The organism is Novosphingobium sp. FKTRR1 (genome assembly GCF_020404405.1).
Classification (GTDB): domain Bacteria; phylum Pseudomonadota; class Alphaproteobacteria; order Sphingomonadales; family Sphingomonadaceae; genus Novosphingobium.
Genome location: NZ_JAIZDA010000029.1, coordinates 1 through 46251, shown reverse-complemented (window position 1 = coordinate 46251; position 46251 = coordinate 1). Strand labels below are relative to the sequence as shown.

General features: G+C 66.5%; 49 protein-coding genes, 1 other RNA gene and 1 pseudogene. 31 read left to right on the top strand and 20 right to left on the bottom strand.

Features of this window, described 5'->3' with window-relative positions; all coding sequences use genetic code 11:
• Window positions 1–123 precede the first annotated feature (123 nt).
• Window positions 124–471 carry a hypothetical protein gene (locus LDN95_RS19025; protein ID WP_226019146.1) on the bottom strand — a complete coding sequence of 116 codons (348 nt, stop codon included), beginning with the start codon at window positions 469–471 and terminating at the stop codon, window positions 124–126.
• A 601-nt stretch (window positions 472–1072) separates the two neighbouring features.
• On the opposite strand from LDN95_RS19025, the gene LDN95_RS19020 reads away from it, so the two are divergent.
• Window positions 1073–4051 (top strand): pitrilysin family protein, encoded by a 2979-nt coding sequence (locus tag LDN95_RS19020; RefSeq protein WP_226019145.1) that lies wholly within the window; start codon window positions 1073–1075, stop codon window positions 4049–4051.
• Window positions 4052–4108: 57 nt separating this feature from the next.
• Here LDN95_RS19020 and LDN95_RS19015 read toward each other — a convergent pair whose 3' ends face one another.
• The 7 genes from LDN95_RS19015 to rpsU form a co-directional block, all read right to left on the bottom strand.
• Window positions 4109–5110 (bottom strand): hypothetical protein, encoded by a 1002-nt coding sequence (locus tag LDN95_RS19015; protein WP_226019144.1) that lies wholly within the window; start codon window positions 5108–5110, stop codon window positions 4109–4111.
• Window positions 5107–5814: a hypothetical protein gene (locus LDN95_RS19010; RefSeq protein ID WP_226019143.1), complete on the bottom strand. Its 708-nt coding sequence runs from the start codon at window positions 5812–5814 to the stop codon at window positions 5107–5109. The genes LDN95_RS19015 and LDN95_RS19010 overlap by 4 nt, the downstream gene beginning before the upstream one ends.
• An 81-nt stretch (window positions 5815–5895) precedes the next feature.
• Window positions 5896–7392: an Asp-tRNA(Asn)/Glu-tRNA(Gln) amidotransferase subunit GatB gene (gene gatB / locus LDN95_RS19005; RefSeq protein WP_226019142.1), complete on the bottom strand. Its 1497-nt coding sequence runs from the start codon at window positions 7390–7392 to the stop codon at window positions 5896–5898.
• Between the two features lies 1 nt (window position 7393).
• A complete protein-coding gene (gene gatA / locus LDN95_RS19000; protein ID WP_226019141.1) occupies window positions 7394–8893 on the bottom strand; it encodes an Asp-tRNA(Asn)/Glu-tRNA(Gln) amidotransferase subunit GatA in 1500 nt (499 codons plus the stop codon).
• On the bottom strand, window positions 8893–9195 hold the full coding sequence (gatC, locus tag LDN95_RS18995) for an Asp-tRNA(Asn)/Glu-tRNA(Gln) amidotransferase subunit GatC (protein WP_226019140.1): 303 nt from the start codon (window positions 9193–9195) through the stop codon (window positions 8893–8895). The genes gatA and gatC overlap by 1 nt, the downstream gene beginning before the upstream one ends.
• A gap of 160 nt (window positions 9196–9355) precedes the next feature.
• Window positions 9356–9934, bottom strand: a complete 579-nt coding sequence (locus LDN95_RS18990) for an FKBP-type peptidyl-prolyl cis-trans isomerase (protein ID WP_226019139.1) — start codon at window positions 9932–9934, stop codon at window positions 9356–9358.
• Window positions 9935–10144: 210 nt separating this feature from the next.
• Window positions 10145–10351 carry a 30S ribosomal protein S21 gene (gene rpsU, locus LDN95_RS18985; protein WP_008995590.1) on the bottom strand — a complete coding sequence of 69 codons (207 nt, stop codon included), beginning with the start codon at window positions 10349–10351 and terminating at the stop codon, window positions 10145–10147.
• Between the two features lie 220 nt (window positions 10352–10571).
• On the opposite strand from rpsU, the gene LDN95_RS18980 reads away from it, so the two are divergent.
• Genes LDN95_RS18980 through LDN95_RS18955 form a run of 6 tightly spaced genes read left to right on the top strand, consistent with a single transcriptional unit; the run spans window position 10572 to window position 14715 of the window.
• A complete protein-coding gene (locus LDN95_RS18980) occupies window positions 10572–10982 on the top strand; it encodes a CrcB family protein (protein ID WP_226019138.1) in 411 nt (136 codons plus the stop codon).
• The gene (locus LDN95_RS18975; protein WP_226019137.1) at window positions 10979–12460 is read left to right on the top strand and encodes an RluA family pseudouridine synthase; all 1482 of its coding nucleotides are present in this window, start codon (window positions 10979–10981) and stop codon (window positions 12458–12460) included. The genes LDN95_RS18980 and LDN95_RS18975 overlap by 4 nt, the downstream gene beginning before the upstream one ends.
• The gene (locus LDN95_RS18970; protein ID WP_226019136.1) at window positions 12460–13101 is read left to right on the top strand and encodes an FMN-binding negative transcriptional regulator; all 642 of its coding nucleotides are present in this window, start codon (window positions 12460–12462) and stop codon (window positions 13099–13101) included. The genes LDN95_RS18975 and LDN95_RS18970 overlap by 1 nt, the downstream gene beginning before the upstream one ends.
• Window positions 13102–13114: 13 nt before the next feature.
• Window positions 13115–13777 (top strand): HAD-IA family hydrolase, encoded by a 663-nt coding sequence (locus tag LDN95_RS18965; protein ID WP_226019135.1) that lies wholly within the window; start codon window positions 13115–13117, stop codon window positions 13775–13777.
• A complete protein-coding gene (locus LDN95_RS18960) occupies window positions 13774–14004 on the top strand; it encodes a hypothetical protein (RefSeq protein WP_226019134.1) in 231 nt (76 codons plus the stop codon). Before LDN95_RS18965 ends, LDN95_RS18960 begins: the two co-directional genes overlap by 4 nt.
• Window positions 14005–14013: 9 nt before the next feature.
• Window positions 14014–14715: an ATP12 family chaperone protein gene (locus tag LDN95_RS18955; RefSeq protein WP_226019133.1), complete on the top strand. Its 702-nt coding sequence runs from the start codon at window positions 14014–14016 to the stop codon at window positions 14713–14715.
• A 61-nt stretch (window positions 14716–14776) separates the two neighbouring features.
• Here LDN95_RS18955 and LDN95_RS18950 read toward each other — a convergent pair whose 3' ends face one another.
• The 5 genes from LDN95_RS18950 to LDN95_RS18930 all read right to left on the bottom strand — a co-directional run bounded on the left by LDN95_RS18950 (window position 14777) and on the right by LDN95_RS18930 (window position 19028).
• Window positions 14777–15370, bottom strand: a complete 594-nt coding sequence (locus tag LDN95_RS18950; protein WP_226019132.1) for an NAD(P)H-dependent oxidoreductase — start codon at window positions 15368–15370, stop codon at window positions 14777–14779.
• Window positions 15371–15498: 128 nt separating this feature from the next.
• Window positions 15499–16086, bottom strand: coding sequence for an ABC-type transport auxiliary lipoprotein family protein (locus tag LDN95_RS18945; protein ID WP_226019131.1), 588 nt, complete (start codon window positions 16084–16086; stop codon window positions 15499–15501).
• Between the two features lie 20 nt (window positions 16087–16106).
• Entirely contained in the window at window positions 16107–17045 is a 939-nt protein-coding gene (locus LDN95_RS18940) for an MlaD family protein (protein ID WP_226019130.1), read from the bottom strand.
• Between the two features lie 16 nt (window positions 17046–17061).
• A complete protein-coding gene (locus LDN95_RS18935) occupies window positions 17062–17892 on the bottom strand; it encodes an ABC transporter ATP-binding protein (protein ID WP_226019129.1) in 831 nt (276 codons plus the stop codon).
• The gene (locus tag LDN95_RS18930; protein ID WP_226019128.1) at window positions 17889–19028 is read right to left on the bottom strand and encodes an ABC transporter permease; all 1140 of its coding nucleotides are present in this window, start codon (window positions 19026–19028) and stop codon (window positions 17889–17891) included. Before LDN95_RS18930 ends, LDN95_RS18935 begins: the two co-directional genes overlap by 4 nt.
• A gap of 141 nt (window positions 19029–19169) precedes the next feature.
• Here LDN95_RS18930 and LDN95_RS18925 point away from each other — a divergent pair, with 141 nt between their 5' ends.
• Together LDN95_RS18925 and LDN95_RS18920 are read left to right on the top strand one after the other, a co-directional pair.
• Entirely contained in the window at window positions 19170–21959 is a 2790-nt protein-coding gene (locus tag LDN95_RS18925) for a valine--tRNA ligase (protein ID WP_226019150.1), read from the top strand.
• A 31-nt stretch (window positions 21960–21990) separates the two neighbouring features.
• A complete protein-coding gene (locus LDN95_RS18920; RefSeq protein ID WP_226019127.1) occupies window positions 21991–22734 on the top strand; it encodes a 7-carboxy-7-deazaguanine synthase QueE in 744 nt (247 codons plus the stop codon).
• Window positions 22735–22792: 58 nt separating this feature from the next.
• On the opposite strand, the gene ssb is transcribed toward LDN95_RS18920, so the two are convergent.
• The 5 genes from ssb to LDN95_RS18895 form a co-directional block, all read right to left on the bottom strand.
• Window positions 22793–23356, bottom strand: a complete 564-nt coding sequence (gene ssb, locus LDN95_RS18915) for a single-stranded DNA-binding protein (protein ID WP_226019126.1) — start codon at window positions 23354–23356, stop codon at window positions 22793–22795.
• Between the two features lie 72 nt (window positions 23357–23428).
• On the bottom strand, window positions 23429–25288 hold the full coding sequence (locus tag LDN95_RS18910) for a ferrous iron transporter B (RefSeq protein WP_226019125.1): 1860 nt from the start codon (window positions 25286–25288) through the stop codon (window positions 23429–23431).
• Window positions 25285–25542, bottom strand: coding sequence for a FeoA family protein (locus LDN95_RS18905; protein WP_226019124.1), 258 nt, complete (start codon window positions 25540–25542; stop codon window positions 25285–25287). Before LDN95_RS18905 ends, LDN95_RS18910 begins: the two co-directional genes overlap by 4 nt.
• A 92-nt stretch (window positions 25543–25634) precedes the next feature.
• Window positions 25635–26336 carry a COQ9 family protein gene (locus LDN95_RS18900; RefSeq protein ID WP_226019123.1) on the bottom strand — a complete coding sequence of 234 codons (702 nt, stop codon included), beginning with the start codon at window positions 26334–26336 and terminating at the stop codon, window positions 25635–25637.
• Between the two features lie 36 nt (window positions 26337–26372).
• Window positions 26373–27014 (bottom strand): ankyrin repeat domain-containing protein, encoded by a 642-nt coding sequence (locus LDN95_RS18895; protein ID WP_370631715.1) that lies wholly within the window; start codon window positions 27012–27014, stop codon window positions 26373–26375.
• A 94-nt stretch (window positions 27015–27108) separates the two neighbouring features.
• On the opposite strand from LDN95_RS18895, the gene LDN95_RS18890 reads away from it, so the two are divergent.
• The 11 genes and pseudogenes from LDN95_RS18890 (at window position 27109) to LDN95_RS18840 (ending at window position 36047) form a co-directional block, all read left to right on the top strand.
• The gene (locus LDN95_RS18890) at window positions 27109–27768 is read left to right on the top strand and encodes an SCO family protein (RefSeq protein ID WP_226019122.1); all 660 of its coding nucleotides are present in this window, start codon (window positions 27109–27111) and stop codon (window positions 27766–27768) included.
• A complete protein-coding gene (locus tag LDN95_RS18885; protein ID WP_226019121.1) occupies window positions 27756–28292 on the top strand; it encodes a YcgN family cysteine cluster protein in 537 nt (178 codons plus the stop codon). The genes LDN95_RS18890 and LDN95_RS18885 overlap by 13 nt, the downstream gene beginning before the upstream one ends.
• Entirely contained in the window at window positions 28289–29053 is a 765-nt protein-coding gene (locus LDN95_RS18880) for a M48 family metallopeptidase (protein ID WP_370631714.1), read from the top strand. The genes LDN95_RS18885 and LDN95_RS18880 overlap by 4 nt, the downstream gene beginning before the upstream one ends.
• A 46-nt stretch (window positions 29054–29099) precedes the next feature.
• Entirely contained in the window at window positions 29100–29582 is a 483-nt protein-coding gene (locus tag LDN95_RS18875) for a hypothetical protein (protein WP_226019120.1), read from the top strand.
• A gap of 4 nt (window positions 29583–29586) precedes the next feature.
• A pseudogene (gene ribD / locus LDN95_RS18870) lies at window positions 29587–30514 on the top strand (bifunctional diaminohydroxyphosphoribosylaminopyrimidine deaminase/5-amino-6-(5-phosphoribosylamino)uracil reductase RibD).
• A gap of 18 nt (window positions 30515–30532) precedes the next feature.
• Window positions 30533–31156 carry a riboflavin synthase gene (locus LDN95_RS18865; protein ID WP_226019119.1) on the top strand — a complete coding sequence of 208 codons (624 nt, stop codon included), beginning with the start codon at window positions 30533–30535 and terminating at the stop codon, window positions 31154–31156.
• A gap of 17 nt (window positions 31157–31173) precedes the next feature.
• Window positions 31174–31971, top strand: coding sequence for a phytanoyl-CoA dioxygenase family protein (locus LDN95_RS18860; RefSeq protein WP_226019118.1), 798 nt, complete (start codon window positions 31174–31176; stop codon window positions 31969–31971).
• Between the two features lie 73 nt (window positions 31972–32044).
• Complete coding sequence (locus LDN95_RS18855) at window positions 32045–33250, top strand: hydrolase (RefSeq protein ID WP_226019117.1); 1206 nt, start codon at window positions 32045–32047, stop codon at window positions 33248–33250.
• Window positions 33250–34290, top strand: coding sequence for an arginine N-succinyltransferase (locus LDN95_RS18850; protein ID WP_226019116.1), 1041 nt, complete (start codon window positions 33250–33252; stop codon window positions 34288–34290). Before LDN95_RS18855 ends, LDN95_RS18850 begins: the two co-directional genes overlap by 1 nt.
• Before the next feature lie 62 nt (window positions 34291–34352).
• Window positions 34353–35633, top strand: a complete 1281-nt coding sequence (locus LDN95_RS18845) for an N-succinylarginine dihydrolase (protein ID WP_226019115.1) — start codon at window positions 34353–34355, stop codon at window positions 35631–35633.
• A gap of 162 nt (window positions 35634–35795) precedes the next feature.
• Complete coding sequence (locus LDN95_RS18840; protein ID WP_226019114.1) at window positions 35796–36047, top strand: hypothetical protein; 252 nt, start codon at window positions 35796–35798, stop codon at window positions 36045–36047.
• A gap of 93 nt (window positions 36048–36140) precedes the next feature.
• Here the strand turns inward: LDN95_RS18840 and ssrA are convergent.
• Window positions 36141–36544: a transfer-messenger RNA gene (gene ssrA / locus LDN95_RS18835) on the bottom strand.
• Window positions 36545–36604: 60 nt separating this feature from the next.
• Window positions 36605–37051, bottom strand: coding sequence for a large conductance mechanosensitive channel protein MscL (gene mscL, locus LDN95_RS18830; RefSeq protein WP_226019113.1), 447 nt, complete (start codon window positions 37049–37051; stop codon window positions 36605–36607).
• A gap of 223 nt (window positions 37052–37274) precedes the next feature.
• Here mscL and LDN95_RS18825 point away from each other — a divergent pair, with 223 nt between their 5' ends.
• From LDN95_RS18825 to LDN95_RS18775, 11 genes are all read left to right on the top strand, one after another.
• Window positions 37275–37910 carry a LemA family protein gene (locus LDN95_RS18825; protein WP_226019147.1) on the top strand — a complete coding sequence of 212 codons (636 nt, stop codon included), beginning with the start codon at window positions 37275–37277 and terminating at the stop codon, window positions 37908–37910.
• A 26-nt stretch (window positions 37911–37936) separates the two neighbouring features.
• Window positions 37937–38758, top strand: coding sequence for a YgcG family protein (locus tag LDN95_RS18820; protein WP_226019112.1), 822 nt, complete (start codon window positions 37937–37939; stop codon window positions 38756–38758).
• A 1-nt stretch (window position 38759) separates the two neighbouring features.
• Complete coding sequence (locus tag LDN95_RS18815) at window positions 38760–39428, top strand: TPM domain-containing protein (RefSeq protein WP_226019111.1); 669 nt, start codon at window positions 38760–38762, stop codon at window positions 39426–39428.
• Window positions 39425–39979: an NUDIX hydrolase gene (locus tag LDN95_RS18810; RefSeq protein WP_226019110.1), complete on the top strand. Its 555-nt coding sequence runs from the start codon at window positions 39425–39427 to the stop codon at window positions 39977–39979. Before LDN95_RS18815 ends, LDN95_RS18810 begins: the two co-directional genes overlap by 4 nt.
• Before the next feature lie 89 nt (window positions 39980–40068).
• On the top strand, window positions 40069–40848 hold the full coding sequence (locus LDN95_RS18805; RefSeq protein WP_226019109.1) for an SDR family oxidoreductase: 780 nt from the start codon (window positions 40069–40071) through the stop codon (window positions 40846–40848).
• Window positions 40849–41011: 163 nt separating this feature from the next.
• Window positions 41012–41716 carry a hypothetical protein gene (locus LDN95_RS18800; protein WP_226019108.1) on the top strand — a complete coding sequence of 235 codons (705 nt, stop codon included), beginning with the start codon at window positions 41012–41014 and terminating at the stop codon, window positions 41714–41716.
• Between the two features lie 205 nt (window positions 41717–41921).
• A complete protein-coding gene (locus tag LDN95_RS18795) occupies window positions 41922–42239 on the top strand; it encodes an STAS domain-containing protein (RefSeq protein ID WP_226019107.1) in 318 nt (105 codons plus the stop codon).
• Complete coding sequence (locus LDN95_RS18790; RefSeq protein WP_226019106.1) at window positions 42239–42607, top strand: response regulator; 369 nt, start codon at window positions 42239–42241, stop codon at window positions 42605–42607. Before LDN95_RS18795 ends, LDN95_RS18790 begins: the two co-directional genes overlap by 1 nt.
• The gene (locus tag LDN95_RS18785) at window positions 42604–44652 is read left to right on the top strand and encodes a chemotaxis protein CheA (protein WP_226019105.1); all 2049 of its coding nucleotides are present in this window, start codon (window positions 42604–42606) and stop codon (window positions 44650–44652) included. Before LDN95_RS18790 ends, LDN95_RS18785 begins: the two co-directional genes overlap by 4 nt.
• Complete coding sequence (locus LDN95_RS18780) at window positions 44649–45182, top strand: chemotaxis protein CheW (RefSeq protein WP_226019104.1); 534 nt, start codon at window positions 44649–44651, stop codon at window positions 45180–45182. Before LDN95_RS18785 ends, LDN95_RS18780 begins: the two co-directional genes overlap by 4 nt.
• A gap of 24 nt (window positions 45183–45206) precedes the next feature.
• On the top strand, window positions 45207–46251 hold a 1045-nt coding region (locus LDN95_RS18775; protein ID WP_226019103.1), incomplete at its 3' end, for a methyl-accepting chemotaxis protein.

Here is a 46251-nt window from a genome sequence, read left to right as displayed (position 1 = left end):
GATACCGTTCCGTCACCGGCACCGCACGCCTCTCTGGCCAGTCCGCACTCAGCGCAATCCGAGACCTCGTCGACGGACGCTTCGCGGTCGCTTGATCGGCCTCATTGCCAACCACCTGAGCAGTTACCCGATAAGAAGGAGTATTATTACCTTCCATATATCGGTATAAGTTGATAATTTCAAATTACCCATCTGCTTATGCTTTATGAACTTGCTGTAATCCGTGCTTTCAATGGATTTTACATCAGATGCCGTATTTTTATACTCGCTATTGCTTAGCAGGGTCGCATATGCAGTCTTTCCAGTTCCCTTCTCTCCGACCAGAAAATACTTCTTACTTTCGAGAACTCTATCGAGGATACTATCCCTCAAAAAAATCTTGGACAGAAATTCTTTCTCCTGACGCCCTGTGTAATTAACTGCGTCGATTGATCCGATGTTTAATGCAGAAATTTTCAGAAAATCAGACATATGCGTCCTTAAGATAGCTATGCCACATTAATGGCTGGGCGCTAACATAAGCGCAATGCCAAAATCATGACGCCTATTAGAAGAGGGGCCCGAGGGGCGACAATGCTGTGGAGAACATTAATGTAGCTGCGCCAAAGAAAGAACGGGGCTCAAACTCACGGCCGCAAAGGCATAAGTGTGCATTATGTGGTGCGATGCGAGGTGTTGGCGCGTTGTCGCGTGGGAAGCAGATGCTTGAGCCGAAATGAGACTTTTCTGTTGCCCCGCAGATCTGGACACGGGGACAATGCTTATGCGGCTCGATGAATGGCTGATTTCGGCATAGTCGGACGCACCTAATAGTTGCGACGATCGGCCGCACACTCCCACCCCACCCCCAGCCTGCCCGGCACCGGCAATCGCGGGCGGCGGGGCTGGGGACGGCCGGACAACTCCCATAGCGGGTCGCGAGGCCGGTTTGGGCCGGTGGCGGCAAGGCCATTCCCATTGCCCCCTGTTCACCTTGCGCTAAGCTGCGGGGTGGTGGACACTGGGGAGGTGCCCGGGCTTGTGGTGGGTGGTATCGCGGTCCGGGCCTTGTCCCTGAGAAGCTAGGATCACTATGCCTGCCAATCCGCTGCTTGTTCGTCCGCTCATCGCTCGCCAGCCTTTCGCCAACGCGCTTTCCAACAACCGCTTCCGCAGCACCGCAGCCTCGCTCACCGCGTTGAGCCTTGCGCTGTCCGCCTGTGCGCAGGCGCCGGTCACGCTGCGCGAAACGCCACCGCTGCCCGCCGCGCAACCGCCTGCTCCTCCAGTGGCCGCCGCGCCTGCCGCGCCCGCCTATCCCGCCGCGCCGGTCAGCGCGCTGGTCGATGCGGTGTCGATCCCGTACGAGCGCTTTACCCTGCCCAACGGCCTGACCGTGCTGGTCCATACCGACCGCAAGGCGCCGGTGGTGGCGGTCTCGGTCTGGTACGGCGTCGGCTCGAAGAACGAGCCGCGCGGGCGCACCGGCTTTGCCCACTTGTTCGAACACCTGATGTTCTATGGCTCCACCCACGTGCAGGGCGATTTCTTCCTGCCGCTGACACAGGCCGGGGCGACCGACGCCAACGGCACCACCTGGTTCGATCGCACCAACTATTTCGAGACGGTGCCGACCGGCGCGCTCGACCGCGCGCTGATGATGGAAAGCGACCGCATGGGCTTTCTGCTCGACGCGGTCACGCAAAAGCGGCTCGATGCCCAGCGCGCCGTCGTCCAGAACGAAAAGCGGCAGGGCGACAACCAGCCCTTCGGCCTGACCGAGTACGAGCAGCTTGAAACGCTCTACCCCGCCGGGCACCCCTATCACCACTCGACCATCGGCTCGATGGCCGATCTCGATGCCGCCTCGCTGGCCGACGTGAAGGGCTGGTTCAGCGATCACTATGGCCCCAACAACGCGCTGCTGGTGCTGGCGGGCGATGTCGATCTGGCCACCGCCAAGGCCAAAGTGGCGCAGTGGTTCGGCGAATTTCTGGCCGGGCCAAAGGTTCAGCCGGTCAGCGCGCCGGTGCCGACCCTGCCCGCGCCCGTCTCCCGCACGATCAAGGACACCGTCGCCACCACGCGGATCAGCCGGCTCTGGGCGATCCCCGGCCTCGACAATCCCGACAATCTGGCGCTGCAGATCGGCGCGGCGGTGCTGGGCGGGCTGGCCAGCTCGCGGCTCGACGATGCGCTGGTGCGCAAGAGCGAAGTGGCGGTCACCGCCTCGGCAGGCGCACAGATCTTTGCGCAGGCCGGTCAGTTCGAAGCGAGCGTGGACGTGAAGCCGGGCATCGATCCGGCGCGGGTCAATGCCGCGCTCGATGCCGAAATCGCGCGGCTGGTGAGCGAGGGCCCGACCGCCGACGAGTTGCAGCGCGCGGTCACCCGCTATGCCGCGACGGAAATACGCGGGCTGGAATCGGTCGGCGGCTTCAACGGCAAGGCGCCGACGCTGGCCGAAGGGCTGCTCTATTCGGGCGATCCCGCGCAATATCGCAAGCGGCTGGAGGCGGCGGCCAAGCTGACGCCCGAGGACGTGCGCGCCGTCTTGCAGAAGTGGCTGACCCGCCCGGCCTTTGCGCTGACGGTGGAGCCCGGCACCCGCACCGCCGGGGGTGAGGCGCGCGGCGGTGACAACGCCCTGCCCGCCGCGCGTCCGGCTCCGGCCGCGCCGCCCACGGCCACGCTCTCGCCGCCCGCCCCGCGCAAGCAGTTGCCCGGACCGGGCGATCTGCCCCAGCTTGCCTTCCCCGCGATCGAGCGCGCCACACTGTCAAACGGGATCGAAGTGCTGTTCGCGCGCCGCGCGGCGGTGCCGGTCGTCTCGGTGCGGCTGGCGTTCGACGCCGGGGCCGCCGCCGATCCCAAGACCGCGCCGGGCACGCAGGCGCTGTTGCTGCAACTGATGGACGAAGGCACCGAGGCGCTGGAGGCCAGCGAGCTGGCCCGCGTGCGCGAACGGCTGGGCGCCTCGATCGCGGCGCAAGCCTCGGCCGATACCACCGCGTTCCAGTTGGATGCGCTGACGCCCAACCTGCCCTCGTCGCTGGCGCTGTTGGCCGACTATGTGCGCCATCCGGGCCTGCGCGCCGCCGATCTTGAACGGGTCCGCGCGCAGCAACTGGCCGCCATCGACGCCGAACTGGCCGAGCCCGGCGATACCGCCGAGCGCGTGCTGTTCCCCGCGCTCTATGGCCCCGACCACCCCTATGGCCGCGCGCCCACGGGCACCGGCAGCAAGGCGGTGGTGGCCCGGCTGACCCGCGCCGATCTGGCCGCGTTCCACGATGGCTGGCTGCGCCCGGACAAGGCGCGGATCATCGTGGCGGGCGACACCACGCTGGCCGAAGTCACCGCGCTGCTGGAAAAGAGCTTTGGCGACTGGCGCGCGCCGTCGACCCCGGCTCCGGTCAAGGATCTGGCGGCGGCGATTCCCACGCCCACCCCGCGCATCCTGCTGGTCGACCGGCCGGCATCGCCGCAGTCGATGATCGTGGCGGGCGAAGTGCTGGGCCAGCGCGGCACCGACGATCTGGTCCCGCTCAAGGCCGCCAACGAAGTGCTCGGCGGCAATTTCCTCGCGCGGATCAACAGCAACCTGCGCGAGGCGAAGGGCTGGTCCTATGGCGCATACAGCGTTGTGTCCGACCGCACCGACCGCGTCGCCTACCGCGTCATCGCCCCGGTGCAGACCGACAAGACCGGCGCGGCCATCGCAGAAATCCGCAAGGAATTGAGCGGCTTCCTTGGGACCAAGGGGATCACCTCTGCCGAACTCGGCTGGTCGACGGCGGGCAGCGCGCGCGAACTGGCGGGCAGCTTCGAAACCTCGGGCGCGGTGCTCGATGCGGTGGCCAAGATCGCCGCCTACCACCGGCCCGACGATTTCTACGTCCGCCTGCCTGAACGCTACAAGGCGATGACGGCAAAGCAGCTCGATGCCGTCGCGCGCGCCAGCCTGAACCCGGCCAATCTGACGTGGGTCGTGGTGGGCGATGCTGCCAAGGTGAAGCCGCAACTCGCCACGCTTGGCCTGCCGATCGAAGTGGTCAAGGCGGGGGAGTGATCTCCCGCCATGGCGCCGACGCGGGGGGAGCGACCTCCCCCCGCGTTACGGCGGCACTTACTTCTTGATCTTGGCGCGGCTGACCAGCGTCGGGTTGGACAATTCCTCGCCGGTGCGCGCATCGACCACCACGTCGCGGTGGTAGGCGAGCACGCCGGGGATCGGCGCCAGACGGCTGATAAGGATGCCCAGGTAGTTGTTCATCTTGGGGCTGGCGTGGAGTTCGGCCTGTTCCTGCGGCCAGTCCTTCAGGCTGGCGGGCACATCATAGCGCAGCGCCCCCAGTGCCAAAGTCTTGGCCGGCTCCTTGCCGGCGGCGGCGCGCTTGGCGGCCTGTTCCTTGGCGGTCAGCCGCGCGACATCGCTGTCCTCGTCCCAGTGCGGCAGCACGGCCAGCGCGTTACCCAGACTGGTTACCGCACCGGCCTTCACCGCGAACTTGACCGAGCCCATGCACATGCACACGCCGCCGCTGGGCAGGCCGGGGCCGCCCAGCACCGGACCATACCAGATGTACGTGCCGGGCTTGACCGCCTCAAGGTAGCTGACCGTCTCACCCTTGGCGTAGACATTCATCGGCCCGAACATGACCTGATCGCGCAGTTCCAGCGGATCGGCGACGAAGGTTTCCAGCTTTGGCTCCACCGGCGGTTCGGGCGGCTTGGCCTTGGTCTGGTTGGCGACGGCAACGTCTGCCTTCCACTGCGTCAGCGCGCTCTGATATGACTTCTGCGCCTTGGCAAAGGCCTTTTGCCGGTCCTTTTCCCAGGCCGCGCGGCTTTCATCGTCGGGCAAGCGCAGGAACATGCCGAACTGGCGCGCCGGACCGCTGATGAAGATATAGCCGCGCGTCGGATCGCGGGTGACTTTGCCCGACAGCACGTCCCGCTCCTCCACCGGCTTGGGACCGATCGGCTTGGCATCGGCGTGGTCGGCCGGCGCCACCGCGGGCGCTGCGACAGCGGGTTTGGCTTCATCGGCAGCGGCGAAGGCCGGGCTTGCGCCATAAGCGCTGGCGCCCAGCAGGGCGGCGGTGATGATCCGGACAGCGCGCTTCACAGGCCCAACTCCTTCGTCGTCGGCGCGGGGCCGGATGCCACCAGCGCCTGCAGCGCCAACGCCTCGTTACGCACGCCTTCGCGCTTGCGGCCCATGCCTTCTTCGAAGTTGAACGCGGACCACAAGTCATGAGTCAGGCCAAAGCGCTGATATTGCTTGAAGCCCATGCAGTTGCGCATGTTGACGCGGCGTTGCTGGCGGCGCGCGGCCGAGCCGAAGATGGCGTCTGCCACAAGGCTGCCGATCGCACCGCCGATTGCGGCGGGCAACACGCCATATTGCGCAGCGGCAGCGGCGGTACCGGCATTGCCACCCAGATAGATGCTGCTGCCGCTGGCCAGCGCATCGCATTCGCGAATGTCGGCATAGGCATCGGCAAAGCTGGTGTTGGCACGGTGGAAATAGAAGTACTTGTCGAAGTCGGCTTCATCCTGCGGCGTCGCGGTGAAATCCAGCTTCGGTGCCACCAGCCCCTCGGTCGACGGAATGGCCTCAAGCCCATCCGGGGCCAAAGCCGGAGCGGGAGCCGCGACCGGCCCAGCCACCGATGACGTGACCGGCGGCGTGACCGCTGCGGCCTCCGTTCCCGCCACCGCTGCCGCCACCGCTGCCGGTTGCGCCTGCACGCTTTGCGCGCAAACCCCTTGCGCGCAGACCATCGCACCACCTGCCAGCAGCAGGGCAATCCTATTGAAACGGGTCATCATGCCTCCCCCCAAGGCCACCTTCAAAGCAGGCTAGGGGAAATCACGCAAGGGATTGCCGCAGAACGTCCACAGTACTTGTCAGCCAAGCTTTGCCTTCAGCACCTGATTGACCAGTTGCGGGTTGCCCTTGCCTTGCAGGGCCTTCATCGTCTGGCCGACGAAGAACCCGAACAGCGCTTCCTTGCCGCCCTTGTACTGTTCCACCTTGTCGGCGTTGGCGGCCAGCACGGCATCGGCCGCCGCTTCGATGGCGCCGGTGTCGGTGGTCTGCTTGAGCCCTTCGCGCTCGACGATTTCGCCCGCGCCGTCACCGGTTTCAAGCATCTTTTCCAGCACTTGCTTGGCGATGGAGCCAGAAATCGTGGCGTTGCCGACCAATGCCAGCAATTCGGCGGCGGCTTCGGGGCCGATCGGGCTGTCGAGCAATCCCTTGCCCAGCTTGTTCAACGCGCCGAACAGTTCGCTGGTCAGCCAGTTGGCGGCCTGCTTGGCCACGTCGGCCTCGGCCTTGCCCTGCTTGCTGGCGGTAAGCGCGACCAGGCGCTCGAACCAGCGCGCGGTTTCCACGTCCGCCGTCAGCACCGCCGCGTTATAGGCCGACAGGCCCAGCGCCTGTTCGTAGCGCGCGCGCTTGGCATCGGGCAGTTCGGGCAGGCTCTGGCGGCATTCCTCGATGAACGCGGCTTCCAGCACCAGCGGCAGCAGATCGGGATCGGGGAAGTAGCGGTAATCGTGCGCGTCTTCCTTGCTGCGCATCGACCGGGTGGTGCCGGTGTCGGGGTCGAACAGGCGGGTTTCCTGCACGATCTTGCCGCCGGCCTCCAACACGTCGACCTGCCGGTTCGCCTCATGCTCGATCGCGGCCATGACGAAGCGCACCGAGTTGACGTTCTTGGTCTCTGTCCGCGTGCCGAGCGGCTCACCGGGGCGGCGCACCGACACGTTCACGTCGGCGCGCATGCTGCCCTGATCCATGTTGCCATCGCAACTGCCGACATAGCGCAGGATCGTGCGCAGCTTCGACAAGTACGCGCCCGCTTCGGCGGGGCTGGTCATGTCGGGGCGGCTGACGATTTCCATCAGCGCCACGCCCGAGCGGTTGAGGTCGACATAGGACATCGTCGGGTGCTGATCGTGCATCAGCTTGCCCGCGTCCTGCTCCACGTGGATGCGCTCCACACCGATCCGCTTGGCGACGGGAATCCCCGCCTTTTCATCGGCTTCGATGTCAAGATAGCCCTCGCCCACCAGCGGGTGGTACAACTGGCTGATCTGGTAGCCCTGCGGCAGATCGGCGTAGAAGTAGTTCTTGCGATCGAACCGCGACCAGGCGTTGATCTGCGCGTTGATGGCAATGCCGGTGCGCACCGCCTGCCGGATGCATTCGCCGTTCAGCACGGGCAGCATGCCGGGCATGGCCGCGTCGACCAGACTGACCTGCGTGTTCGGCTCTGCCCCGAACGCGGTGGCCGAGCCCGAAAACAGCTTGGCCTGCGTGGTGATCTGGGCATGAACCTCAAGGCCGATAACGACCTCCCATTCGCCCGTTGCGCCATGGATGCGATAGCTGCTCATATTACCACCACTTCTTCGGTCGTGCCGTAAATGCAGCGCGCTGTTCGAGCGCGAGCCCTGCGTTCAGCACGCCCTGTTCGTCGAACGGCTTGCCGATCAGGTGCAGGCCGAGCGGCAGGCCGGTGCTGTCAAGGCCCGCGGGCACCGACATGGCGGGCAGCCCCGCCAGGCTGGCGGGCACCGAGAACACGTCGTTCAGGTACATTTCCAGCGGGTCGGCGCTCTTTTCGCCCAAGGCAAAGGCCGATGACGGTGCGGTCGGCGTCAGGATCACGTCGCACTGGGCAAAGGCCTCGGTGAAGTCGCGCGCGATCAGCGTGCGGACCTTCTGCGCCTGCGTGTAGTAGGCGTCATAGAAACCCGCCGAGAGCACATACGTGCCGATCAGGATGCGGCGCTTGACCTCAGCCCCGAACCCGGCTGCGCGGGTGGCGGCGTACATGTCCTGCAAACCGGCATGGTCGGGCAGATCGCGCAGACCATAGCGCACGCCGTCATAGCGGGCGAGGTTGGACGAGGCTTCGGCAGGCGCGATGATGTAATACGTCGGCAGCGCGTACTTGGTGTGCGGCAGCGACACATCGACCACTTCGGCGCCTGCGTCCTTGAGCCAGGCGATGCCATCGTCCCAGCTTTTGGCGACATCGGCGTTGAGGCCTTCGATGCGGTATTCGCGCGGGATGCCCACCTTCTTGCCGCGCAGATCGGCGGAAAGAGCGGCGCTCCAATCGGGCACCGGCAGGTTGAGGCTGGTCGAATCCTTGGGGTCGAAGCCCGCCATCGTTTCGAGCAGCAGCGCGCAATCGGCCACGTCGCGGGCCATCGGTCCGGCCTGATCCAGACTGGAGGCGAACGCCACGATGCCCCAGCGCGAGCAGCGGCCATACGTCGGCTTGATCCCCGAAATGCCGGTGAAGGCGGCGGGCTGGCGGATCGAGCCGCCGGTGTCGGTGCCGGTGGCGGCGGGCACGATGCGCGCGGCAACCGCAGCGGACGAGCCGCCCGACGAGCCGCCGGGAGCAAGGGCTGCGGTGTCGAGCCCACCCTGGCCATCGGGACGGCGCCAGGGCGAGATCACGTTGCCGAACGCGCTCGTCTCGTTCGAGGAGCCCATCGCGAACTGATCGAGGTTGAGCTTGCCCAGCATGCCCGCGCCCGCGTCCCACAGCTTCTGGCTGACGGTCGATTCGTACTGCGGCACGAACCCTTCGAGGATGTGGCTGGCAGCAGTGGTCTGCGTGCCTTGCGTTGCGAACAAGTCCTTCATGCCGATCGGCACGCCCGCCAGCTTGCCCAGCGGCTTGCCCGCGGCGCGGTCGGCATCGACTCTGGCCGCCGCATCCAGCGCCTTTTCAGGCGTGGTGACGATGAAGGCGTTGAGCGCGCCTTGCGCCTCGGCCACCGCGGCGTTGAAGGCAGTGGCCACTTCGGTGGCGGTGAATTCGCCCTGCGCCACGCCATCGCGCAGCGCCGTGACGGTAAGATCTGTCAGCGCGGTCATTATTCGATCACCTTGGGCACGCCAAAGAAGCCGTGTTCGGGTGCGGGCGCGTTGGCCAGCACTTTGTCGCGCACGTCGCCGCCGGTCAGCGGGTCGGCATTTACCACGTCTTCGCGCAGGCGCAGCGTGTTGGGGATGACGGCGGTCATCGGCTCGACCCCGGTCACGTCAACCTCGCCGAGTTGTTCGACCCAGGCGAGAATGCCGTTGAGTTCGGGGACCATCGCCTCAAGATCGGCTTCGGTCACCTTGATGCGGGCCAGCGAGGCGATCTTGGCCACGGTGGCGGTATCTACCGACATGAATGTCCTTCCTGCGCGCTTTGGACTGGCGGAATTTGATGGGACTGGCGGAATCGGATGGGCAGAATCAGGCGGGCGGCCATGGCGCGGAACCGTAAGGCCAGCGCGCCAGCCTGCAAGCCGGGGTGCCACCGCATGGGATGCACTCCGGCGGCAAACCTTATTGCTGCGGCGCGCCTTCGGGCCCGCCAGCACCGGGCATGCCCGGCATCGCGCCACCCGGAGCGCCCTGTCCGGCGCCCATCTGCTGCTGCATCTGCTGGATCAGCCGACGCTGCTGCTCGATTTCGGCGCGGTTCTTGAAGTCGACCAGTTCGACCGTGAAGGTCAGTTCGCTGTTGGCGGGGATGACGACTTCGCCGGTCTGCGGGTTCTTCTTCTCTTCGGCGCCATAGCCCAGCGCGGCCGGGATCACGATCTTGTACTTGCCGCCGCGCTGCATCTGCTGCAGCCCCTTGCTGAAGCCGGGGATCACGCCTTCGACCGGCATGGCGACCTTTTCGCCGCGATCGAATTCCTTGCCGTTGGCCAGCGTGCCGACATAGTTGACCAGTACGACATCGCCCAGACCCGGCTTGGCGCCCTGGCCCACCTTGATCGTGTCGATCTCAAGCGAGCGGGTACGGCTGCCATAGGCGACCGCGCCGCCCAGCGACAGGGCCAGCGCCACACCGATCCAGAGCTTGGTAAGCGAGCCCTTGGCGACGGGCTGCAGCGGCACGCGGGTGATTTCCGACATCGTTATCCCTTTTTTGGGTTGCCCCCGAAGTCCGGGTACCAGTGATTCGAACGCGCGACAGCCGAATCAGCGCGCGACCGCAGGGCCGGACACGCAAAAGGGCGCCGCAAACATACGGCGCCCTCTAAGCCGACCGGGCGATCGGCTGCAAGCGATTAGATGGGCCAGTGGCGGAGCGAACGGGCGCCCCGCAGCCGTGGCCCGAACCGCCTACTTCGCGCCGTCGCGCTCAGCGCGCTTGCGCTCAAGCTTGCGGGCGCGGCGAACGGCGGCAGCCTTTTCGCGGGCACGCTTTTCCGAAGGCTTTTCAAAGTGACGGCGCAGCTTCATCTCGCGATACACGCCCTCACGCTGCAGCTTCTTCTTGAGCGCGCGAAGGGCCTGGTCGACATTGTTGTCGCGAACGAGAATCTGCATAAACCGCTACACCTCGATTATCCGGGAGCCAGAGCCCGCCAATGCCTTAACGGCGGGAGTGACTCATGATTTCCAAAAACACCAAATGCGCCGAATCCGTTCAGGACCGGCACGAACTTGCGGCCCGATAGCGATTCCCCCCGGCGATGGCAAGGGTGCAAGCAAATTGCCTTGAAGCAAACTCGTGCATTTGTGACGCTTCACGGCTAAGGGGTCGGCAATGAGTTCCCCTCCGACATTTCCGATCGCCTCGCTTTACGTCGCCGGTGGCGGCGCGCTGGGTGCGTGGCTGCGCTTTCTGACCGGGCGCGCGTGGACCGCCGCAATCGGGCCGATCGCGGCCAGCGCCTTTCCGTGGGCGACGCTGACCGCCAACGTGCTGGGCAGTCTGGCGATGGGCCTGCTGACCGGCTGGCTGGCGCGCTTTGGCCCCGGTGGCGAGGGTCTGCGCCTGCTGCTGGCTGTCGGCGTGCTGGGGGGATATACCACGTTTTCTTCGTTTGCGCTTGAATTTGCGCTGTTTGTCGAGCGCGGCGCTTTGGGCATGGCCATGGTCTATGTCGGAGTGTCGTTGCTGGCCGGGTTCGCCTCCCTGTTCCTGGGCCTGTTTACGATAAGGGTTTTTGCATGAGTGATGACGTCCGCCAGTTCACCGTCGGCCGCGACGACGAAGGCGTGCGGTTGGACCGCTGGTTCAAGCGCCACCTGCCGACCGTCGGCTTTGCCACGGTGTCGCGCTGGGCGCGTACCGGCCAGATCCGCGTCGATGGCAAGCGCGCCGAAGTCGACACCCGGCTTGCCGCCGGGCAAGTGCTGCGCGTGCCGCCGGGCGGTTCGCTGCCCCCCGGCCCGCGCGGCGCCGCCGTGCGCAAGCCGCTGACCGAGGAACAGCTGGAACTGGCCACCAGCATGGTGCTGGAACAGGACCGCGCCGCGATCATCCTCAACAAGCCGCCCGGCCTTGCCACGCAAGGCGGCAGCGGCACGCACGAGCATGTCGACGGCCTGCTCGATGCCTTTGCCAGTGACACCGGTCCGCGCCCGCGGCTGGTCCACCGGCTCGACAAGGACACCTCGGGCGTGCTGCTGATCGCGCGCACGCCGGGCAGCGCGGCGTACTTTGCGCGGCACTTTTCGGGGCGCACCGCCAAGAAGATCTACTGGGCGCTGATCACCGGCGTGCCCGATGTGAAGGACGGGCTGATCGAACTGCCGCTGGCCAAGCAGCCGGGCACGGGCGGTGAAAAGATGATGGTCGACGAAAGCGAACAGGGCCAGTCCGCGCGCACCCGCTATCGCATCATCAGCCGCGCCGGAAACGCCGCGTGCTGGGTCGAACTGCAACCGCTGACCGGGCGCACCCACCAGTTGCGCGTGCACATGGCCGCCATCGGCCACCCGATCGTGGGCGATGGCAAGTACGGCGGGCAGGCCGCGTTCCTGACCGGCAGCATCAGCCGCAAGATGCATCTCCACGCCCGGCGCCTGCGCATTCCGCATCCCGAAGGCGACCTGATCGACGTGACCGCGCCGCTGCCCGCCCACTTTGCCGCGAGCATGGCGCAACTGGGCTTCGAGGAGAGCGAGGGCGACCTGCCGCTCGATCCGATCAAGCTGGAAACCGAAAAGGACGTGCAGAAGCGCGCGGCCAAGGCCCATTCCAAGGAATACCGCAAGGAACGCCGGGGCGAACGCCGCAAGCGCGCGGACGATCCCTCGCCCTCGCGCAAGCCCACCGGTCAGCGCGCCGCTGCGGCCGTCTATGGCAAACCCGCCGCACGGACCGGCGCCAAGCCCGCAGCCCGCGCTGGCGGCAAGCCCGGCGCCAAGTCCAGCACGGGCGGCCCGCGCGCCTCTGCCGGCAAAGTCTATGCCCGGCCCGAAGGACGCAGCGCGGAAGGCGAGCGGCCCGCTGGCGGCAAGACCTTTGGCAAGCCCGCCGCTGCGCGCAAGACCGATGGCCCGCGTTCGACCGGACCTCGTTCTGCCAGTCCTCGTTCTGACGGCCCGCGTTCTGACGGACCTCGTTCTGACGGCCCCCGTAGCTCTGGCCCCCGCAGTTCCGGCCCGCGCAGCTCCGGTCCCCGCAGTTCCGGACCCCGCCGCTGATGCATCCCAACGCCGCCTTTCGCCGCACCGCCGGGCCCGATGGCTTGTCGGGTGACGAGGCGGCGGCGCGCGCGCTGCATGAGGCGCTGATCGCGCAAGTCGGCTTTGGCATGGTGTTCCTGCCCACGCCCGATGGTCCGCGCGTGGCGCACACGCCGTTGCTGTCGACCGGCGATGGCGCGGTGCAGTTCCATCTGGCGCGCGGCAATGCGCTGACCCGCCACCTTGACGGAGCGAACGCGCTGGCGCTGATCAACGGGCCAGACGCCTATGTCTCGCCGCGCTGGTATGCCGCCGCCGATCAGGTGCCGACGTGGAATTACGTCGCGCTCGAACTCGAAGGCCGGGTGCGCAAGATGGAGCGCGACGGGCTGATCGCCCTGCTCGAAGCGCTGTCCGCCCGGCAGGAAGCGCTTGTCACCGATGCAGGCGCGCCGTGGACGATGGCCAAGATGGCCCCTGCCCCGCTTGGCCGGATGCTCGATGCGATCGTCGGCTTCGAACTGGAAATCGCGGCTTGGCGCCCGACCTTCAAGCTGTCGCAGAACAAGCCCGCCGACGAACGCGCGCGCGTGATCGCCGGGCTTGAGGCGCAGGGTTCGGTCGCCATGGCGCAACTGATGCGCAATCTGGCGGGTTGAGGAGTTTGCGACCGTGACCTTGCGTCTGGCCATATTCGATTGCGACGGCACGCTGGTGGACAGCCAGTCCGACATCGGCGCGGCGATGGATACCGCCTTTGTCGCAGCGGGCCTTGCCCCGCCGCCGCGCGCCGCCACCCGCCGGGTCGTCGGCCTGTCGCTGCCCGAGGCGATGCGCCGTCTGGCTCCGACCGATGACACCGCGCTCCATGCCGAACTGGCGCAACTCTACAAGGACGCCTTCCGTTCGCGGCGCGAGGCCGGGCAAGTGGGCGAGCCGCTTTATGCCGGGATCGCCGCGCTGATCGAGGAACTGGCCGCCGACGGATGGCTGCTGGGCGTGGCCACCGGCAAGAGCGATCGGGGGCTGGCGCATTGCCTTGCCACGCATGGCCTGTCGGGCCACTTCGTCACGCTGCACACTGCCGACCGGCACCCGTCAAAGCCGCACCCCTCGATGATCGAGGCGTGCCTTGCCGATACCGGCGCGGCGCCTGCGGCTACCGCGATGATCGGCGACACCACTTATGACATGGCGATGGCGGTCAACGCCGGGGTGCGCGCGCTGGGCGTCGACTGGGGCTATCATCCGCCGCACGAACTGATCGAGGCCGGTGCCGAGGCGGTCGCCACTTCGATGACCGAACTGCGCGCGCTGCTGCGGGGGATGGAATGAGCGAAGGGCGCCAGACAGACCCGGCGCGCGGCCGTTTTGCCGTGCTGCAACTGGTGCGGTTGAGCGGCGCGCTGCTCGCTTTGCTGGGCGCGATGATCGCGGGCGGCAAGGTCGGCTGGCTGGCCGGAGTGCCCGAGGGGGCGGGCTATGCCCTGCTGGCGGTGGGACTGGCCGACTTCTTCGCGCTGCCACCCTTGCTCGCCCGGCGCTGGAAATCCCCGGACTAGGACACTGCGATGAAACGGTTTTACAAGCAGGTAACGGTGGCCGAGGCTGCCGATGGCTTTGGCGTGGCGCTCGATGGGCGGCGGATCAAGACCGTCGGCGGCAGGCAGCAGACGGTGCCCACCCGCGCGCTGGCCGAGGCGATGGCCGCCGAATGGGCCGCGCAAGGCGAAACCATCGATCCGGCGGGGTTCATCCTGCGCGATCTGGCCGACTATGCGATCGACGTGGTTGCCGCCGGGAAGCCCGCGGTGATCGCCGAAACGCTGCCTTATGCCGAAACCGACACGCTGTGCTATCGCGCCGAACCGGACGAGGCGCTGGGCATCCGCCAACGCGCCGAATGGGATCCGCTGCTGGCCTGGGCGGAAGCGCAATGGGGCGTCGCGCTGCAACCCGTCGCCGGGGTTATCCACCGCCCGCAACCGGCCGAGGCGCTGGCCAACTTGCGCGCACGGCTCGAAGCGCTCGATGCCTTCGTGCTGGCCGCGCTGCGCAACACCGCCAGCCTTGCCGCCTCGCTGATCGTCGGGCTTGCCGCGCTGGAGGCGGAGGCCGACCTGACCGCGTTGTGGGCCGCCGCCAGCCTTGAGGAAACCTGGCAGGCCGACTTGTGGGGCCACGATGCGGAAGCCGCCGAGCGCGCCGAAAAGCGCTTTGCCGCGTTCTGCGCCGCCGCGCGCTTTGCCGCGCTGGCGCGGCAACAGAATTGAACGCCGCGCTGGCGCGGCAACAGAATTGAACGCTGCGCTGGCGCGAAGCTAGACGGCGACGTCAGGCTGCGGCCACACCCAAGGCGCGCACTTTCGCCAGCCCGGCCGCGCGGCAGGCTTCGTCCTCGATACTGCCGATCACGGTGCTTTTGACCGGGCGAATGCCGACGAAGCGCAGCACGTTGCGCTCCAGCGATTTCAGGCTGTGGCTGCGGTAGAACAAGCGATAAAAGAACGCGGGCATCCCCATGGTGACGATCAGCCGGGCCGAGCGCCCGTGCAAGGGCTGGGTCGCCTGCCCCGTTTCGGGCACCACCCGCACGAAACTGGGCCGCGCCACTTGCTCCAGAAACGCTTTGGCAAGCGCGGGCAGATCGCCGAGCCACAAGGGGTAGAGCAGCACCACATGCCGGCACCGGAGCAGCTTTTCCTGCACGGCGGCAATCGCCGGAGGTGGTGCACCGAACTCCCAGTCGTGCGCACTCCGCAACACCGCGAAGTCGAGCGTGGCGATGTCCACCCGCTCGACCCGATGGCCGCCCTGAATTGCGCCCGCGCAATAGGCATCGGCCAGCGCACCGACATAGTGCCCCGGCGCGGCGTCGGGATGGCCATTGATGACCAGGATCGGGCGGGGATCGGGCGGATGGTTCATGCGACCGACTATCGCACAGCGACACCGCACGACCTTGATGGCGATCAACCCGCATGCCGGGCGGTGCGCGAAATCGGACCGGCGGAGCGGACGGGCTTTGCGCACCGCCCCCTCAACCGTTCCTTACCTCAACCCACCCAGTCGGCGACGTCCTTGGCCACGGCGTTGGCCGCTTCGTTGAGCGCCGGGCCGACCGCCTTGCCTTCGGCCTCGATGCCCGGAACGGTGCGTTCGAACCGGCGGGTCTGGACGGTGCCGTCGGGCAGTTGGCGCAGCGCATCGAAGCGCACCACAACCGAACGGCTGCGCACATCATAGCCGAAATCGAGCAGTCGTCCGCCCAGCTTGACGTTGCGGACGCCGCGATCGCCTTCGACCACCAGCCGCCCGCCCTTTGCGCGCAGCGTTTCGGCCAGCAAGTGCTGGAACAGCCGCGCCGGACGTTCGATCCACAGCGTTTTCTTGAGGTAGGCGACGCTGGCATCGTCGATCTGCACCGGTACGCGCAGCACCGCCAGCCGCGCGTCGGTCACCGGTTCAAGCACCGACAGTGCATCGGCCAGATTGCCGCTGGCGGTATTGCCGACGGGCGCCGAGGCGGTCGAAGTCAGCGTCAGCAACGAGGCCGGTGGCTTGGCGGCAAGCCGCACGCACCCGCTCAACCCCAGCGCCAGCAGCGGGACAAGGGCCAAGGTCCGCAATGAATTCCGCCGCATGCGATTTCTCCTGACGCGGGTCACTGTTTGTAGTCGGGCAACTTGTTGCCCCCGACAAGGCTGCCGACGCCGCGATCGTTCACCCGCTCGGTCAGTTCGCGCAAGCTGCGCGAGGTTTCCTGAATTTCGCGCAACGTGCTTTCGAACGCGGGCAAAGTGCGGTCGTTGAACTGCTTGGCCCCCGGCTTGACCTCGGCCATCGCGGCCTGGATCGTGTCGGCCGCCGTCTGCGCCGACTTGAGCGTGGCGCGCAGTTGCACCATCGCGCCGCTGTTCTGGTCGTTGATCGCCGCATCGGTCGAATTCGACAGCTTTTCCACTGCCGACAGCGTGTAATTGGCCTGGCGGATCGCCGATTGCAGCTCGGTCAGCGTCGCCTTCACCTCGGGCGCTGCGGCGGCCAGACTGCCGCTCAGGTGATCGGTGTTGGTCAGGATGTTCTGGAACGAATTCAGGTTCTTGTCCGACAGCACCAGCGTCAGCCGCTCGGTCAGCGTGGCCAGCCGTTCAAGCAGCAGCGGCGCGTTGGACAGCAATTCGCCAAGCCCGCCGCGCTTGGTCGGGATCACCGGCGCCCCGCTTGGCCCCGGCTCCTGAATCGGCGGGGCGCCCTTGAGCGCGCCCGACAGCGTGATCGTGCTGACCCCGGTGAAGCTGCCCTGCAGACTGGCGGTGGTGCCGACCAGAATGGGCACCTTGCGGTCGACCTTGATCCGCACGCGGACGAACTGCGGGTCTTTCTCCCACAGCGCGATGTCCTTCACCTGCCCGGCCGGAACGCCTGCGTAAGACACCTCGGACCCGCGCGCGAGCCCGTCGACCGACTGCTTGAAGAAGATGTCGTAGTCGTTCTGCGCGCCCTGGTTGAGCCGCGCGATCCAGATCGTCAGCGCGGCAAGGCCGGCCAGCAGCAACAGCGTGACAGCGCCGACCCAGATGTGGTTTGCCCGCGTTTCCATCGCTCTTTTTCCTGCCCTAGCCTGCTGTTGCCGTCGCCGGTGCCGCAGCGGCGCGATCATGGGTATCGAGTGCCGCCCGGCCACGCGGGCCATTGAAGTATTCCTGAATCCACGGGTGGTCGGTGGCCAGCAATTCGGGAATCGTGCCGATCGCGATCACCCGCTTGTCCGCCAGCACCGCCACCCGGTCGCAGATGGCATAGAGCGTATCAAGATCGTGGGTGATCAGGAATACCGTCAGCCCCAGCGTTTCCTTCAGGCTGTGAATCAGGTCGTCGAACGCGGCGGCGCCGATCGGGTCGAGCCCGGCGGTCGGCTCGTCAAGGAACAGCAGTTCGGGATCGAGCGACAGCGCCCGCGCCAGCCCTGCGCGCTTCCTCATCCCGCCCGACAGTTCGGACGGGAACTTGCTGGCAGCTTCTGCCGGCAAACCCGAGAGTTGCACTTTGTAGCGCGCGATTTCGTGCCGCAGCGTGTCGTGGATTTCGGGATAGAATTCGCGCAGCGGCACTTCGACGTTTTCGCCCACGGTCAGCGTCGAGAACAGCGCGCCGCCCTGAAACAGCACCCCCCAACGGCTGCGGATGCGGATGTCGGCATCGTCCTGCGCGCTGGTGATCGAACTGCCCAGCACCTCGATCTCGCCCGAGTGGGGGATCTGCAAGCCGATGATCGAACGCATCAGCACCGATTTGCCCGTGCCCGACCCGCCGACCACGCCAAGGATCTCGCCCTTGCGCACATCAAGATCGAGCGATTCGTGGACCACCTGATCGCCAAAGGCGTTGACCAGATCGCGCACCCGGATCGGGAACTGCGGGTCAGGCGTGGAAATATCTTCGCTCATCCCCAGCCGATCTCGGTAAAGAACACCGCGAAGAACGCATCGAGCACGATCACCGTGAAGATCGCCATGACCACCGCGCCGGTGGTGCGCGCGCCCACTTCCTCGGCATCGTTGCGTACCTGCATGCCCTGATAGCAGCCCGACACCGCGACGATCAGCCCGAACACCGGCCCCTTGAGCAGACCGACCCACACGTCGTGCAGCGGCACCACTTCCTGAATGCGCGACAGGAAGGTCAGGAACGGAATGCCCAGCGTCAGCGAGGCGAGGAACGCACCGCCGATGATGCCGATCACCGACGAATAGACGCCCAGCAGCGGCATCATCAGCATCGTGGCGGCAATGCGCGGCAGCACCAGCGCCTCCATCGGCGAAACCCCGATGGTGCGCATGGCGTCGACTTCCTCGGTCAGCTTCATCGTGCCCAGTTGCGCGGCAAAGGCCGATCCTGAACGCCCCGCGACCATGATCGCGGTCATCAGGATGCCCAGTTCGCGCAAGGTCAGCCGGCCGACGAGGTTGACCGTATAGATCTCGGCCCCGAACTGCTGCAACTGCACCGCGCCCTGCTGGGCGATGACGATGCCGACCAGAAAGCTCATCAGCCCGACGATGGCCAGCGCGTTGACGCCCACCAGTTCCATCTGGTGGACCAGCGCCCTCATCCGGAATTGCCCCGGATGGCGCAACAGCGTGGCGGTGCCCAGCACCATCTGGCCAAAGAAGCCGAGCACGCCGAGCATGCCCCGGCCCATGCCGATCACGCTGTCACCGACTTGCGCCGGTACGCGCAAATACCACGGCAAGCGTTCGCGTTCGATCGCCCCGCCTTGGGTGCCGGCGCGGCTGACCGCCTCGATCAGGCGCTGCGCATCCGTGCTCGCACCTGTCAGCTTGGCATCGAGCCGTTGCGACAGGCTCCACGCGACCCACGCGCCGACCGTGTCGATCCGCTCGACTCCGGCCAGATCGATGGTGCCGACAGGTTCTTCGATGTGGCGCAGGCGGCTGTCGATATGGCCCACGGTGGATACCAGCAACGGCCCGCTGAACCGCAGGTTCCCGCCGCCGGCATCGCTGCCCGCATCGCCGCCCGTGCTGCCGGGTTCTATGGTGAAATCAGCAGTCTGGGCCATTGCGTGCACACCATGGGGCAAAATCCTCGACCCAGCAAGGGCGGGCTCTTGCGCAATTTGCTCCACCACGCGGACACCCGATCCCACAGTGCCTTGGCGACACGGTTGCAGCGTGGCCCGCGCGGTGGCAAGGCGCAAGCCATGACCGACCAGACCGACGAGCAGATTCCCGCGCAAACCGCAGCGGAACTGGACCAGACTTTGGCGCAAGGCCTTGCCAAGACCTTCGATCCCGCCGCGATCGAGGCCAAATGGTACGCCCATTGGGAAAGCGAAGGCCGCTTCCGCCCCGAACGCCCCGATGCCGAGCCGTTCACCATCGTCAACCCGCCGCCGAACGTGACCGGCAGCCTGCACATCGGCCACGCGCTCGACAACACGCTGCAGGACGTGGTGATCCGCCACGAACGGCTGAAGGGCAAGGACGCGCTGTGGGTGGTCGGCACCGACCATGCGGGCATCGCCACGCAGATGGTGGTCGAACGCCAGCTTGAAGCCGCGCAGGACAAGCGCACCAACTACACGCGCGAAGCGTTCATCGACAAAGTGTGGGAATGGAAGGCCGAGAGCGGCGGCACCATCACCCGCCAGTTGCGCCGCCTTGGCTGTTCGATGGACTGGTCGCGCGAACAGTTCACCATGGACCCGCACTTCACCAAGGCGGTCGTCAAGGTGTTCGTCGACCTGTACAACCAAGGTCTGATCTATCGCGACAAGCGGCTGGTCAACTGGGATCCCCGGCTGAAAACGGCGATTTCCGACCTTGAGGTCGAAACGCGCGAGGTTCAGGGCGGGTTCTGGCACTTCAAGTACCCGCTGGCAGACGGAGTGACCCGCGCCGACGGGCTGGACTATATCGAGGTCGCCACCACGCGGCCCGAAACGATGCTGGCCGACATGCTCGTGGCGGTGAATGCCGACGATCCGCGCTATCAAAGCGTGATCGGGGCGTTCATCGACCAGCCGATCACCGGCCGCCGCTTGCGCATCGTGGCCGACGAACACGCCGACCCGGAACTGGGCAGCGGCGCGGTCAAGATCACGCCCGGCCACGATTTCAACGACTTCGAGGTGGGCAAGCGCGCCGGGATCAAGGCGTCCGACATGCTCAACATGTTCGATGCCGAGGCCAACGTGGTGCAGACCGCCGACGGGCTGGTGCCGGACAAGTACCTGGGTCAGGAGCGCTTCACCGTGCGCAGCTGGATCGTCGCCGACATGAAGGCGGCCGGTTTCCTGATCCCGCACGTGACCAAGGACAAGGAAGGCAACCCGGTCGAACACGATGCCGAACCGCGCACCATCCAGACCCCGTTCGGGGATCGCGGCGGCGTGGTCATCGAACCGTGGCTGACCGACCAGTGGTACGTCAACGCCGCCGAACTCGCCCAGGCTCCGATGGAAGCCGTGCGCAGCGGCGCCATCGAGATCGTCCCCAAGACCTGGGAAAAGACCTTCTTCAACTGGATGGAAAACATCCAGCCCTGGTGCGTTTCCCGCCAGTTGTGGTGGGGGCACCGGATTCCGGCTTGGTATGCCGAGGACGGCTCGATCTACGTCGCCGAAACCGAAGATGCCGCGCAAGCCTTGGCCGGTAACAAGCCCCTGACCCGCGACAACGACGTCCTCGACACGTGGTTTTCCAGCGCGCTGTGGCCCTTCGCCACGCTGGGCTGGCCGGAGGACACTGCAGAAGCCCTCCCCCGTTCGGGGGAGGGAGCCAGCCTCCTGCAAAAACACTACCCCAACGATCTGCTCGTTTCCGGGTTCGACATCCTGTTCTTCTGGGATGCGCGCATGGCGATGCAAGGCATCCATTTCATGAAGGAAGTGCCGTGGAAGCGGCTTTACCTGCACGGGCTGGTGCGCGCCGCCGATGGGCAGAAAATGTCCAAGTCCAAGGGCAACGTGGTCGATCCGCTGGGCCTGATCGACCAGTACGGCGCCGATGCGCTGCGCTTCTTCATGTGCGCGATGGAAAGCCAGGGCCGCGACGTGAAGATGGATGAACGCCGCGTCGAAGGGTATCGCAACTTCGCCACCAAGCTGTGGAACGCGGCGCGCTTTTGCCAAAGCAACGGCATAACCGGCAGCACCACCCTTGCCGCGCCTGCCGCCACCAGCGCGGTCAACAAGTGGATCGTCGGCGAAGTCGTGGAAACGCAAATCGCGCTCGACAAGGCGATGGCCGACTTGCGCTTCGATGCAGCGGCGGGCGCGATCTACCGCTTCGTGTGGGACACGTTCTGCGACTGGTACATCGAACTGGTCAAAGGCAACTTCGACGCCGAAACCCGCGCGGTGGCTGGCTGGGTGCTCGACCAGATTCTGGTCATGCTCCACCCGTTCATGCCCTTTGTGACCGAGGAACTGTGGCACGCGTTGTCCGACCCCGCCCACCCGCGGGAGCAAGACCTGATCGTCGCCCGCTGGCCCGAGCCGCAGGCCAGCGTCGATCCGGCGGCCAAGGCCGAGGTCGAATGGCTGATCGCGCTGGTCTCCGCCCTGCGCGGGGCCAAGAACGAACTGGGCATCGCGCCCGGCGCGCGGCTGGAAGCATGGCTTCCTGAACCCTCGGACCAGACCCGCGCCATCATCGCCGCCAACCCGGCGGTGATCGAGCGGCTGGCACGGCTGACCGCGATCCACTTCGCCCCGGCCCCTTCGGGCGCAGCGATGCAAGTGGGTGCAGGCGATGCCAACCTGATCGTGCCGCTGGACGGGGTGATCGACATCGCCGCCGAAAAGGCCCGGCTGGAAAAGGCGCTGGCCGCCTCGCAAAAGGAAACCAAGGCCTTGGAAGGGCGGCTGAACAACGCCTCGTTCGTCGAACGCGCCAAACCCGAAGCGGTGGAAAAAGCCCGCGCCGACCACGCCCATCACAGCGCCGAGGCTACCCGCCTTGCCGCTGCGCTGGCGCGGCTGGGCTGAACGGCCAAAGCGCGGCGATGGTGACGCCCCCATGCTGACTTTGGCCACCACCACGCCGGGCGAGGCGGAAGTCTTCGCCTCGTTGCAGGGCGAAGGGCCGTCGATCGGGCGGCCGAGCCTGTTCGTGCGGCTGTCGCGCTGCAATCTGGCGTGCCAGTGGTGCGACACCGCCTACACCTGGCGGTTCGAGGGCGACAACCGCGCGCACCGCGATGACCTTTACTTTGCCCGCAGTGCCAATCAGGTGAGCGTGGACGAGGCTGAGCTTGCCGCGCGGCTGGCGGACTATGCCGAGGACCGGCTGGTGATCACCGGGGGTGAGCCGCTGTTGCAGGGCGCGGCGCTGGCGCGGATGCTGGCGGCCTTGCGCACGGGCAAACCCGGCCTGCATGTCGAGGTGGAGACCAATGGCACCGTGGCGCCGCATGCCGCGCTCGACCCGCTGATCGACCAGTACAACGTCAGCCCCAAGCTGGCGCATTCGGGCAATCCGGCCGAGTTAGCGCTGATCCCCGAACGGCTGTCCGCGTGGGCCGCCGACCCACGCGCCTACTTCAAGTTCGTGATCGCCAGCGAGGACGATCTGGCCGAAGTCGAGGCCTTGCAACGGGCCCATGACATCGTGGCCGAGCGGCTGTTCGTGATGCCCGAGGGCACCGCCAGCGCCACTTTGCGCGATCGGTCGCGCTGGCTGTCGGCCGCCGCGCTCGATCGCGGCTGGCGCTTCACCGACCGGCTGCACATCCACTTGTATGGCGACACGCGCGGGACGTGAGAGTCTGCTCCTCCACCCTTGTCGGGGGAGGAGCGCAATTCGTTGAAAAAAGGGTCGATCAGAACGGGATATCGTCGTCCAGATCGTCGGCATAGCCGCCACCGCCGCCAGCAGGCGCGCCGCCGCCGCCCTGGTTCCAGCCACCGCCCGCACCGCCACGGCCACCACCACCGGCGCCGCCTTCGTTCCAGCCGCCGCCGCCGCCGCCCGAGCGGCCACCGCCGCCAAAGCCGCCGCCGCCGCTGCGCCCTTCACCACCCGCGCCGCCGCCCTGCGGCCCGTCGAGCATCGTCAGGTTGCCGTTGATGCCGACCGAGATTTCGGTGGTGTAGCGGTCGTTGCCCGATTGGTCCTGCCACTTGCGGGTGCGCAACTGGCCTTCGATGTAAACCTTGCTGCCCTTTTTCAGGAAGCGCTCGGCCACACCGACCAGACCGTCGGACTGGAGCACGACGCTGTGCCATTCGGTGCGCTCCTTGCGCTCGCCGGTGGCCTTGTCCTTCCAGCTTTCCGAGGTGGCGATGCGCAAGTTGGCGATGCGGCCACCGTTCTGGAAGCTCTTGACCTCGGGATCCTGCCCAAGGTTGCCGACGATGATCACCTTGTTGACGCTGCCTGCCATCGAATCGTTCCCTGACTGAATTGGCATAGTCGGTAAGCGGCGCGGCCAGCGACCTCAAGCCGCGCGCACGACTTATCCCAAACCGAGCGCCACCGCCGTCCAGTAGGTCAGCCCGGCAAAGGCATAAGCCAGCGCAAACATGTAGCCGAGCATGAACGCCGGCCACTTCCAGCCGTTGGTCTCTCGCCGGGTGACCGCGATGGTCGACATGCACTGCGGCGCGAACACGAACCAGGCCAGGAACGCCAGCGCGGTCGGCAGGCTCCAGTGCGCCTTCAACTGCGCGGTCAGGCCCTGTTCCTGCGCGGTCTCGTCGGTGCTGCCCACGGCGTAAGTCGTGGCGAGCGCGCTGACCGCGACCTCACGCGCGGCCATCGCCGGGATCAGCGCCAGCGCGATGTCGCGGTTGAAGCCGATGGGTTCGATCACCACCGCAAGGCCGTTGGCGACATGCCCGGCGATCGAGGCGTCAACCTGATCGCGGCCGGCTTCCGCGCGCGGGAAATTGAGCAGCAGCCACAGCACCACGGTGACGGTGAAGATCATCGTGCCCGCGCGGCGCAGGAAGATCCATGCGCGCTGCCACAGGCCCAGCGCCAGATCCTTGACCGTGGGCAATTGGTACTTGGGCAGCTCCATGATGAAGCCGCTGGCCGCGCCCTTGGTCACCGAGCGGCGCAGGATCAGCGCCACCGCCATCGCGCCGACGATTCCGGCGACGTAGAGCCCGAACAGCACCAGCCCTTGCAGGCCGATGCCGGGCAGCACCTGCCGGTTGGGGATGAACGCGGCGATGATCACCGCATAGACCGGCAGTCGCGCCGAACAGGTCATCAACGGCGCGATCAGGATCGTGGTCAGCCGGTCCTTGGGATCGGTGATGCTGCGCGTGGCCATGATACCCGGAATGGCGCAGGCAAAGCTCGACAGCAGCGGGATGAAGCTGCGGCCGGAAAGCCCGACGCCAGCCATCATTCGGTCCATCAGGAAGGCGGCGCGCGCCATGTAGCCGGTCGCCTCCATCACCAGAATGAAGAAGAACAGCGTCAGGATCTGCGGCAGGAACACCACGACCGCCCCGACCCCGGCGATGATCCCGTCGGTCAACAGGTCGCGCGCCAGCGAAGGCGGCAGCGCGGCGTGGACCGCGGCGCCGAAATCGGAAAACAGCGCATCGAGCCCGTCCTGAAACGGCTTGGCCCAACTGAACACCGCCTGGAACACCACGAACAGCAGCGCGAACAGGATCGGCGGCCCGGCGAACGGATGCAGCAGCACTTTGTCCATCCGCGCGTGGATGCGGTGGCGGGTGGTTTCGGACAGGATCGCGCCGCGCGCCATCTCGTGCGCCAGCATCCGCCGTTCGGGCAAGGTGAGATAGGCACGCGGATGCAGCGTGGCGTCGGCCTGCACGGTGTCGCGCGCCACCGCCACCGCTTCGGCCAGTTCGGTCAGCCCGCGGCGACGCACCGCCACCGTCGGGATCACCGGGACGCCAAGTTCAGCCGACAGCGCGGTAGGATCGAGCACCAGCCCGTCGCGTTCGGCCAGATCGACCATGTTGAGCGCGACCACGCACGGCCGCCCCAGCGCCAGCACTTCCTGCGCGAACACCAGATGCTGTTCGAGGTTCGACGAATCGAGCACGATCACCAGCACGTCGGGCTGCACCTGACCCGGCTGTTCGCCCATGATTACCCGGCGGGTGACCGCCTCGTCCGGGCTGGTCGCGTCAAGCCCATAGGAGCCGGGCAGATCGACCAGTTCCACTGGCTCGCCACTGGGCAGGATCATCCGCCCGGCCTTGCGCTCGACGGTAACGCCCGGATAGTTCGCGATTTTCTGGCGCGCGCCGGTCAGCGCGTTGAACAGCGCGCTTTTGCCCGCGTTGGGATTGCCGACCAGCGCGGCAACGCAAGCCCGGCGGCTCATGCCACGGCGTCCTGCACCAGCGGCTCGACCTGAATGGCGCGGGCGTGGACGCGGCGCAGCGCCACCGTCATCCGCCCGATCTCGATCGCCAGCGGATCGCGCGTGAAGAACACCCCGCGATAAGCCACCGCGATACGCGCGCCAGTGTCGAGCCCCAACGCCTGAAGGCGTTGCGCCTCTTCGGGCACCAGCGCGTCCCAATCGACCGAATCGATGCGGGCGGGAGTGCCAAGCGGGAGTTCGTCCAACGTCACGGTAAGGGCGCTGCCACAGGCCCAGCGCCTTTGCAAGTCATTCGCAATACTTGACGCAGATCAAACCATGGGCGCCCGGATCGGATGAAGGATCAGGTGGCCGGATAGCGCAGACGGCCGAGCAGCCGGGTCACACTGAAGCGTTCATCGCTGGGCTTGCGCAGGAACTTGGCCTTGGCCTTTTCAAAGCGCATCACCCCCTCGATGCGGCGGGCAAGGAACGCGCGGGCTTCGGCATGGTCCTCGCTGCGGTCCTCGGCATAGACCGCCAGCGTCGCGGCATAGAGCGCAGCCAGCGTCGTGCGCTTGGTGTAGTGGTTGAAATCGGTCGCGGTGTCGCCAGCCAGCCGCCACATCAGATCGGCGCTCGACCATGACAGGCGCAGCGCGGCAGCAAGGTTCTGCGGCTTGGCCAGTTCGATCTGCGCGCGACGCAGCGCTTCCTCGCGCCCGGCCGCAGCATCGAGCCGGAACTGCACCAGCGTGCGGATACGCTCACGGATCGGCAGGTTGCCGACGCGCTCAGCGGTCAGTTCGGCGGCCATGTCGCGGTCGATCCGCGCGATCCACGCGGTGATCATCGCCATCGCGGTCGGCTTGCCGTGCCCTTCGGCAAAGGCGAAGCGCGCGACGGCCGGATCGACCCCTTCGGCCCACGCCGCATTCTCGATGGCAAGTTCGCTCCAGCCGTCGAACACCGCCGCTTCGGCCACGGCAGGCGCCAGATCGAGGCGCAGTTCTTCAAGCGTGCGGTCGTCCGGACCCGGTGTGGCGGAAGCGGGAGTGCTGGTCATCGATCGTGCCTTGCGCGGATAGGGTGCGGATGGGGTTCAGAACGAGGGGCCGTAGGTCTTTTTGGAATCGCCCTTGGCCGCGCGGCTTTTGCGCGCGGTTTCAAGCTCACCCAGCACCGGGCTGTCCTTGCCTTCAAGCGCGGCGTAATCATAGGCGGAACGGCCCGAATTGTCGGGGCGATCGGGGTTGGCCCCGGCCTTCAGCAAGGTGCGCACCAGCCCCAGATCGCGGCGGTGGACTGCACCGATCAGCGGGGTTTCGCCGGTGTTGTCGGATTCATCGACCCGCGCGCCTGCGGTGATCAGGTATTCGACGCCTTCGACAAAACCGAGCCCTGCTGCCAGTTGCAGCGGCGTGGTGCCCTGATTGTTGCGGATGTTGGGGTTGGCCCCGCGCGACACGAGGAACTGCATCCACGTCAGATCGCGGCGGGCGGTGACGATGTGCAGCGCGCTTTCGCCGGTGCTGACGTCGCGGGTGTTGACGATCTGCGTTCCGGGCACGTTGAGCGCGGTGATCACCGCGTCGCCTTCCTTCTTCTTGACCGATTCCAGAAACTTGTAGCTTTGCGAGAACTGCGCCATCGCCGGAGCCGTCAGCGCGAACGAGCCCGGGACTGCCAGCGTCAGCACAATTGCTTTGGCAATCGCACCGAATCCTGCGTGTCGCTGTGTGATCACGTTGTATTCCCTCATGTTCCGGGTCGTTCCGTGGTGGACAGACGTGCCGCGCCACCGGACTCGGGCCTTGCAACCTGCGGGTTAGCAGAGCATGAACCGCAGCGCCATGCACCCCTTCAGCACCGTTCGCCACGCCGTCATTGCAACCGCGCTTGCTGTTGCCCCCGTCCTTGCCGCCAGCATGTTGCTGTCCGCCTGCTCATCGGGGACGGCAACGCTGCCCGCACCGCTGGAAGGCGCGGCCATCGGCGGCCCGTTCACCCTGACCGACCAGACCGGCAAGACCGTGACCGAGGCCAGCTTCGCGGGCAAATATCGGGTGTTCTATTTCGGCTATACGTATTGTCCCGATGTCTGCCCGCTTGACGTGCAGCACCTGATGCAGGGCTACCACGCCTTTGCCAAAGCCCATGCCGATCTGGCGGCAAAGGTCGTGCCGGTGTTCATCTCGATCGATCCGGCGCGCGACACCCCGCAGGCGGTCGGCCAGTTCACCGCCAATTTCGGCAGGGAACTGGTCGGGCTGACCGGAACCCCCGAACAAGTCGCCGCGGTGGCCAAGGCCTATGCCGTCTATTACAAGAAGCACGACGAGGACGCGGCCGGAAACAAGGCGGCAAACGGTGCCTATCTGATGGACCACAGCCGCGCGGCCTATCTGATGGGCCCCGATGGCAAGCCGATTGCGCTGCTGCCGGTTGAACAGAATGGCCCTGCGGTGGCGGCGGAACTGGCCAAATGGGTACGGTAGGCCCGGCCTCGCGCCGGTTCTGGGACAAGCCGGTCGAACAGCTTACCCGCGACGAATGGGAAGCCCTGTGCGACGGCTGCGGCAAATGCTGCCTGCACAAGCTCGAGGATGACGAGACCGGCGCCATCCACCACACCAATGTCGCCTGCCGCCTGCTCGATTTGTCCACAGCGCGCTGCGCCGACTATCGCCACCGCAAGGCAATGGTGCCCGACTGTCTGCGGTTGACGCCCCGGCTGGTCGAGCAAGTGCCATGGCTGCCCGCGACGTGCGCCTATCGCCTGCGGGCCGATGGCCAGCCCCTGCCCGATTGGCACTATCTGGAATGCGGCGACCGCAACGAGGTGCACCGGCGCGGCATTTCGGTGGTGGGCAAGGCGATCAGCGAAGTGCTGGCGGGTCCGCTGGAGGAGCACATCGTGCCCGATCCCGACATTGCTGCCGAGTATCTTGGCGCCGAGTATCTTGCCGCCGATTATGACGACGGCGCGTTCAGCGACCCAGACTATGGAAATCCTGGGTGATCGCGTGGCTTCATCGCGCCGTGCGCGGCCAGTCGGCCAATGCGCGCGCCGCGCCGCCGCAACAGCGCAAGCTGGCGGTGGCGGTGGCCGGGCGCGAACTGCCGGTGGTGGTGCGACGGCTGCGCAACGCGCGGCGGCTGACGCTGCGGCTCGCCCCGGATGGCAGCGAGGCGCGCGTGTCGATGCCGGCATGGGCCCGGGTGGCCGATGCGCTCGAATTTGCCCGCTCGCGTGCCGACTGGCTGGCGCAGCAGCTTGACCGCCTGCCCCCGCCGCAGCCGGTCGGGCACGATGCGCTCGTGCTCTATCGCGGCGAGCAGCACCGCGTCATCTGGCAGGAACGCGCCGCGCGGCGACCGGTGATCGTCGATGGTCAGATCGTGATCGGCGGCCCGGCGGACGGGCTGGAGCGCCGCCTGCACCGCTGGCTTGCCGCCGAAGCGCTGCGACTGTGCGCGCAAGACCTGGCCCATTACTGCGCGCGGGCGGGCCAGCCGCTACCGCGCCTTGCGCTCAGCCGGGCGCAACGACGGTGGGGCAGTTGCGCGTCTGACGGCACGATCCGCATCAACTGGCGGCTGATCATGGCGCCCGACGCGGTGCGCCGCTCGGTGGTGGCGCACGAAGTGGCGCACATGACCCACTTCGACCACAGCCCCGCCTTTCACGCCCACCTTGGCGCACTTTACGAAGGCTCGCTGAGCGGTGCCAACGAATGGCTGCGTCTGCACGGCCGCACCTTGTACCAGCCGTTCGGGTAAGCATGGCCACTGGCATTCGCGACGCGCCCGTCCTATCTGAGGCGGCATGAAGGATTTTTTCCGCGATGTGTCGCCGCGCCGGGCGGTGCTTGACCTGTGGCAGTTCCTCGGTGCGCCGCGAGAATTCCGCTGGACGGGTCTGTTTCTGGCGGCCTGCGTCACCGGCGGCATCTTCGTGCTGATGATCAACCAGGGCTGGCGGGGCATGCCGCGTCGGCCCGAGGTGATCTACATCCAGTCGTGGCGCGCCGACCGCAGCGATGCCGAGATCATCGCCGGTAACATCGAAGCGACGCGCAAAGCCCGCGCCGAGGCGGCCGAGGAAGAATTCCACGCCGAGAACATCCGCAAGATGTACAAGACCGTGGGAGCGGCCACCGGGCTCGACACCCAGAAGATGTACGATGACGGCAAGGCCGAGCGCGAGGCCGAGCAGAAGGCCGAAGCCGCGCGCAACAAGGCGCTGCTCGACCGCTATCTGGAAAAGAAACCGGGCCAGACCGCTACCGCAGCCGCGCAAGGCAACTGACAGGTTGAGCGCGCCAGACGACCACCGCTGGCTTGATGCCGCAGCGGCGCTGGCCGCGCGTGGCCGTCCGCTCAGCCGCCCCAACCCCGCTGTCGGTGCGGTGCTGGTGCGCGGTAAAGGCGTGGTCGTCGGGCGCGGCTGGACGCAAGCCGGTGGACGCCCCCATGCCGAGGCCGAGGCGCTGGCGCAGGCAGGCGCGCAAGCCGCCGGTGCCACGCTTTACGTCACGCTGGAACCTTGCGCCCATGCCAGCGCGCGTGGTGATCGGCTGCACCGACCCCGATCCGCGCACCGCCGGGGCCGGTATCGCCCGACTGCGCGAACACGGGATCGCGGTCGAAGTGCTAGATTCGCCCGCCGCGCGCGCCTCGTTGGCGGGATACCTGCTGCGCCAGACCGCGGGACGACCGCACACCACGCTCAAGCTGGCGACCTCGCTCGATGGCAGGATCGCGCTGGCCAATGGCGAAAGCCAGTGGATCACCGGACCGCAAGCGCGCGCGCATGTCCATGCCGAGCGGGCGCGGGCCGACGTGATTCTGGTCGGCGGCGGCACCCTGCGCGCCGATGCCCCCCGGCTCGACGTGCGACTGCCCGGCCTTGAGCAGCGCAGCCCCGAACGCTGGGTGTTGACACGCGGCGCCGTCCCCGCCGGATGGCAGGGCGTGGCGGACATCGCCGCTCCGGGCGCGTTTGGACTGACCCAGTACTTGTTCGTCGAAGGGGGCGCCGGTGCGGCGGCCACCTTCCTTGCCGCCGACCGCGTGGACCGACTGCTGCTCTATCGCGCGCCGATCGTAATCGGCGATGGCGTGGCGTGCATCGGCGACATCGGCCTTGCCCATCTGGGCGAAGCGCACGGCCGCTGGCGGCTGAACGCGCAACAGCGGCTTGGCAGCGACCTTCTCGAAGTCTACCACCGGACACGCTGATTAAGGAGCTGAGTTGCGATGTTTACCGGGATCGTCGTCGAAGTGGGCAAAGTGCGGGCCGTTGCCAATCCGGGCGACACGCGCCTGACCATCTCCACGGTACAAGACCCCGCCAAGATCGCCATCGGCGCCTCCATCGCCTGTTCGGGCGTGTGCCTGACCGTGGTCGACAAGGGCGGACGCGCGGGCGATGCTTGGTTCGCGGTCGATGTCTCGGGCGAAACGATCAGCCGCACCGCGCCCGCGCAATGGCACGAAGGCGCGCCGCTCAACCTTGAGCCCGCGCTGAAGCTGGGCGACGAACTGGGCGGCCATATCGTGACCGGCCACGTCGATGCGGTGGGCGAAGTGGTGAGCGTGACCCCCGAAGGCGGCTCGCTGCGCTTTGTCATCGCCGCGCCGCAGGAACTGGCCCCCTACATCGCCGAAAAGGGCTCAATCACCGTCGACGGCGTATCGCTGACGGTCAATGCGGTGGCCGACCAGCCCGATGGCGCGGCGCATTTCGGGCTGAACATCATCCCGCACACCGCCGAAGTCACCACGCTGGGCACCCTGACCGCCGGGCACAAGGTCAATCTCGAGATCGACGTGCTGGCCCGCTATCTCAAGCGGATGCAAAGCCTGACCCGCGCGGCCTGAACCGGCCACGACCGAGCATGACCGCAGCGCTGATTTCCGCAGACGAAGTTGCCGCCTTCGCCCGCGACGGCGCGGTGGTGGTGCGCGGGGTGTTTCGCGACTGGATCGGGACCATCGCCGCCGGGATCGAGCACAACTTGCGCGAACCCGGCCCTTATGCCGCCGATTCTGTCAGCGCCGGCCAGCCCGGCCGGTTCTTCGATGACTATTGCAACTGGCAGCGCCTGCCCGAAATCGAGCAGGTGGTGCGCGCCAGCCCCGCCGCGCAACTGGCCGCGCAGGCGATGCGTTCGACCACCGCGCAGTTCTTTCACGATCACGTGCTGATCAAGGAGCCGGGCACGCAAAAGCCCACGCCCTGGCATCAGGATGCGCCCTATTACTTCGTCGAGGGCACGCAGACCGTCAGTCTGTGGCTCCCGGTCGAGCCGGTGCGCGAGGCGACGCTGCGGCTGATCGCCGGGTCGCACCTGTGGCCCAAGCCGGTGCTGCCGGTGCGCTGGGCGACCGATGCCGCGTTCTATGCAGAGCCGGGCGATTACCTGCCTGTGCCCGATCCGGACACGCAGCCCGAACACACCGTGCTGGAATGGGAACTGGAGCCGGGCGATGCGGTTCTGTTCGATTTCCGCACCGTGCACGGCGCGCGCGGCAACCCCGGTGCCGACCGGCGGCGCGTGCTGTCGTTGCGCTTTGTCGGCGACGATGCGCGCTTTGTCGAACGACCGGGCCGCACCTCGCCCCCCTTCCCCGACCACGGCATGAAGCCCGGCGAGCGGCTGCGCAGCGACTGGTTCCCGATCCTGTTCGGTTGAGCGCGCGATACCAACCGGAAAGCATTGGCACGGGGGTTCACCCTTGTGCCGCGATGCTTTAAGCCCTTTGCCGATGACACCGCTTTCGCCCCCGGAGCACGCGCTGCTCAGCCAGATCGATGCGCCCGCCATGCTGGCGCAAGCGCTGGCGTGGAGCGCGATCAACACCGGCACGCGCAACCTTGCCGGGCTGGCCGCACAAGCGGCGCTGCTGGCCGATGCCTTTGCCGTCCTGCCGGGCGAGGCGCGGCTGGAAAGCCCTGCCCCGGTCGAGGCGGTCGCCGCCGATGGGCGCACGGTGGCGCTCGATCATGGGCAGCATCTGGTGCTGTCGGTCCGTCCGCGCGCCAACCGGCGGTTCCTGCTGACCGGGCACATGGACACCGTGTTTCCCGCCGACCACCCGTTCCAGACTGCGCGCTGGCTTGATGACGCGACGTTGAACGGACCGGGCGTGGCCGACATGAAGGGCGGCATCGCGGTGCTGCTGGCGGCCTTGCAGGCGTTCGAGCGCAGTCCGGCGGCGGCGGGCGTCGGCTATGACGTGCTGATCAACGCCGACGAGGAAACCGGCAGTCTGTCGTCCGCCCCGCTGATCGCGCAGTTGGCGGCGGGCAAGGCGGCGGCGCTGACGTATGAACCCAGCGCGCTGCCCGATGGCACGCTGGCCGGCGCCCGTGCGGGCAGCGGCAACTACTCGGCCATCGTCACCGGCCGCAGTGCGCACGCCGGGCGCAACCCGCAGGACGGGCGCAACGCGATTGTCGCGGCAGCCGCGCTTGCGTTGAAGCTTCGCGATGCCCAGCGCGAGGGGTTGAGCGTGAACCCGGCAAAGATCGACGGCGGCAGCGCCAACAACGTGGTGCCCGATCATGCGATCCTGCGCTTCAACGTGCGCCCCCGCTCGACCGAACTGGCCGAGGCTTTCGCGCGCGATCTGAGGGCGTTGATCGCGGCTGTCGAGATCGAGCACGAAGTATCCATCCACCTGCACGGTGGCATCAGCCGCCCGCCCAAGCCCTTGACGCCGCAGGCCGAGGAACTGTTCGAGCTGGTCCGCACCTGCGGGGCCGCGCTGGGTCAGCCGATCCGCTGGCAAAGCTCGGGCGGGGTGTGCGATGGCAACAACATCGCTGCGCTGGGCGTGCCGGTGGTCGATACCATGGGCGTACGCGGCGGCGCGATCCATTCGGACGCAGAATTCCTGGTGGTGCCATCGCTGGCCGAGCGCGCGGCGCTTTCGGCCTTGGTGCTGCATCGCCTTGCAGGGGGGGAATGATGAGCTACCGCATCCGCGCCGCAAGTCCGGCCGACTTGCAGCACTTGTACGACATGGCCAAGCTGACCGGCGGCGGCTTCACCAACCTGCCGCCCGACCGCAAGGCGCTGACCGCCAAGCTGGAGCGCGCGGCGCAAGGCTTTGGCAATACCGACGAGGGCGACCCCAACCACCCGCGCGACGAACTGTTCGTGCTGGTGCTGGAAGATGCGATCACCGGCGAAGTGCGCGGCACCGCGCAGATCTTCACCTGCGTAGGGCAGCAATATCCGTTCTACTCGTACCGCATGGCCACGCTGACCCAGCATTCGAAGGAGCTGAACCGCACCTTCCGCGCCGAAATGCTCAACCTCGTCACCGATCTGGAAGGGTCTAGCGAAGTGGGCGGGCTGTTCCTGCACCCCGGCGAGCGCGCGGGCGGGCTTGGCCTGTTGCTGGCGCGCAGCCGCTACCTGTTCATCGCGATGCACCGCAAACGCTTTGCCAACCGCATCCTCGCTGAACTGCGCGGGATCATCGACGAACGCGGCGGATCGCCGTTCTGGGACGGTGTGGCCGGGCGCTTCTTCGGCATGAGCTTTCAGGAAGCCGACTATTTCAACGCCATCAACGGCTATCAGTTCATCGCCGACCTGATGCCCAAGCACCCGGTCTATGTCGCGATGCTGCCCGAGATCGCGCGTTCGGCCATCGGCCTGCCCCACCCCAGCGGGCGCGCCGCGATGCGCATGCTTGAGGAGGAAGGCTTCCATTCCGAGGGCTACTTCGACATCTTCGACGGTGGCCCGACGATGACCACGCGCACCGACCGGGTCCGCTCGATCGCCGAGGCGAAGCAGGCCACGATCACCCACGTTCGCGCCCCCGAGGGCACCGGCCACGCCGTCAAGGCGCTGATCGCCACCGGACGGCTCGACAGCTTTCGCTGCACGATGGGCGAAGTGGCGACCGATGGGGCGGACGGGGTCGTGCTCGATCCCATCGCCGCTGGCGCGCTCGACGTCAGCGTGGGCGATCAGGTGTGGCACGTGCGGCGCTAGTCCATTTCACCCTTGCGCCATTTTGAGCTTCAACCGGACCCAAACGCGAACAGGATACCCCGATGCCGCTGGTGGAAATCAACTTTGACGGGCTGGTCGGCCCCAGCCACAACTATGCGGGGCTGAGCCTGGGCAACCTCGCCTCGGCCAGCCACGGCGGCGACCCGTCGTACCCGCGCGCCGCCGCGCTGCAGGGGCTGGGCAAGATGCGCCACAACCTCAACCTCGGGCTGGCGCAGGGCTTCTTTGCCCCGTTGCCCCGGCCCAATGGCGCGTTTCTCGATGCGCTGGGGCTGAGCGGGGTCGAACCGGCGGGCGAGGCCGAGCGCCGCCTGCGCGCCGCCGCTTGGTCGGCCAGCGCGATGTGGACGGCCAACGCCGCCACCGTCAGCCCCGCGCCCGACACCGCCGACGGGCGCTGCCACCTGACCGCCGCCAACCTTGTGACGATGCCGCACCGTTCGCAGGAATGGCCCGACACCGTGCGCCAGTTGCGGCTTGCCTTTGCCGACACCGCGCACTTTGCCGTGCACGACGCGGTGCCCGCCTGCTTCGGCGATGAAGGCGCGGCCAACCACATGCGCATGGCCGCGCACCATGCGGCGCCGGGGCTGGAGATCTTCGTGTATGGCCGCCACACCAAGGACACCGGGGGCGGCGCCTTCCCCGCGCGCCAGCACGAACAGGCCAGCCGCGCGGTGGCCCGACTGCACGGGCTGAACCCGGCGCAGGCGCTGTTCGTCGAACAATCGGCCGAGGCGATTGCGGCGGGTGCGTTCCACAACGACGTCGTCGCCGTCGCCAACGAGCGCGTGCTGTTCACCCACGAGCTGGCCTTTGCCGACCCCGAAGGCACGTATGCCGCCATCCGCGCGGCCCAGCCCGAGGCCGAGATCGTGGTCGTTCCTGCCAGCGCCGTCAGTCTCGCCGATGCCATCGCCAGCTATCTGTTCAACGGGCAAGTCCTGACGCTGCCAGGCGGCGCGATGGGTCTGGTCATCCCGCTGGAGGCGTGGGAGCACCCGCGCGTGCGTGCCTACCTTGACGGACTGCTCGCCAGCAACGGGCCGATCCGCAAGGTGCTGCCGGTCGATGTGCGCCAGTCGATGGCCAACGGCGGCGGCCCGGCGTGCCTGCGGCTGCGCGTCGTCGCCGATCCCGCCGCGATCGATCCGCGGTTCCTGCTGGATGAAGCACGCATCGCCTTGCTCGAAAGCGTGGTTGCGGCGCACTGGCCCGAACAGATCGACCCCACCGACATCGGCAGCGCCGCGCTGGCCCGGTCAGTGCAGGCCGCCCGCGCCGCCGTGCTGGAAGCGGCGGGGCTCACCGAGCTGGCCTAAGGGAACTGGACCAAGCCTCAAGCGTTGAGAATTGCGTTACCTGTCGGTGGCTTTGACAGTTAACCAGTGGTGAATCCGGCGCATCGCAGCAATTGCGCCACTGGCACGATGATTGCGACGCAGCCGGGAACAGGTCACGGACCACCACGAGGAAACCGCCGCATGCTGCGCAAGCTTGGTCGACTTTTCATCATCAAGACCCGCTTCGAAGCGTTTGCCATCATCTATGCGCTGGCTCTGGGGGCGACCGAACGCGGGCAACACTACCTCACGCAGTTTCCCGGCTTTCAGGGCAAGCTGCTGTTCGTGGCGGCAACCGCTGCGGTGTTCATGGCCGGTGGCAAGATCTTTGACGCGCTGCGCTATGAACGCGAACGCACCGCCGCGCTGAAAATCGCGCCCGCGCAGGATTGAGCGCGCAAGTCTGGCCCGCGCAAGTCTGACCAAAGCCCGTCGAAGGCCCGAGCCCGTCCAACGATCGCCGCACGGTGCGCAAATGAAGGGAAAGGTGGGACGATTCTGTTGCCCGGCTCGTCCCCAGCCGCTGAACTCCCTTCTGTTGCCCGGTGGGTTCAACCGCGCTTTAGCTTTGTAAGATCAGGCCGTTAGGCCGTCAGATTACGCCGCGAGAGCGAGTGCTTCGTTGTCGTTGGCACTTGTGGGTTTTGAGCCTTTAACGGGTTACTCAGCCCGGGCGAAAACAGCGCTTTTCAACACACGTCGATCCTAGTTCGGCCCCATCAACACCCTTGCGACAACAAGGCCCGACCCGAGAAAGGCCGGTAGTGATGGTGGAGCCGCCGGGTACCGCCCCCGGGTCCGCTGCGCCTATTGTACGCCGCAGTTTATCGCCATAGCCGACCGGAGCCGACAGGAGGTCATATAGGCCACTGTCACCAAAAGGAAAGGGGGCGCCGCGAGTTTCCTCGCCCGCCCCCTCGATGCTGCACTTTTACGCGCCTGAACGGCGTTCAGCCCCGGCTTTTGAGCGCGTCGCGGATTTCGGTCAGCAGGTCGACCTCGCTCGGCCCGGCAGGCGGCGGTGGCGGCGCTGCGACCTCGGGCTGCGCCGTCAGTTTGCCCACCTGGCGGACCAACAGGAAGATCACGAAGGCCATCAGCAGGAAGTTGATCACCGCCGTGGTGAACGCGCCATAGCCCAGCATCGGCACGCCCGCAGCCTTCAACGCGGCATAGTCGGTCAGCGCGCCCTTGTAGGTCGCCGGAACAGCGCCGAGCACGACGAACTTGTTGGTGAAATCGACATTGCCGGTGACAAGCCCCACCAGCGGCATGATCACGTCCTCGGTCAAGGAACTGACAATCTTGCCGAACGCCGCACCGATGATGACACCGACCGCCAGATCAAGCACGTTGCCCCGCGCGATGAAGGCCTTGAATTCGCTCGCCACGCTCATGCGGACTTCTCCCGTTAACCACAAACCGACTTGTGATGTGCCAGCCCCGGCGCTTGGCGACAAGCCGGATCGCGTTGCGCTGGGGCTTCACTGGCCGACATGCAATCGGACGAACCGCCGATCCGAATCGACCGGCATCCTTGAACCGCAACATCCACGCGCTACATCTGTGCGCGTGAAGCGACCGGATATTCCGGCCGCTGACAGGGATATGACACGCGCCATGGCCGGTTTCTTCACCCGTTTTGCCCGTATTGCCTTCGTTGCCGCCGCTGCAGCCTCGCTGGCCGGATGCGGGGTCAACTCGATCCCCACCGCCGAGGAAAACGCCAAGTCGAAGTGGGGCGAAGTGCAGAACCAGTACCAGCGCCGTTCCGATCTGGTGCCCAATCTGGTCGCCACGGTGAAGGGCTATGCCAAGCAGGAGCAGGACACCCTGACCAAAGTGACCGAGGCCCGCGCCAAGGCCACATCGGTGCAGATCTCGGCCGCCGACATCTCGGACCCGGCCAAGATGGCGCAATTCCAGGCCGCGCAAGGCCAGCTTTCGGCGGGTCTGGGCCGCCTGCTTGCCTCGGTCGAGGCTTATCCCGACCTCAAGTCGAACCAGAACTTCCTTGCGCTGCAAAGCCAGCTTGAAGGCACCGAGAACCGCATCGCTATCGCCCGGCGCGACTACAACGAGGCGGTGAAGGACTACAACGTCACCATCCGCACTTTCCCGGCAGTGATCGGCGCCAAGGTGATCTACGGCTCCAAGCCGATGATCCCGTTCGAAGCGACGACCCCCAACGCGCAAGTCGCGCCCAGCGTCAGCTTTGACGGCCCCGCCGCGCCTGCCAGCCCGGCGGCAAACTGATCCTCCGCGCCGGCGGGAGGCGCCCGATGAAACGGCTTCTGACATGGGCAGGACCGGTGTTCGCACTGGTCCTTGCCGTCTTTGCGCTCGCCCTCGCCCCGGCGCAGGCGCAAGCGCAAACCTTTCCCCAATTGACCGGGCGGGTGGTCGATGACGCGCACCTGCTCACGCCCGATCAGGCCGCCGCGCTCGAAGGCAAGCTCGCGCTGCTCGAACAGCAATCGCAGCGGCAACTGGTGGTCGTCACCGTGCCCGATCTGCAGGGGTACGAGATCGAGGACTATGGCTATCGGCTTGGTCGTGCGTGGGGTCTGGGTGACAAGCAGCGCAACGACGGCGCGCTGCTGATCGTCGCGCCCAAAGAGCACAAAGTGCGGGTCGAGGTCGGCTATGGCCTCGAAGGGATCCTGACAGATGCACTGTCGAGCGTGATCATCCAGCGCGAGATCGTGCCCCGGTTCAAGCAGAACGACTATCCCGGCGGGATCAACGCGGCGGTCGATCAACTGATCGTGCAGTTGCAACTGCCGCCCGATGAGGCGCGCAAGGTGGCGCAGGCCGCGCAAGTCACCGCCAAGGCTGCCAAGGCGCCCCGTTTCGACTTCGGCTCGGTGGTGTTTCTGGTGATCTTCGGCCTGTTCTTCGTGCTGCCGTTCCTGCGCGCACTGGGCGGCGGCGGACGGCGCTATCGCAGCCCCGGCGTGATGATCTTCCCGTCGGGCGGCTGGGGCAGCGGCGGTGGCAGCAGCGGCTTTGGCGGCGGTTCCGACTGGGGCGGCGGCGGTGGGGGCGGCTTTTCGGGTGGTGGCGGCAGCTTCGGCGGCGGCGGATCGTCGGGGAGCTGGTGACATGCTGACCGATACAGACCGCACCCGCGTGGCGCAGGCGGTGACCGCAGCCGAGGCCAACACGGCGGGCGAGATCGTGACGATCGTGACTCCGCGTTCCGACAGCTATCGCGACATCGCGCTGATCTGGGCGGTGTTCGTCGCCTTCCTGGCGCTCGCCGCGCTGGAACTGGCACCGCACTTCTATCTGGCGCTGATCGACGCCGCACTTGGCCTGTGGGCGCATGACTGGAGCCCGCGGGCGGTGTTCGGCGTGGCGCTGATCGTGGCGCTGGTGAAGTTCCTGAGCATGCTCGCCTTACAGGCGTGGAGCCCGCTGCGGCTGTTCCTGACCCCGCCCCCGGTCAAGGCCGCGCGTGTTCATGCCCGCGCGCTCACCTGCTTTCGGATCGGCGCGGAAAGCCGCACCACCGGGCACACCGGCATCCTGATCTACGTCTCGCTCGCCGAACATCGTGCCGAGATCATCGCCGACAGCGCGATCGCCGAGCGGGTCATGCCCGAGGTATGGGGCGAGGCGATGCACGCCTTGTTAGGGCATTTGCGCGAAGATCGGCTGGCCGACGGCATGGTCGCGGCGGTGGAGCAGGTCGGCCGCGTGCTGGCCGAACACTTCCCGCGCGCGGCCAACGATGTAAACGAACTTCCGGACCGACTGATCGAAGTATGACGACCAACGAACAGGAATACCGCGACAATCCCGAAGAAGTGCGCTGGGAAGGCCGCTTCATTGTCGCCAAGACACGCGGCCGCTGGGAATATGTCGGACGCAGCCGCAACATCGGTGCGGGCGTGATTCTGGCCATCGATGATGCGGACAATGTCATCCTTGTCGAACAGTTCCGCGTGCCGCTGGGCCGCCCCTGTCTGGAACTGCCCGCCGGGCTGATCGGCGATACCGAAGGCAGCGAAGGCGAAGACCCCGCCACCGCCGCCGCGCGCGAACTGGAAGAGGAAACCGGCTACCGCGCGGCCCGCATCGAATCGCTGGGGATGTTCTATTCCTCGCCGGGCATGGTCAGCGAATGCTTCACGCTGTACCGCGCCACCGGGCTGGAGCGCGTTTCGGAAGGTGGCGGGATCGATGACGAGGGCATCATCGTCCACCATGTGCCCCTTGCCGAAATTGCCGATTTCGTAGCGGCAAGGCGCGCGGAGGGCATGGCGATCGACGTCAAGATGCTGCTGCTGCTGGGCGCCGGGATGCTCGCGGACCGCTGACAAGTTTAACCACTCGCTGAAATACCCGTTGCGCGCGCGCGCGTCCCCCGCAAGGATGGGCCAAAGCAACAACGGCAGGAGTGGATGAGATGGGGCGCGTTAGCGGCAAGAAGGCGCTGGTCACCGGCGCGGCGCAAGGACTTGGCGCGGCGCACGCGCATACGCTCGCGCGCGAAGGGGCCAGAGTGCTGCTGACCGACATCAACGGCGATGGCGCCGCCGCGCAGGCCGCCGCGATCAATGCCGAATTCGGCGAAGGCACGGCCTTTTCCCTGCACCATGACGTGACCAGCCCCGACGATTGGGACGCCGCTATAGCGCTGGCCGCGCAAGCACTGGGCGGGCTGTCGGTGCTGGTCAACAATGCAGGCGTGGGCGTGCGCGGCAATATCGAGACCTGCACGCTGGACGACTGGCATCGCGGCTTTGCCATCAACGTCGATTCGGTATTCCTCGGCTGCCAGAAGGCGCTGCCGCTGCTGCGCGACAACCAGCCCGGATCGATCATCAACATCAGCTCGATCGCCGGGCTGATCGCATCGGACACGATGCCCGGCTACAACGCCAGCAAGGCGGCGGTGTGGATGCTGTCCAAGTCGGTGGCGCTGTACTGTGCCAAGCGCGGCTGGGACATCCGCTGCAACTCGGTGCACCCGACTTTTGTCGACACGCCGATCCTCGATGGCATCAGCACCAACGCCGGGCTGGCCAAGGACGTGGTCATGGGCAAGCTCGCGCGCCAGATCCCGCTGGGCCGGGTGGGCGATCCGCAGGACATCGCCAATGGCGTGCTGTACCTCGCCAGCGACGAAAGCCGCTTCATGACCGGCGCCGAACTGAAACTCGACGGCGGCATTTCGGCAATGTAGCGCAATCGGGTGACGCAGCCCGTCGGAAACCACCCATACGCAGCGACCGCGTGGGTAGTTTCCGACGCTGGCAAGCGGCCCTGCCCGGTCGCAACGCCTCATCGACGCATCGTGATCCGCGCGGGCTCTGCCAGCGCGCGATCACGCATCGATGGAGACCAGCATGTCCACGTCCACGGCCGACGCCCCCCTGAACGGGCACCTCAACGGGCATCAGCGCAAGATCCTTGCCAGCATCATGCAGCACCCGGCATCACACAACCTCGAATGGCACGATGTGCTGTCGCTGCTGCCCCATCTGGGCAGCCTGACCGAACGACACGGCGGCGGATACGACTTCGCGATCGACACTGACCACATTACGCTCGGCAAATCGCATGACAAGGACGTGGGTGCCGACGATTTGCGCGGCTTGCGCGCGCTGCTGACCCGAGCGAAAGTAGCGCCTGCTGGCCCGGTCGAGCCGGCCGAAGCCACTTGCATCGTGCTGATCGACCACCAGCAGGCCCGACTGTTCGCCAATGGCGACAGCGATGGTAACCCGACGGTGATCAAGCCCGAGGACGCCGATGGGTCGCGGCGCCGGATCGAGCACAAACAGGGCAACGACGACCATGACGGCGGCCACGCTGCCGAGGAAGATCACTACTACGAGCGCATCGCGATCGCGCTCCAGTCGGCGCAGCGCATCGTGGTGTTCAGCGACGGCAAAGGGCGCAGCAATGCCGGTGCCTACCTCGTCGATTACCTTGAACGCCACCATCCGGGTGTAGCCGGGCATATCGTCGCGACCGAGCGCATCGACATCGCGCATACGAGCGATGGCGAAACAGTTGCCTCAGGGCTGGCCCTGCTCGCCGCAGGCTGACCCGCCAACCTGTCTGCGCAAAACAACAGAACGACGATCCGGGCGGGCATGGCGACATGACCCGCCCGACGCTTGTGCTGCGGCTGCACGGCCCCTGCCCTGCCTGGCTCCGAATATGGTTTTCCCCCTACGCTACCCGAGAAGAAACCTACATTCGCCGACCATAAAATGCCGTGGTCAGACCGCAGCATAGAAGAGATCTCTTGTGGAAATTTCCATCGGTGAAATGGCTACGATGTCCCACGTCACGGACATGTTTCAGCGCATAAAGGAGCATGTTGCCACCGACGATATTTCGGTCGATCTTTCCGGCACCAGCACAATCGATGCCAGCTTCGTGCAGCTTATCGAAGTTGCCCGGCGTCATTCTGAAAATCATGGTCATTCCCTGCGCCTGACCGGTCCGGTCAGTCCGACGATTTGCGCGCACCTTGCAAACATCGGCATCGCACCCGACGGAATCGACGCCGACCCCGACAAGTCCGATCTTGCACGGTTCTGGCTCGGCGCGGGGCAAGGCTGATGAGCGCCTCCATCCTTACCGTCGATGATTCGGCCAGCCTGCGCATGGCGATCCGGGTCGCGCTGACCGGCGCCGGTTATGCCGTGACCGAAGCGGGCGACGGGGTCGAAGGCTTGGGCAAGGCGACCGCAACGCGCTTCGACCTGATCATCACCGACCTCAACATGCCCAACATGGATGGCCTGACGATGATCCGCGAACTGCGCAAATCGCCGAGCCAGGCGGGCGTGCCGATCGTGTTCCTGACCACCGAATCCGACGATGCGATCAAGGCACAGGCCCGCGCCGCCGGGGCTACCGGTTGGTTGGTCAAGCCGTTCGAACCGACGCAACTTATCAAGATCGCGCAAAAGGTACTGGGCCGATGAGCAGCAACGATCCGGTCGAAGCCTTCGCGTCCGAGGCACTGGACCTGCTCGACCAGATCGAGAAGGCGCTGCTGGACCTTGGGCGCGACCTTGGCGACCGGGGAGCGGTCGACGAAGTGTTCCGCGGGTTGCACACGCTCAAGGGTTCGGGCGCGATGTTCGGCTTCGATGCGCTGGCCGGTTTTACGCACCACTGCGAAACCGCTTTCGACCGGGTGCGCAAGGGCCTGTCCGCCGCCACCCCGGCGCTGGTGAGCGCGGTCCTTTCGGCGCGCGACCATATGCGCGCGCTGATCGACCACCGCGATGGGCCGCGCGACGAACGGCTTGAAGCGGCCGGGAACCTGATCCTTGCCGAACTCTATGCCGCGATGCCCGAATCCGCAGGCGGGCACGAGCCGACCGGGCAACAGACTTCCGCAGCCACCCACGCACCGAACGCTCCGGGCGAAGGCTGGGCCATCCATTTCAAGCTGCCCCCCGGCGCGATGGCCAACGGCACCAATCCTGCCGCGCTGCTGCAGGAGTTGCGCAATCTTGGCGAATGCCGGGTTCGCCTGCACCTCGATGACCTGCCCCCGTTCGACCAGTTCGTGCCGACCGAATGCTATCTGGCATGGGATGTCGAACTGCACGGCGCAGCCACGCGCGAACAGATCGAAGATGTGTTCATCTTCATTCTCGACGACATGGAACTGACGCTGACGCCGCTTGCGCCAGCAAGTCTGCCGGGCGAGGCTCGGTCCGGAACGGCGACTGCCATCGCCAATGCAGCGCGACCCGATGCCGCAGCGGGTCAGGCCGAAATACCCGCAAAGGCCGTGGTCCGTCCGCAGGAAAGCGTGCGGGTGCAGGCCGAACGGCTTGACGAATTGATGAACCGCGTGGGCGAACTGGTCATCGCGCAAAGCCGCCTGGCGCAACTGACCACCCGTAACGGTCAGGTCGATCCGATCATGCTGCGCGCAGTGTCCGAGGACATCGACCGGCTGTCGAGCGAGCTGCGCGACACCACGATGGCCCTGCGGATGATGCCCGTCGGCAACTTGTTCGGCCGCTATCGCCGCCTTGTCTACGATCTTGCGCAGGAGACCGGCAAGGCCATCACTTTCGTGACCGAGGGCGAGGCGACCGAAGTCGACAAGACGGTGATCGAGCGGCTGGCCGATCCACTGGTCCACCTGATCCGCAACAGTTGCGACCACGGGCTTGAACCGGCCGACGACCGCATTGCGGCAGGCAAGAGCGAGACCGGGCAGATCACGCTTTCGGCGCGGCAGGCCGGTGGCGAAGTGCTGATCTCCATCACCGATGACGGGCGCGGCCTTGATCGCGCGCGCATCCGCGCCAAGGCCGAAGCGCAAGGCCTGATCGCGGCCGGGACACCGCTTTCCGATGCCGCCTTGTTCCAGATGATCTTCCATCCCGGATTCTCGACGGCCAGCACCATCACCAACTTGTCCGGGCGCGGCGTGGGCATGGACGTGGTCAAGCGCAGCATCGATTCGCTGCGCGGCACGATCGAGATCGCCAGCACGCAGGGCAAGGGAACGACCTTTACCCTGCATCTGCCGCTGACGCTGGCGATCATCGAATGCATGCTGGTGCGGGTTGGCGATGGCCGTTTTGCCATCCCGCTCTCGGCCGTGGAGGAATGCCTCGAACTGCCGCAAACCGAGATCATCGCCAACGGACGGCGCAATTTCCTCAATGTGCGCGGCCAGCTCATCCCCTATCTGCGGCTGCGCGAAAGCTTTGCCGTGCAGCGCCCGGCCGATCTGCATCAAAAGGTGGTGGTCGTGGGCCTCGGCAACTCCGAGCGGGGCAGTTCGCGCGTGGGACTGGTGGTCGATCAGATCATCGGCAACACCCAGACGGTCATCAAGTCGCTGTCGCGCTTTCATTCAGGCCTTGGCGTGTTTTCGGGGGCGACGATCCTGGGCGATGGCACTGTGGCGCTGATCCTCGATTGCGGCCACCTGATCGCACTGGCGCGCGAAAGCCAGCATGCACTGGCCGAGCAGACCAACGGAGAAGCGGCATGAGCAGCGCCCAGCCCGCCTCGGATCAGGCGACATCGACCCTGCCCGATCCCGCCAGCATGGCCTTTGCCAGCGCGCTGACCTTTGCCATGGAGGGCGAGATCTTCGCGATCGACGCCCAGTCGGTACGCGAGATCGTCGAGGTTCCGCCGATTACCGCCGTGCCGGGCGCCACCGCCGCGCTTGACGGGCTGGTCAACGTGCGCGGCCGAATCGTGCCGGTGGCGGACTTGCGGGTGGCCTTCGGCATGGATCGCGCCCCGCTTGACGACGATTGCCGCATCATCGTGATCGAGACCGACCTTGACGGCGAGGCGACGACGATCGGGCTCCTCGCCGAAAAAGTGCTCGATGTCGCCAATCTGGAAGGCCTGCCGATCGAGCCCGCACCCGCGCTGGGCATGCGCTGGCGCAGCGATTTCGTCGCGGCGATCGTCCACCGCGATGCGCAGTTCGTGATCCTGCCCAGCCTGCCGGTGATCCTGTCGAGCTTTCAGGGCGGCGCAGCCGCCGCCTCCCCCAACCTGGCCTGACCGCCCCCCAACGCGAGATCCCCGATGCGTGCCACGATCAAGCTGAAACTGACCGCAACTTTTGCAGTCCTGATCGCCCTGCTGCTGATTTCGGTCAGCATCGGGATCAATCAGGCAGCGACCCTGAACGAAACCGCCGAGGCGATGATGGAAGGTCCGGTGCGGGGGAATGAGATCGCCCAATCGGTTCAAGCTGACATCGCCCAACTGGTGGGCAACCAGCAATCGGTTTTGCTGAACAACGTGCCCGAAGACGTTGCAATCTATAACGCCCATATCAATGATGCGTTGCAGGATCTGGAAAATCAGCTGGATCAGGGACTTGCTCTCGCCACTGACGAAAGCCGGCCGCTTTGGACCGACCTCAAGGCGGATTGGCAGAACCTTAAGCCGACATACCTGCAGATCCGCGATCTGGGCCTCAAGAACATGCCTGCGGCGCAGGCGCAGGGCACGGAGCTGTCGAACAAGGTCCAGTTCGCCAAGCTTGAAGCCGTCCAAGGAGCGAGCGGTAAGCTGGTCGCGATGCAGCGGCGCATGCTGACGCAAGTCCAGAAGCAGGCGACCGCCACGTATGAGCAGGCTCGCACGCTCATGGTCGCGGTAGCCACGCTGGCCCTGATCTTGGCGATTGGCAGCGCGGTTTGGATTGCCCGGATCATCGCTGGCGGACTGACCAAGGTGCAAACCGCAGTCGAAGCCGTAGCGGCCGGTGATCTCGCATCGTCGATAAGGATCACCTCAAATGACGAAATCAGCGATCTGATCGGCGCAGTGAATGGCATGACCGACAAACTGCTCACCGTAATTGGCGAAGTTGCAGCGGCGACCCAGAACGTGTCGACCGGGGCCAGCCAGATGGCGTCGGGGGCCGAGACGCTGGCGCAAGGTGCGTCCGAACAGGCTTCGGCATCGGAACAGGCTTCGAGCGCGATCGAGGAAATGACCGGCAACATCAAGCAGACCGCCGACAACGCCGCGCAGACCGAGAAGATCGCCCGCCAGTCGGCCAAGGATGCCGAAATGAGCGGCGCCGCCGTGGCCAAGGCGGTCGAGGCCATGCAGGTGA

Bases quoted from the DNA above. Each gene is read 5' to 3' on its own strand.
- LDN95_RS18810 (WP_226019110.1), top strand. From the start codon at position 39,425: ATGACGACCAACGAACAGGAATACCGCGACAATCCCGAAGAAGTGCGC.
- LDN95_RS18855 (WP_226019117.1), top strand. From the start codon at position 32,045: ATGACACCGCTTTCGCCCCCGGAGCACGCGCTGCTCAGCCAGATCGAT.
- LDN95_RS18825 (WP_226019147.1), top strand. From the start codon at position 37,275: ATGGCCGGTTTCTTCACCCGTTTTGCCCGTATTGCCTTCGTTGCCGCC.
- LDN95_RS18790 (WP_226019106.1), top strand. From the start codon at position 42,239: ATGAGCGCCTCCATCCTTACCGTCGATGATTCGGCCAGCCTGCGCATG.
- LDN95_RS18900 (WP_226019123.1), bottom strand. From the start codon at position 26,336: ATGACCAGCACTCCCGCTTCCGCCACACCGGGTCCGGACGACCGCACG.
- LDN95_RS18910 (WP_226019125.1), bottom strand. From the start codon at position 25,288: ATGAGCCGCCGGGCTTGCGTTGCCGCGCTGGTCGGCAATCCCAACGCG.
- LDN95_RS18980 (WP_226019138.1), top strand. From the start codon at position 10,572: ATGAGTTCCCCTCCGACATTTCCGATCGCCTCGCTTTACGTCGCCGGT.
- rpsU (WP_008995590.1), bottom strand. From the start codon at position 10,351: ATGCAGATTCTCGTTCGCGACAACAATGTCGACCAGGCCCTTCGCGCG.
- LDN95_RS18950 (WP_226019132.1), bottom strand. From the start codon at position 15,370: ATGAACCATCCGCCCGATCCCCGCCCGATCCTGGTCATCAATGGCCAT.
- LDN95_RS18960 (WP_226019134.1), top strand. From the start codon at position 13,774: ATGAGCGAAGGGCGCCAGACAGACCCGGCGCGCGGCCGTTTTGCCGTG.
- LDN95_RS18850 (WP_226019116.1), top strand. From the start codon at position 33,250: ATGAGCTACCGCATCCGCGCCGCAAGTCCGGCCGACTTGCAGCACTTG.
- LDN95_RS18955 (WP_226019133.1), top strand. From the start codon at position 14,014: ATGAAACGGTTTTACAAGCAGGTAACGGTGGCCGAGGCTGCCGATGGC.
- LDN95_RS18840 (WP_226019114.1), top strand. From the start codon at position 35,796: ATGCTGCGCAAGCTTGGTCGACTTTTCATCATCAAGACCCGCTTCGAA.
- LDN95_RS18885 (WP_226019121.1), top strand. From the start codon at position 27,756: ATGGGTACGGTAGGCCCGGCCTCGCGCCGGTTCTGGGACAAGCCGGTC.
- LDN95_RS18805 (WP_226019109.1), top strand. From the start codon at position 40,069: ATGGGGCGCGTTAGCGGCAAGAAGGCGCTGGTCACCGGCGCGGCGCAA.
- LDN95_RS18785 (WP_226019105.1), top strand. From the start codon at position 42,604: ATGAGCAGCAACGATCCGGTCGAAGCCTTCGCGTCCGAGGCACTGGAC.
- LDN95_RS18930 (WP_226019128.1), bottom strand. From the start codon at position 19,028: ATGGCCCAGACTGCTGATTTCACCATAGAACCCGGCAGCACGGGCGGC.
- LDN95_RS18970 (WP_226019136.1), top strand. From the start codon at position 12,460: ATGCATCCCAACGCCGCCTTTCGCCGCACCGCCGGGCCCGATGGCTTG.
- LDN95_RS18780 (WP_226019104.1), top strand. From the start codon at position 44,649: ATGAGCAGCGCCCAGCCCGCCTCGGATCAGGCGACATCGACCCTGCCC.
- LDN95_RS18935 (WP_226019129.1), bottom strand. From the start codon at position 17,892: ATGAGCGAAGATATTTCCACGCCTGACCCGCAGTTCCCGATCCGGGTG.
- LDN95_RS18990 (WP_226019139.1), bottom strand. From the start codon at position 9,934: ATGTCGGAAATCACCCGCGTGCCGCTGCAGCCCGTCGCCAAGGGCTCG.
- LDN95_RS18820 (WP_226019112.1), top strand. From the start codon at position 37,937: ATGAAACGGCTTCTGACATGGGCAGGACCGGTGTTCGCACTGGTCCTT.
- gatA (WP_226019141.1), bottom strand. From the start codon at position 8,893: ATGACCGCGCTGACAGATCTTACCGTCACGGCGCTGCGCGATGGCGTG.
- LDN95_RS18925 (WP_226019150.1), top strand. From the start codon at position 19,170: ATGACCGACCAGACCGACGAGCAGATTCCCGCGCAAACCGCAGCGGAA.
- LDN95_RS18940 (WP_226019130.1), bottom strand. From the start codon at position 17,045: ATGGAAACGCGGGCAAACCACATCTGGGTCGGCGCTGTCACGCTGTTG.
- LDN95_RS18945 (WP_226019131.1), bottom strand. From the start codon at position 16,086: ATGCGGCGGAATTCATTGCGGACCTTGGCCCTTGTCCCGCTGCTGGCG.
- LDN95_RS18920 (WP_226019127.1), top strand. From the start codon at position 21,991: ATGCTGACTTTGGCCACCACCACGCCGGGCGAGGCGGAAGTCTTCGCC.
- LDN95_RS19020 (WP_226019145.1), top strand. From the start codon at position 1,073: ATGCCTGCCAATCCGCTGCTTGTTCGTCCGCTCATCGCTCGCCAGCCT.
- LDN95_RS18815 (WP_226019111.1), top strand. From the start codon at position 38,760: ATGCTGACCGATACAGACCGCACCCGCGTGGCGCAGGCGGTGACCGCA.
- mscL (WP_226019113.1), bottom strand. From the start codon at position 37,051: ATGAGCGTGGCGAGCGAATTCAAGGCCTTCATCGCGCGGGGCAACGTG.
- LDN95_RS18975 (WP_226019137.1), top strand. From the start codon at position 10,979: ATGAGTGATGACGTCCGCCAGTTCACCGTCGGCCGCGACGACGAAGGC.
- LDN95_RS18845 (WP_226019115.1), top strand. From the start codon at position 34,353: ATGCCGCTGGTGGAAATCAACTTTGACGGGCTGGTCGGCCCCAGCCAC.
- LDN95_RS18890 (WP_226019122.1), top strand. From the start codon at position 27,109: ATGAACCGCAGCGCCATGCACCCCTTCAGCACCGTTCGCCACGCCGTC.
- LDN95_RS18860 (WP_226019118.1), top strand. From the start codon at position 31,174: ATGACCGCAGCGCTGATTTCCGCAGACGAAGTTGCCGCCTTCGCCCGC.
- gatC (WP_226019140.1), bottom strand. From the start codon at position 9,195: ATGTCGGTAGATACCGCCACCGTGGCCAAGATCGCCTCGCTGGCCCGC.
- LDN95_RS18865 (WP_226019119.1), top strand. From the start codon at position 30,533: ATGTTTACCGGGATCGTCGTCGAAGTGGGCAAAGTGCGGGCCGTTGCC.
- gatB (WP_226019142.1), bottom strand. From the start codon at position 7,392: ATGAGCAGCTATCGCATCCATGGCGCAACGGGCGAATGGGAGGTCGTT.
- LDN95_RS18875 (WP_226019120.1), top strand. From the start codon at position 29,100: ATGAAGGATTTTTTCCGCGATGTGTCGCCGCGCCGGGCGGTGCTTGAC.
- LDN95_RS19010 (WP_226019143.1), bottom strand. From the start codon at position 5,814: ATGACCCGTTTCAATAGGATTGCCCTGCTGCTGGCAGGTGGTGCGATG.
- LDN95_RS18800 (WP_226019108.1), top strand. From the start codon at position 41,012: ATGTCCACGTCCACGGCCGACGCCCCCCTGAACGGGCACCTCAACGGG.
- ssb (WP_226019126.1), bottom strand. From the start codon at position 23,356: ATGGCAGGCAGCGTCAACAAGGTGATCATCGTCGGCAACCTTGGGCAG.
- LDN95_RS19025 (WP_226019146.1), bottom strand. From the start codon at position 471: ATGTCTGATTTTCTGAAAATTTCTGCATTAAACATCGGATCAATCGAC.